This is a genomic window from Draconibacterium sp. IB214405 (assembly GCF_033963885.1).
Taxonomy (GTDB): Bacteria; Bacteroidota; Bacteroidia; order Bacteroidales; family Prolixibacteraceae; genus Draconibacterium.
This window is the reverse complement of sequence record NZ_JAXBMA010000001.1, coordinates 692055-749725: the sequence shown is the minus strand read 5'-3', so window position 1 is coordinate 749725 and position 57671 is coordinate 692055. Positions and strand designations below refer to the sequence as shown.

General features: G+C 39.2%; 53 protein-coding genes and 1 tRNA gene (2 of these 54 cut by a window edge). 36 read left to right on the top strand and 18 right to left on the bottom strand.

Translation table 11 applies throughout. From position 1 onward, the window contains the following. Both SLH46_RS02710 and SLH46_RS02705 read left to right on the top strand, forming a co-directional pair. Positions 1 to 963, top strand: the 3' portion of a protein-coding gene (locus SLH46_RS02710; protein WP_320279605.1) for a glycosyltransferase. Its footprint begins 171 nt before the window's first position; 963 of the gene's 1134 nt are visible here — the last part of the coding sequence; its start codon lies off the left edge, out of view; its stop codon occupies positions 961 to 963. Between the two features lie 98 nt (positions 964 to 1061). Beyond that, positions 1062 to 2246 (top strand): hypothetical protein, encoded by a 1185-nt coding sequence (locus SLH46_RS02705; protein ID WP_320279604.1) that lies wholly within the window; start codon positions 1062 to 1064, stop codon positions 2244 to 2246. Positions 2247 to 2446: 200 nt separating this feature from the next. Here the strand turns inward: SLH46_RS02705 and SLH46_RS02700 are convergent, their stop codons facing one another. Together SLH46_RS02700 and SLH46_RS02695 are read right to left on the bottom strand one after the other, a co-directional pair. Beyond that, positions 2447 to 3280, bottom strand: a complete 834-nt coding sequence (locus SLH46_RS02700) for a glycosyltransferase family 2 protein (RefSeq protein ID WP_320279603.1) — start codon at positions 3278 to 3280, stop codon at positions 2447 to 2449. Positions 3281 to 3415: 135 nt separating this feature from the next. Continuing rightward, a complete protein-coding gene (locus SLH46_RS02695; protein ID WP_320279602.1) occupies positions 3416 to 4249 on the bottom strand; it encodes a DUF5672 family protein in 834 nt (277 codons plus the stop codon). A gap of 224 nt (positions 4250 to 4473) precedes the next feature. Between SLH46_RS02695 and SLH46_RS02690 the strand changes: the two genes are divergently transcribed. Continuing rightward, complete coding sequence (locus SLH46_RS02690; RefSeq protein WP_320279601.1) at positions 4474 to 5241, top strand: class I SAM-dependent methyltransferase; 768 nt, start codon at positions 4474 to 4476, stop codon at positions 5239 to 5241. 8 nt (positions 5242 to 5249) lie between these two features. On the opposite strand, the gene SLH46_RS02685 is transcribed toward SLH46_RS02690, so the two are convergent. The 4 genes from SLH46_RS02685 to SLH46_RS02670 all read right to left on the bottom strand — a co-directional run bounded on the left by SLH46_RS02685 (position 5250) and on the right by SLH46_RS02670 (position 9411). Next, positions 5250 to 6179 carry a glycosyltransferase gene (locus tag SLH46_RS02685; RefSeq protein ID WP_320279600.1) on the bottom strand — a complete coding sequence of 310 codons (930 nt, stop codon included), beginning with the start codon at positions 6177 to 6179 and terminating at the stop codon, positions 5250 to 5252. Positions 6180 to 6181: 2 nt separating this feature from the next. Continuing rightward, on the bottom strand, positions 6182 to 6916 hold the full coding sequence (locus SLH46_RS02680) for a hypothetical protein (RefSeq protein ID WP_320279599.1): 735 nt from the start codon (positions 6914 to 6916) through the stop codon (positions 6182 to 6184). Positions 6917 to 6973: 57 nt separating this feature from the next. Then, complete coding sequence (locus SLH46_RS02675; protein WP_320279598.1) at positions 6974 to 8332, bottom strand: flippase; 1359 nt, start codon at positions 8330 to 8332, stop codon at positions 6974 to 6976. Positions 8333 to 8580: 248 nt separating this feature from the next. Further along, positions 8581 to 9411 (bottom strand): sulfotransferase domain-containing protein, encoded by an 831-nt coding sequence (locus SLH46_RS02670; RefSeq protein ID WP_320279597.1) that lies wholly within the window; start codon positions 9409 to 9411, stop codon positions 8581 to 8583. Positions 9412 to 9825: 414 nt separating this feature from the next. On the opposite strand from SLH46_RS02670, the gene SLH46_RS02665 reads away from it, so the two are divergent. Together SLH46_RS02665 and SLH46_RS02660 are read left to right on the top strand one after the other, a co-directional pair. After that, positions 9826 to 12324: a YfhO family protein gene (locus tag SLH46_RS02665; protein ID WP_320279596.1), complete on the top strand. Its 2499-nt coding sequence runs from the start codon at positions 9826 to 9828 to the stop codon at positions 12322 to 12324. Next, positions 12308 to 13099 carry a class I SAM-dependent methyltransferase gene (locus SLH46_RS02660; RefSeq protein WP_320279595.1) on the top strand — a complete coding sequence of 264 codons (792 nt, stop codon included), beginning with the start codon at positions 12308 to 12310 and terminating at the stop codon, positions 13097 to 13099. The genes SLH46_RS02665 and SLH46_RS02660 overlap by 17 nt, the downstream gene beginning before the upstream one ends. Here SLH46_RS02660 and SLH46_RS02655 read toward each other — a convergent pair. The 4 genes from SLH46_RS02655 to SLH46_RS02640 are packed head-to-tail and all read right to left on the bottom strand — an operon-like array spanning position 13096 to position 17046. Then, positions 13096 to 13998 (bottom strand): Gfo/Idh/MocA family protein, encoded by a 903-nt coding sequence (locus SLH46_RS02655; protein WP_320279594.1) that lies wholly within the window; start codon positions 13996 to 13998, stop codon positions 13096 to 13098. The two genes, SLH46_RS02660 and SLH46_RS02655, sit on opposite strands and share 4 nt — an antisense overlap. 37 nt (positions 13999 to 14035) lie before the next feature. Next, on the bottom strand, positions 14036 to 15346 hold the full coding sequence (locus SLH46_RS02650; RefSeq protein WP_320279593.1) for a nucleotide sugar dehydrogenase: 1311 nt from the start codon (positions 15344 to 15346) through the stop codon (positions 14036 to 14038). Continuing rightward, positions 15339 to 15911, bottom strand: coding sequence for an acyltransferase (locus SLH46_RS02645; RefSeq protein WP_320279592.1), 573 nt, complete (start codon positions 15909 to 15911; stop codon positions 15339 to 15341). Before SLH46_RS02645 ends, SLH46_RS02650 begins: the two co-directional genes overlap by 8 nt. Before the next feature lie 10 nt (positions 15912 to 15921). Beyond that, on the bottom strand, positions 15922 to 17046 hold the full coding sequence (locus SLH46_RS02640) for a DegT/DnrJ/EryC1/StrS family aminotransferase (protein WP_320279591.1): 1125 nt from the start codon (positions 17044 to 17046) through the stop codon (positions 15922 to 15924). Between the two features lie 104 nt (positions 17047 to 17150). On the opposite strand from SLH46_RS02640, the gene SLH46_RS02635 reads away from it, so the two are divergent. Then, positions 17151 to 17684, top strand: a complete 534-nt coding sequence (locus tag SLH46_RS02635; protein WP_320279590.1) for a DNA-3-methyladenine glycosylase — start codon at positions 17151 to 17153, stop codon at positions 17682 to 17684. 44 nt (positions 17685 to 17728) lie between these two features. Here the strand turns inward: SLH46_RS02635 and SLH46_RS02630 are convergent, their stop codons facing one another. Next, the gene (locus SLH46_RS02630; RefSeq protein ID WP_320279589.1) at positions 17729 to 19171 is read right to left on the bottom strand and encodes an MFS transporter; all 1443 of its coding nucleotides are present in this window, start codon (positions 19169 to 19171) and stop codon (positions 17729 to 17731) included. A gap of 112 nt (positions 19172 to 19283) precedes the next feature. Beyond that, on the bottom strand, positions 19284 to 19778 hold the full coding sequence (locus SLH46_RS02625; RefSeq protein WP_320279588.1) for a response regulator: 495 nt from the start codon (positions 19776 to 19778) through the stop codon (positions 19284 to 19286). 143 nt (positions 19779 to 19921) lie between these two features. Between SLH46_RS02625 and SLH46_RS02620 the strand changes: the two genes are divergently transcribed. From SLH46_RS02620 to rpmF, 15 genes are all read left to right on the top strand, one after another. Next, positions 19922 to 20686, top strand: a complete 765-nt coding sequence (locus SLH46_RS02620) for a type III pantothenate kinase (protein ID WP_320279587.1) — start codon at positions 19922 to 19924, stop codon at positions 20684 to 20686. Between the two features lie 98 nt (positions 20687 to 20784). Then, complete coding sequence (gene dxs, locus SLH46_RS02615; RefSeq protein ID WP_320279586.1) at positions 20785 to 22695, top strand: 1-deoxy-D-xylulose-5-phosphate synthase; 1911 nt, start codon at positions 20785 to 20787, stop codon at positions 22693 to 22695. Between the two features lie 73 nt (positions 22696 to 22768). Then, entirely contained in the window at positions 22769 to 23950 is a 1182-nt protein-coding gene (locus SLH46_RS02610; protein WP_320279585.1) for a sensor histidine kinase, read from the top strand. A 336-nt stretch (positions 23951 to 24286) separates the two neighbouring features. Next, positions 24287 to 27490 carry a SusC/RagA family TonB-linked outer membrane protein gene (locus tag SLH46_RS02605; protein WP_320279584.1) on the top strand — a complete coding sequence of 1068 codons (3204 nt, stop codon included), beginning with the start codon at positions 24287 to 24289 and terminating at the stop codon, positions 27488 to 27490. An 11-nt stretch (positions 27491 to 27501) separates the two neighbouring features. After that, positions 27502 to 29232 (top strand): RagB/SusD family nutrient uptake outer membrane protein, encoded by a 1731-nt coding sequence (locus SLH46_RS02600; RefSeq protein WP_320279583.1) that lies wholly within the window; start codon positions 27502 to 27504, stop codon positions 29230 to 29232. 30 nt (positions 29233 to 29262) lie between these two features. After that, positions 29263 to 30099, top strand: coding sequence for a hypothetical protein (locus tag SLH46_RS02595; protein ID WP_320279582.1), 837 nt, complete (start codon positions 29263 to 29265; stop codon positions 30097 to 30099). Between the two features lie 64 nt (positions 30100 to 30163). Further along, positions 30164 to 30802 carry a DUF4369 domain-containing protein gene (locus SLH46_RS02590; protein ID WP_320279581.1) on the top strand — a complete coding sequence of 213 codons (639 nt, stop codon included), beginning with the start codon at positions 30164 to 30166 and terminating at the stop codon, positions 30800 to 30802. 3 nt (positions 30803 to 30805) lie between these two features. Further along, complete coding sequence (locus SLH46_RS02585; protein ID WP_320279580.1) at positions 30806 to 32533, top strand: DUF6057 family protein; 1728 nt, start codon at positions 30806 to 30808, stop codon at positions 32531 to 32533. A gap of 2 nt (positions 32534 to 32535) precedes the next feature. Next, on the top strand, positions 32536 to 33987 hold the full coding sequence (locus SLH46_RS02580; protein ID WP_320279579.1) for a hypothetical protein: 1452 nt from the start codon (positions 32536 to 32538) through the stop codon (positions 33985 to 33987). A 31-nt stretch (positions 33988 to 34018) separates the two neighbouring features. Further along, positions 34019 to 35797 (top strand): DUF6057 family protein, encoded by a 1779-nt coding sequence (locus tag SLH46_RS02575; RefSeq protein WP_320279578.1) that lies wholly within the window; start codon positions 34019 to 34021, stop codon positions 35795 to 35797. 11 nt (positions 35798 to 35808) lie between these two features. After that, a complete protein-coding gene (locus tag SLH46_RS02570; protein ID WP_320279577.1) occupies positions 35809 to 37272 on the top strand; it encodes a TolB family protein in 1464 nt (487 codons plus the stop codon). Positions 37273 to 37275: 3 nt separating this feature from the next. After that, on the top strand, positions 37276 to 39063 hold the full coding sequence (locus tag SLH46_RS02565; protein ID WP_320279575.1) for a DUF6057 family protein: 1788 nt from the start codon (positions 37276 to 37278) through the stop codon (positions 39061 to 39063). Further along, positions 39056 to 40525, top strand: coding sequence for a TolB family protein (locus SLH46_RS02560; RefSeq protein ID WP_320279574.1), 1470 nt, complete (start codon positions 39056 to 39058; stop codon positions 40523 to 40525). Before SLH46_RS02565 ends, SLH46_RS02560 begins: the two co-directional genes overlap by 8 nt. A gap of 275 nt (positions 40526 to 40800) precedes the next feature. Next, positions 40801 to 41343, top strand: a complete 543-nt coding sequence (locus tag SLH46_RS02555; RefSeq protein ID WP_320279573.1) for a YceD family protein — start codon at positions 40801 to 40803, stop codon at positions 41341 to 41343. 12 nt (positions 41344 to 41355) lie between these two features. Further along, positions 41356 to 41541, top strand: a complete 186-nt coding sequence (gene rpmF / locus SLH46_RS02550; RefSeq protein WP_319271762.1) for a 50S ribosomal protein L32 — start codon at positions 41356 to 41358, stop codon at positions 41539 to 41541. Here rpmF and SLH46_RS02545 read toward each other — a convergent pair. After that, the gene (locus SLH46_RS02545) at positions 41499 to 41801 is read right to left on the bottom strand and encodes a hypothetical protein (protein ID WP_320280365.1); all 303 of its coding nucleotides are present in this window, start codon (positions 41799 to 41801) and stop codon (positions 41499 to 41501) included. The genes rpmF and SLH46_RS02545 overlap by 43 nt on opposite strands. Before the next feature lie 17 nt (positions 41802 to 41818). Here SLH46_RS02545 and SLH46_RS02540 point away from each other — a divergent pair, with 17 nt between their 5' ends. The 10 genes from SLH46_RS02540 (at position 41819) to atpG (ending at position 49272) form a co-directional block, all read left to right on the top strand. Next, positions 41819 to 42817, top strand: coding sequence for a beta-ketoacyl-ACP synthase III (locus SLH46_RS02540; protein WP_320279572.1), 999 nt, complete (start codon positions 41819 to 41821; stop codon positions 42815 to 42817). Between the two features lie 127 nt (positions 42818 to 42944). Continuing rightward, a complete protein-coding gene (locus tag SLH46_RS02535; RefSeq protein ID WP_320279571.1) occupies positions 42945 to 43358 on the top strand; it encodes a bactofilin family protein in 414 nt (137 codons plus the stop codon). Beyond that, a complete protein-coding gene (locus tag SLH46_RS02530; protein WP_320279570.1) occupies positions 43321 to 43572 on the top strand; it encodes an AtpZ/AtpI family protein in 252 nt (83 codons plus the stop codon). Before SLH46_RS02535 ends, SLH46_RS02530 begins: the two co-directional genes overlap by 38 nt. Beyond that, positions 43569 to 43949 (top strand): hypothetical protein, encoded by a 381-nt coding sequence (locus SLH46_RS02525; RefSeq protein ID WP_320279569.1) that lies wholly within the window; start codon positions 43569 to 43571, stop codon positions 43947 to 43949. Before SLH46_RS02530 ends, SLH46_RS02525 begins: the two co-directional genes overlap by 4 nt. Positions 43950 to 44167: 218 nt before the next feature. Then, positions 44168 to 45322, top strand: a complete 1155-nt coding sequence (gene atpB, locus SLH46_RS02520; protein WP_320279568.1) for a F0F1 ATP synthase subunit A — start codon at positions 44168 to 44170, stop codon at positions 45320 to 45322. Positions 45323 to 45340: 18 nt separating this feature from the next. Further along, the gene (gene atpE, locus SLH46_RS02515; RefSeq protein WP_038557555.1) at positions 45341 to 45604 is read left to right on the top strand and encodes an ATP synthase F0 subunit C; all 264 of its coding nucleotides are present in this window, start codon (positions 45341 to 45343) and stop codon (positions 45602 to 45604) included. A 67-nt stretch (positions 45605 to 45671) separates the two neighbouring features. Continuing rightward, entirely contained in the window at positions 45672 to 46166 is a 495-nt protein-coding gene (locus SLH46_RS02510; RefSeq protein WP_320279567.1) for a F0F1 ATP synthase subunit B, read from the top strand. A 2-nt stretch (positions 46167 to 46168) separates the two neighbouring features. Continuing rightward, positions 46169 to 46714, top strand: coding sequence for an ATP synthase F1 subunit delta (atpH, locus tag SLH46_RS02505; RefSeq protein ID WP_320279566.1), 546 nt, complete (start codon positions 46169 to 46171; stop codon positions 46712 to 46714). Positions 46715 to 46744: 30 nt separating this feature from the next. Continuing rightward, positions 46745 to 48322 carry a F0F1 ATP synthase subunit alpha gene (gene atpA, locus SLH46_RS02500; protein ID WP_320279565.1) on the top strand — a complete coding sequence of 526 codons (1578 nt, stop codon included), beginning with the start codon at positions 46745 to 46747 and terminating at the stop codon, positions 48320 to 48322. A gap of 74 nt (positions 48323 to 48396) precedes the next feature. Next, complete coding sequence (gene atpG, locus SLH46_RS02495) at positions 48397 to 49272, top strand: ATP synthase F1 subunit gamma (RefSeq protein WP_320279564.1); 876 nt, start codon at positions 48397 to 48399, stop codon at positions 49270 to 49272. A gap of 52 nt (positions 49273 to 49324) precedes the next feature. On the opposite strand, the gene SLH46_RS02490 is transcribed toward atpG, so the two are convergent. After that, on the bottom strand, positions 49325 to 50134 hold the full coding sequence (locus tag SLH46_RS02490) for a ThuA domain-containing protein (RefSeq protein WP_320279563.1): 810 nt from the start codon (positions 50132 to 50134) through the stop codon (positions 49325 to 49327). 370 nt (positions 50135 to 50504) lie between these two features. On the opposite strand from SLH46_RS02490, the gene SLH46_RS02485 reads away from it, so the two are divergent. Beyond that, the gene (locus SLH46_RS02485; RefSeq protein WP_320279562.1) at positions 50505 to 51419 is read left to right on the top strand and encodes a nuclear transport factor 2 family protein; all 915 of its coding nucleotides are present in this window, start codon (positions 50505 to 50507) and stop codon (positions 51417 to 51419) included. Between the two features lie 57 nt (positions 51420 to 51476). Here SLH46_RS02485 and SLH46_RS02480 read toward each other — a convergent pair. The 4 genes from SLH46_RS02480 to SLH46_RS02465 form a co-directional block, all read right to left on the bottom strand. Beyond that, positions 51477 to 51551, bottom strand: a tRNA-Val gene (locus SLH46_RS02480). 68 nt (positions 51552 to 51619) lie between these two features. Then, complete coding sequence (locus tag SLH46_RS02475) at positions 51620 to 52912, bottom strand: NCS2 family permease (protein WP_320279561.1); 1293 nt, start codon at positions 52910 to 52912, stop codon at positions 51620 to 51622. A 10-nt stretch (positions 52913 to 52922) separates the two neighbouring features. Next, positions 52923 to 53600: a DUF5020 family protein gene (locus SLH46_RS02470; protein WP_320279560.1), complete on the bottom strand. Its 678-nt coding sequence runs from the start codon at positions 53598 to 53600 to the stop codon at positions 52923 to 52925. A 245-nt stretch (positions 53601 to 53845) separates the two neighbouring features. Continuing rightward, positions 53846 to 54499 (bottom strand): DUF2461 domain-containing protein, encoded by a 654-nt coding sequence (locus SLH46_RS02465; protein ID WP_320279559.1) that lies wholly within the window; start codon positions 54497 to 54499, stop codon positions 53846 to 53848. 53 nt (positions 54500 to 54552) lie between these two features. On the opposite strand from SLH46_RS02465, the gene SLH46_RS02460 reads away from it, so the two are divergent. The 4 genes from SLH46_RS02460 to SLH46_RS02445 form a co-directional block, all read left to right on the top strand. After that, on the top strand, positions 54553 to 55224 hold the full coding sequence (locus SLH46_RS02460; protein WP_320279558.1) for a 2-C-methyl-D-erythritol 4-phosphate cytidylyltransferase: 672 nt from the start codon (positions 54553 to 54555) through the stop codon (positions 55222 to 55224). Positions 55225 to 55416: 192 nt separating this feature from the next. Next, the gene (locus tag SLH46_RS02455; RefSeq protein ID WP_320279557.1) at positions 55417 to 56043 is read left to right on the top strand and encodes a TetR/AcrR family transcriptional regulator; all 627 of its coding nucleotides are present in this window, start codon (positions 55417 to 55419) and stop codon (positions 56041 to 56043) included. Next, positions 56027 to 57370, top strand: a complete 1344-nt coding sequence (locus SLH46_RS02450) for a TolC family protein (protein ID WP_320279556.1) — start codon at positions 56027 to 56029, stop codon at positions 57368 to 57370. The genes SLH46_RS02455 and SLH46_RS02450 overlap by 17 nt, the downstream gene beginning before the upstream one ends. A gap of 24 nt (positions 57371 to 57394) precedes the next feature. Beyond that, positions 57395 to 57671 carry the start of an efflux RND transporter periplasmic adaptor subunit gene (locus SLH46_RS02445; RefSeq protein ID WP_320279555.1) on the top strand. 845 nt of this gene lie beyond the right edge of the window, so the window shows 277 of its 1122 coding nt (coding positions 1-277); the start codon lies at positions 57395 to 57397; the stop codon falls past the right edge of the window.

The following is a 57671-nucleotide window of genomic DNA, read 5'->3' as shown; positions in this document are numbered from 1 at the left end:
GGCAATTTATTAATTCCTGATCCAAGGGTATTTTGGGTAAGACCATCTGCAAAAAGACTTGCAAAAATCTGTAAAGAAATAGAACCGGACGCCATAGTAACTACAGGTCCTCCACACAGTGTTCACTTAATTGGATTAAAACTAAAAAAACAATTCCCGGAAATAAAATGGATCAGCGACTTCCGCGACCCATGGGCGGATATTGATTACCTCGACACTTTTTATGCTTCTGGCTTTGCCCGAAAAGTTCAGGCTCGTCTTGAGAAAAAAGTAATGGATAATTCAAATACGGTGCTAACAGTGAGTCCAACCTGGGCAAAGGAATTACAGGCTAAAACCAATACACCGGTTACTTTTATTACTAATGGTTTTGACCACGATGATTTTGCAGGAGACTTTAGCAGCAAACCAACTCAAGACTTCATTCTAAGCCACATTGGAATTATCACCTCATACCGCAACCCATTAGCATTATGGCAAGCAATAGAAGAGTTGTGTGTTGAAAACAAAAATTTCAGGGAAAAGCTAAAGGTTCAGATCATTGGCACTTTTGATGCAGGATTAAAACGTAGCCTGGAAAGCTTTCCAAATGTAAAAGATAAAACAGTAGCAACAGGTTATTTACCCCACAACCAAGTAATCAAAAAATATGAAGAGTCCTCCTGTTTACTGCTACTATTGAATAACAGCAAAAATGCACAAGGGCATATTCCGGGAAAATTCTTCGAATACATTGCTTCTGGTAAACCTGTTTTGGCAATGGCTCCTGAGAATTCGGATGTAGCCGGAATTATTCAAGAAAATAAGATTGGTTTTGCCTGTGATTTTGAAGATAAAGATAAAGTCAAAAAGGCAATATTGGATATATTTATTGATAAGGTTAAGGCTACAGAAACAAAAACAGCGGAGCAGTATTCCAGAAAAAACCTCACTGCAAAACTTACTGAACTCCTCGGTAAATAATGCCCCTTTAATTCAGGCTAGTCGTTTAAAAAATCTATATTTGATTATTAAAAGAACCATATTGGGGTAGTGACTTACCAATTATACGCTAACATCATATGGAAGAAAAGACTTTAGTTATTATTGAGTTTGATTATCATGCAGAAGTATTGGCTAATGCAATGAAAGTTTTAATCTCATTAAAAGAGTACAAAATCCTTCTTTTCACTACTGATAAAATTTGGAAACAAGTTTGTTTTTCTTTAAAACAAAAGGAGAACGTTGATATTCACACTGCAAATTCCCCAAAAGAAATTCAAAACCTCATAAAATCCAGATTAACAGATATTAATAAAGCAGAAGCAATATTCTTTAATACCATAGCATCAAATTTCAAATTTTTCTCTTCAGTTAATTTTATTCCTCCCGTCATTTTACGCATTCACAATTCAAATACCTACTTTAACCCGATTCGAAGTATTAATCCGAAACTATCTCCTTTTTACATTTGGAAAGACGTGTCTTATCTTGTTTTACATGTTATTCTAAAGCTTGATACTGTTTACAGAAGTAAGTTTATAAGAGAAAAGGTCGATTATTTCCAGTTTCCATGCTCCACGATTGCCAATTATGCATTGGAAAATAACTACGTATCTAACAGCAAACTATTCCCAACTGTTCCTTATGTTTTTATGAACGAGGTATTACCCGGTGTAAAAACCAATACAGCAACCAATATCGTAATCCTAGGAGGAATTGACAAGCGAAGAAGAAATTACAAAGAAGTATATGAAGCACTTAAACTCCTCGTCCCCAAACTAAACAGATCTGTTAAACTAAGCCTGGTTGGAAAACCATTTGGTTTTTACGGAAAGAAGATTATTCAAAATTTCAGGAAGCTTGAAACCGACCATTTCCAGGTAGAAACATTTAATTCATTTGTACCTCAAAACAAATTCGATGAAATTACTGCAAATGCCAATTTCCTGATTATACCCACCGTTAAAGAAACTAGATACAAACTCTATAAAGAGTTGTATGGATTCACTAAAATTTCTGGAAACATTAACGACATGATCGTTTATCAGAAACCGGCACTTCTTCCATCCTTTTATCCGCTGGAAGACGCATTACTAAAACACGGAGAAACATATAAAGACAAATCTGAATTGGTGGACTTGCTTAAAGCATGGATTTTAGATGAGAAATATAATAAGTATAGAATCGGTGAAATTTTAGCGGATTATGATTTTGATGCGATTGTAGAAAATACTCGCAAAGGATTACAGAAGGTCACAAATTAATACTCGCTCATTAAGGCTATATAGCAATTTTCCATCGGATTGAATCCTTGAAAAACCGACATTTTACTACCTCTGCCAAGGTCGATAGTTCAGCGTATAAAGTAGCTTGCTCTTTCTTTTACCAATAATTTTCGCAGGGATTCCGGCTACAATAGACATTGAAGGAACATCTTTGGTCACAACACTATTACATGGAATATTCAGAATCCAATTAACATCTTAATCCTTTTTAAAGTACGATTAATGAAGGCCCTTATTATTTTCTTAAAAAAGATTAATAATGCGATAATCCTAAACTTGCCATCAATACTAATCAAAAAATTATAATAAATATTCTTATAAGGGTGGAATGAAACTCCCTCTTGTATATAATAAAGAATATATTCTGGAACCTTCTTGAAACGGTAGCCTTTTTTGTAAAAAGTATTTATCGAATGAAAATCAAGAGCGTAACCAAATTTTTTTTTCGAAAGATCAAAAGGGTAAATTTTATGAATCGACCTTCTAACAAATGATGCATTATGCCTGTATATAGGATCAAAGGCTAGACGATTAGTATCTTCTGATGATTCAACTGAGAGTACCTCTCCACTTGTTAAAATCTTATATGAACTTCCATAAATAATATCTGCATCCTCATGATATGATTTAGCGAATACACTTTCAACTGTATTTCTATTTGCCAGAGTATCCCCTGCATTCATAAAGTTTATCCATTCCCCGGTTGCTGCAATAATACCTTTGTTCATCGCAGCATAAATTCCTTTATCCGGTTCGCTTATCCAATAATCAATATCCTTTTCATACCGTTTGATTATTTCCGGAGTTCCATCTGTTGAGGCACCATCAATAATAATATATTCAATATTTTTATAAGTTTGATTTAATACACTTTGAATAGTTTGTTCAATATGTTCCTCACCATTATAAACAACAGTAATTATAGAAACCAACGGATTATTTGTACTTTTATAATTAACCAATCCATCCAATTCTTGACCAGACTCCAATTCATTGGATTTCGATCCTGCCATACAATCTCTTTTTTTATTATTACAAATTCAAACCAATATTCTTCAACACCCTCAACTTATCAAAATTTTACTTAGTAAAAAACAACTTAATGCTATACAAGATAAATTCGCTATCCAACCATGATAACATGAATCCTAATATTCATCCTCCATATGTGATTTCCAAAAGTCCTTCGCATATCTTTCCCAGGCATGACATCCAAATGGCAATTCATCACCTGTTAAACCAGACAAATATTTTGGACTTTTTTCAATACTAAATTTAATTGCCTTTTCTGCATCAGGAATACTCGAGTTTTTCCAAGAGTCATTTTTAAATAGGCTCCAAAAGACGTCTTCATTTAACATTGAATCTAATATATAATATTGAAGATTGTTCTTAAAACCCAGAAACTGAATGAATAGATTTGGAAACACAATTAAGGTTTTTAAAAGGTTATGACGCATTCGATAACGTCTGATTATGCCCCTGGGAGTCAAAATAGGATAGGACCATGATAAAACATCAATACAAAATTGAACTTTCCTTAATGAAAATCCACCGTTTCCAATTTCATTAGTAAGTTTCATTCCTTCTTCCTCTGAACCGTAATTTTCAAACCACGGAGCTCCTATATAATCATGATCTTCATTACACCAATAGTTCAATTCGTCTTTGAAAACCCAAGCATCAAGTTGGTAAATAAGAATATACTTAGATTCCTTAAATCGGGAATAAAATTCTTTTGATAGCATCAGTCTGTTATAGCCTTCTATCGAACTAAAAAAGTAATCATCAAATCGTTCACCTCTAATGTCTACATTATAGTCATTTGCTATTTTTTCATATTCTGATAAAATCATTTTATGTGGGCAAACCAGAACAATAGGATGCCTTCCCAATACATTTAAACATTGTTTAAAAGACATCAATTCGCTTTTATCTGGTAATTCTTTGTAAACGGGAATTATAACCTCTACTATTTTCATTTTATATCATCAAAATGATTATGAGCAATAATTATATACATCATTTATAATACCTGAATTATCACCTTCATTCTTTGTACAATTTTAAGCGAAAATAATATTCTAAGCATAAACCTATGGCATTTAAATTTATTAATTTCTATCACAATAAAAATTGAGAAAACAGAATATTTTCAAAAATGTCATTACATTGAAGAACTAAACAATCTATTAGACCAATAACAATGAACTTAAGAAATAAATTAAGGAGAACAAAACCTTTCAAATATTATTTTGTTGGAAAAGAACTGCTTGCTGACTCTCATTATTCACTTGGACAACAGCAGAATATTCGTGAAAAGGAAAAGAATCCACCTAGAACGGATATTATCAATTTCCTTTTATCAATAAAGCCAAACGAAACATATTATTTGGAAATTGGTGTTCGAAATCCTGAAGATAACTTTTATCATATAAATGCAAACACAAAACACAGTGTTGATCCAGGAGTTGAGTTTGAAGATAATCCGGTAGATTTTAAAATGACAAGTGACACTTTTTTTCAAAAACTAGACGAAGATAAAGTTTTATCAAAAGACATTAGATTTGATGTAATATTTATCGATGGATTACACCTTGCTCAACAGGTTGATAGAGATATTAAAAATGCCATGAGGTATATAAAAGACGATGGATTCATTGTTCTTCATGACTGCAACCCTCCTAGTGAGTGGCACGCCAGAGAATCCTATGAATATTTCAACACCCCTGCTGGTGGATCCTGGAACGGAACAACCTGGAAGGCTTTTTTAAAATGGCGATCAAACCCATCCATTTATTCTTGTTGTATAGATTCTGATTGGGGGGTTGGAATATTATCAAAAACATGTCAAATAGGGAACAACATAAAACCTATAAATCCTTTCTTCGAATTCAGTTCTTTAAAAAAGAACAGAAAAAAATATTTGAACCTAATTGATTTCGAAACATTAAAAAAATTGATTCTGAACTAATTGCAGACTCATTCCTTATTTCTCTTATAGATTCTTAGCGCCTTTAATCTTTGTTTTATCGAGTACTTAATTATATCAATTTTTGATTTCCTATTCCTCTTTCTATATTCCTTAAGTCTTAATACTGCCTGTTCATCTTCATTTAGATTTATATTTCTAAAAGAAATATCTATTATTGGATCTTCCAAGCTGTTTTCATAGATCTTACTAGTACCGCAATGAACACCACTATTATCAAATCCAATATTATTAACAAATGAACGTACCGGATTTAAACTCAAACCATTCCTTTTGAAAAAGGTCGCATACCAAAAGACAGCCCATGTATTAATGCGTCCGTCTCTATTATCCAAAACTTGTCCCCAATAATTTTCTGCACCATCAATATTAAAACGCGAAATATCTTTTTCCGAAAACTCCTTGATTAATTCATCTGTATCTTTCTCAAAAAACCGCCATCTATCAGCCCAAGTTGCCCACCCCCAGCAATTCATCCCTCTCCATAAAAACGCATCCCCTAAACCTTCCGGATTAACAGGATAGTTCCAACCACTTATATGCCAGACTTTTTTTTCTTCATTATAAAAATCCAGAGCATTGTTCATGAATGTTAAAAAATAAGGGCTGGTAACAATATCGTCTTCAAGAACAATAACCTTTCCATATCTATTAACGATTTCCGTTACTCCATCAATAATAGATTTTGCCAGGCCCCAGTTCTCTGTTCTTTCTATTATTTCTACGTTCTTAAAACCGTTTATCCCATTAATATAATCCCTAACTTTATCTACCAATTCAACAGAACTTTCATTTTTCGGAGCGTCACTATAAATAAACAACTCGCTAACCAATGCCAACTCATTTTTCTGTAAAGCTTTGATTGTTTGCTCTGTATGCCATGGTCGATTATATACAAATAGTAATATTGGTGCTAACATTATTATAGTGATATTAGAAATTGATAATCTTTAGAACAAATGATATCCGTATCTTTCATACCTGTATATTTTCCATATGCAAAATCGATACCTTTTTGTTCTAAAAGTAACTTAATTGACTTAATAGTCTGTTGTTCTCCTTCTCGTTCGGCATCATCAAAAAGGATGACAAAGTTTTTCATTAATAGATCTGCTTTTATAATATCTAAAATTTGAGGGCGAGAGAAAGAATCAGAACCAAATGGTCCATCAATAATAACAAAATCATATTTTCTATCTGATATGCCTTTTAACAATCCTTTATATATGGTTGACTTTTCTTTATCGACTACAGATTCCCCCAAACGAAACTGCATAATTTTATCCGTAACTTTTAATTGCGAGTAATTCTTACAAAAAAAACTTATCCAGTTTTCGTCATGTTCAACAATTCTTAAAGCACTTGGATTTGAAGTTCCATTAACATATTGTGATGTAATTTTGGAACTTTCTCCCAATCCAAACTCCAAAATACTTTCAGGCTTTATTTCATTGAGAGTTCTAACCAAAATATACAATCCGGGATATCCAACAGCCCACCGACCTGGAGAGAAAGACCTATTTTGTAACCAAGCAATGTCGGTAATTGTACTGTTGAACGTTTCTGCCCATAGTAATTCTTTGAGGTATGGCTGCAAATTTTCCTTTGTAGCACTATCCATAATTTTCTTTACAATTTTGCTTATTCGTTTGCCCATCAGTTATTCTTTTTAATTCGTTTCATACAAATCTTAAATCCGATCGTTATTAACTTTCTAAAGTGATTTCTTTACTAAAAAATAAATGCTTGCAGGGGATATTGTCAATAACATTCGTTTAAAATCGATTCTAAGTTCTTTAATAACAATATTTAAAAAGCATGAAGAAAATGCATATGACACCAATGTTGCCCAAGCCGCTCCAATACCGGCATATCTTGGGATCAGCAGAATATTCAATGCAACATTGACTATTGCCCCAATAATTGTCCTATACATACTGTACTTATATAATCCTTCCGAAATAAGCCATCTGCCACTTGCAACACCAAGAAAGACGAAAACACTGGCCCAAATATGTACACTTAAAATTTCTCCCGTATGAACATATTTCTCTCCGAATAGAAAATTACACAGAGAATTACTTGATAGTGATAATGGCAAAGATATACCAATCGCTATCCAAACCAGCAAAGTATAAAACTGCTGTAACCGTTTTTCATATTTTCGTTCTGATTCCTTCTTCGCATTCAGTATCGCAGGAAAAACCGAAGAAGCAATGGCTGTAGGAATAAAATACCAGACTTCACTCAACTTTACTGCGGCTGCATATTCTCCTACAGCTCCGCTATCTAGCATTCCCTTAAGCATAACTTGATCAATTTTCATATAAACCGTTATTGCAATTCCTGAGAACAAAAGTGGTAATCCATCTCGCAAAAGTCGCTTTGCTCGCGATATATCGAATTGCCAATTCTTAAATTTACCTCCAATTTTCTTGTAGAAGTAAATTAATCCTGCAGACATAATAACAGTTTGAAAGGCATTTGCAATTGCAAAATAAACCAAAGATGCTGATGTTACTATCAATATTACTTTCAATACAGAAACAACAGCTAAAGCAATGGTCTGTGACCACACAACGTATTTACTCAATACTTTCGATTGGTAGTAGAGATTAATAACATTTAAGCTACTGAATAAAGTACCAGCTCCAATTATAAAGATTAAAGGTCTTGTCTCATCACCTTCTGAGAAAAAAAATGTAAAGATTGTTATTAAAAAAAGAGCAAAGAGGTTTCCGCAAATTCTAAGAATAAATGATGTTCCCATCAGTTGATCTTGCTGTCGCTCGTTATTATTTACTAGCTCTTTCACTACAATGGAATCTAATCCCAATGAATTAAGTGCTGCAAACAATCCTACAAAACTAATTGCATATGATAGTGAACCATATCGTTCTGGTCCAAGATAACGAGTAACAAATACGCCGACAATAAAAACAAGAAACATTTTAACAATATTCCCTGAGAATAGCCATGAGGTATTTATAAAATACTTTTTGACTCCTGGACGATTTCCAATTCTAATACCTTTCTGCATCGCTGCAGAAAATATATTTTTTACTTTTTCCAAATTTAGAAGCAATATTTTCTGTTTAACTAATTTTTTCTAGTCCCTTTTCAGGTTTCATTCACAAATGTATCACTCAGTTTATCCGTTTAATTAACCTTCTCTCAATTTATTTGAGTATTGTTGCTTAATATTAATTCAAAATTCTAAAACCTTAAATAGTTATTGAAGTAATTCATCTCATTTCAGTTTGACATGGGATTGAGATCCAAAGTAAATGAAAATAGATCAAGATCTTCAGAAAAATAGTCTCATAAATCAATCCAGTTCGATAAATCCTTACCAAGCAATTTTTCCAATCCGGGAATTTCGGGTTTAACAGCATCCAATATCTTTTGTTTTGTTTGTTCCTTTATTCTTGGCTTTTCCTTAAACACTCTTTTTTTATTCGACAATAATCGTTTTATAAATAGTTTTAATCCACTTGGCCATAACTCAACCAAAGGACCAACCCGATGTAAAAGTTTGTCGTACCGGGGATGCAATTTATAGCCACCTACCGTACGGTTGGCATGAATCTCTTTCAGATTTACAAGCGGTTCGGGATCGATTTCCAAAAATCCGGAAAGCTCTTTCAATACTCGTTTTCGGTCTTTAATATAGTCCTCAAAATCAATAAAAAAGATTTGTTCTTTACCAAAGAGCTCTAAATAAGGCTTAACCTGATAAAAATAGCAGCTACTTTTTACTATTTGGGGATTTTTCTCAAACGCTTCATCTATTGGAAGGTTAGTATATCCCCTTTCAAAAATGTGCATATAATGGGAGATGCTTCTGTCAATCGGATTGCGAACCATATAAATGATTTTCATTTCCGGATTATAAGCATGGATTATTTTAGCTGAATTCTGAAATTCCGGCATAGCAGAATATGAGGGAGAAGCCTCACCATACAATTTACCTTCTTCTTCTTTGAAAAGCTTATGGTATTTGGGAAGGTCTTTTTCCCAATTTTTAGTTGTACTAAAAAAATGTGCTTCTTTTATTTTACTAAAAGAAATATCAGGATGCGCCTTTAATACTTCATATAACGAAGTTGTTCCGGCTTTCATAGCACCTATTATAATAAAATCAACCTTCATAAATATTTAATCAATTTTTGTGTTTGACCTCTTCTATGCATTCATTATAAAATAGGCACCATGTCATTCAATAATATATCACGTAAAGTCTGTATACAAATAATTCAGAAATATCACTCCTTAAACTTCTCAATCGAAAATTTTCATCAATTAAAAAGTTTAAACTATATGTGAGTATAAATTTCTATCAAAGCTTAATCCTCATAAATAAAGGCAAAAATAACCTTTCTAAACGAACAAAATCATTTTTTGTAAAAAGTTCCGAACGATTGAAAAAACCACATTCATAGAATCCATCCGGAATTCAGGATAAACCGATTGCTATATTTTGGAGATAATAAAATATTAAACATTCAATTCTGGCTTATAACCAATAGATAACTATATTTGCCTTACATTCAAATACGCTCTTCTATGAAAAAGAAATGGATACACTATTTCATTCCAGTAGTACTGTTATTTATTACCACCTCCATCTATTTCATCCCTGTTTTTGAGGGAAAAGTTGTTCAACAATCAGACACAATACATTTTAAGGGCATGTCGAAGTCCATGGCAGATTTCCGTATAGAAACCGGAGAAGAACCCCTATGGGCGGTGAACATGTTCTGTGGGATGCCCGGATATTTAATAGGAACTATTTATAAAGGAAATATTGCAAAAAAGATAATAAACTTTATCTTAAAAATTCCGCGACCAATAAGCTATCACTTACTTTTTTTAAGCCTGTTTTACTTAATGTGCATTATTATTGGAGTAAATCCTTGGTTAAGCTTGGCGGGAGCCTTGGCTTACGGTTTTACCTCCTTCTTTTTCGTGATATTTGAAGCCGGTCACAATACCAAGGCACATAACATAACTTATATCTCGCTATTGATTGCCGGTATTCTTATGGCCTATAAAAGTAAACGTTTGACCGGAGCCCTTTTAAGTACACTGGCACTTTCGTGGATGATCGCTGCCAACCACCTGCAAATGACCTATTATGCCGGCATACTGGTGATAATTATTTCCATGGTGTATTTTATTTATGCAGTACGCGAAAAAACTATTGTCCCTTTTCTGAAAAGTTCAGGAGTTCTTATTGCAGCTGCAGTACTAGCCATTGGTATGAATATTTCTAATTTATGGCCTGTTTACGAATACAGTAAAGAAACTACCCGAGGAAAATCGGAATTGACCAGCGACCTTCACAAAAAATCAGATGGTCTTGATAGGGATTACATATTAGATTACAGCTATGACGTTGGTGAAGCCTTAACTGCATTTATCCCGCGGCTTAAAGGTGGAAGTATGGCGGAACCTCTGGGTGAGAAATCACAGGTGTATGAGTTACTCTCCCGAGGACAAAGCAAGCAAAACGCTTTACGAATCGCCAACAATTTACCGCTATATTGGGGTAGTCAACCCATTGCAGGAGGACCGTTCTACTTTGGAGCAGTTTTATGTTTCCTGTTTGTATTCGGATTATTCATTGTAAAAGGGAAAGACAAATGGTGGGTTGTGGCAACCGTTGTGGTTTCCTTTGCACTCTCGCTGGGGAAATATTTCCCTTCGCTCTCTAACCTGATGATCGATTATTTCCCGCTTTATAATAAGTTCCGAGACGTTAAAAACATTATTGTTATCCAACAATTTGCGATGGCTTTTCTGGGAGTGATGGCAGTTTCAAAGGTCTATAAAAGGGAAGTTTCTGATAAGGTTTTTAATAAAGCGTTATTGTATTCTTTATCAATCGCAGGTGGTTTAGCCCTTGTTTTTACAGTTATTCCGGGGCTGGCAGGCGATTTTACTGCAGCTTCCGATGCCCGTCTTATCCAATCGGGGTGGCCGGAACAACTTTTAGATGCCCTGCAAGCCGATCGCAAAATGGTGGTGCGCACCGACGCTTTCCGAACCTTTATTTTTGTTGCTTTGGCATCCGGCGTATTGTGGGCTTTCTGGAAAAAGAAATTAAAAGCAGAATATGCACTGGCCTTGTGGATCGTTTTAATAATAGCTGATATGTGGCCAACAAATAAACGTTATCTGAATAACGACAATTTTGTTGCAAAACGTAAGATGGACAATCCATTTACCCCAACGAAAGCGGATGAAATTATCCTTCAAGACAACGCAGTTTCCTATCGTGTCATCAACTTAACAGTTTATCCATTTACCGATTTTACAACGCCTTATTATCATAAATCTATAGGCGGATATCATGCTGCAAAATTAAAACGTTACCAGGAACTAATTGATTTTCATCTTGCACCGGAGTTTCAACAATTAGGACGCGAACTAAACAAAGGACTGGTCCCTGACCAGATTGAAGCTTTGTTCAATGGTGTTCCGGCTTTAAAGATGTTAAATACAACCTACCTAATCATAAATCCGAATGGAGCACCAATAAAAGATCCAGCCCCACTCGGAAATGCATGGTTTGTGAACCGTTACAACATTGTGGAAAATGCCGATGCAGAAATAGATGCTTTAACTGGCTTTAATCCTGCAGAAGAAGCAGTTATCGACAAACGATTTGAACAATATATTTCTGGCAAAACTTATGAAAAAAGTGGAAGTATTGACCTGGAGGTCAGTGATCCCAACTATTTGAAGTACAATTTTAGCTCAGATTCAGAACAGTTGACTGTGTTCTCTGAAATTTATTACGATAAAGGCTGGGATGCATACATCGATGGGAAAAAGGTCCCCCATTTTAGAGTTAATTACGTATTAAGAGCAATGTCAATACCCGCAGGTGAACACATTGTTGAATTTAAATTTGAACCACGTTCGTATTTCATGGGGAACAAAATATCTTATGCAAGTTCATTCATTTTTATAATCTTTATACTCGCCTATCTTGGAATAAAAGTTAAAAAGAATGGAGGGCTATTACCCAAATCCCCAAAACATGCAAAAAAGACATAAGAACAAGTGGCAATACTTTAACGAACAAGCCCAGACAACACAAAAATACGTTATCCCGTACATAGAACAACACTTGCAACTGAGCACTGATACAACTGTTCTGGAAATAGGATGTGGAGAAGGAGGAAACCTGTTACCATTTGTTGATATGGGCTGCAAGGTAACCGGAATCGACTTATCTAAAGGGAAAATTGATAAAGGAAATGAATTTTACCAATCGCATAAAAATTTATCGAAGCTAACACTTATTGCAGATAATATATACAACCGTAATGACCTAGGCAAATTTGATCTGATCATTCTTCGCGACGTTATTGAGCACATCCCTGATCAGAACTTTTTTATGGAATATTTCAAGTGTTTCTTTCACGCAAAAAGTATTGTGTTTTTTGGATTTCCACCATGGCAAAATCCTTTCGGAGGTCATCAACAAATATGCAACAGCAGAATTTTGTCAAAAATGCCATACTTTCATATGCTTCCGGTCCCTGTTTATAAGGGAGTATTAAAATTATTTGGCGAGCCTCAATCTAAAATTAAAGGACTTCTGGAAATAAAGAAAACCGGCATTTCCATCGAACGTTTTGAATCTATTACCAAAACAAATAACTACAACACGCTCAATAAAACATTGTTTTTTATTAACCCCAACTACGAAGTTAAATTTAAACTTCAACCACGTAAACAAAGTAAATTCGTTGCGAGCATTCCATGGTTTCGGAATTTTTTTACAACATGTGCCTATTATTTATTAAATAAAAACAATCTGGATTAATGTGCCAAAGGATTAAAGTTTCTCAACTCAGTTAACCGAATACTCTCCCCTGCGTCCACAACCCCAAAACCATTCCCGGCCAGAATTTGCTGATAGGTAACAGTATGCAAATCAGTAAAACCATCACTGAATTCAATTTCTTTACCATCAACTTTTATGGAACGGAAAGTTCTTTTTCCAGCCTTCGTTGCGACTTCAGGCAAATCGTTAGAATCAAGACTCAAAAACCAATTGACTTTTGCCTTTTCAAGTATTAGCTCACCTGATGATTTTGTGGCTTCGTAAACTGAAACATTATTTTGCTGAACTTCTCCAAAAATCCAGGTCAGCATATCGAAAAAGTGAATACCAATATTTGTAGCTATTCCTCCTGATTTTGTTACATCCCCTTTCCAGCTTTTGAAATACCATTTGCCGCGTGATGTGATGTATTTCAAATCTATATCAAAAAAGTCTTTGTCTGATTGTTCAATCTCATTTTTCAATTTCAGGATAGTTGGGTGATAACGAAGTTGCAAAACGGTGTTCACTTTCTTCCTTGACTCAGCTTCCCATTCTTTAATTTTATCCAAATCTTCTGAATCGATGACTAGTGGTTTTTCACAAATCACATCACACCCATTTTTCAGGGCAAGCTCAATATGTTTTATATGAAGATAGTTTGGCGAACAGATGCTAATGTAATCCACCGATTCACCTTTTTCTTTTGCTGATTGAAGAAATTCAACTAGTTCCTCTTCTGAAGTAACAAATTCAGCCTCGGGGAAATAACTGTCCATGCGTCCCATTACATCAAAGGTGTCCATGGCACAAACCAGCTCGTTCCCGGTTTCTTTAATAGCTCTGATATGTCTTTCGGCTACAAATCCTGCAGCTCCTATTAATGCAAATCTTTTCATGCTTTCAATACAAAACACCTTGATGCGTCTTGTTCAATTAGAGTTTATAAACTTTCTCGGACGCCTCTTTAATTACGTTTCTTAAATCAACTATCAAGCGCGAATGCTTTTCAATTAAACCAGCATCAAAGTGGGAATGATTGGTTGTAATTACGACACAATCGGCATCCGCTAAAACAGATCCAGATAAATCAAGCGATTCAAATCCGCTTCCCACGCTAGTTTGTATTGATGGGATGAAAGGATCGTGATAACTTACCACTCCTCCTTTATTTTCAACTTCTGCCATTATTTTTAATGCCGGCGATTCACGTTCATCGTTGATATCCGGTTTATAAGCCACTCCCAAAAACAAAATCTTACTGCCATTAATGGCTTTTTTCTGACGGTTTAGCGCCGATGTGATTTTTACCGTCATCCGGTGCGCCATTAACAGATCAATATGTCCGGCAGTATGAATCATCGACAAATCGAAATTAAATTTCTTTGCAATATGTTCCAGGTAAAACGGATCGAGCGGAATACAGTGTCCGCCCACTCCCGGTCCCGGATAAAAGGCTTGAAATCCGAATGGTTTGGTAGCTGCAGCATCAATTACCTCCCAAATATTAATATCCATTTTACCGGCTAACAGCGCCAGCTCGTTTATAAGGCTAATATTTACCAATCGATAAGTGTTCTCCAGAATTTTTACCATTTCAGCAATTCGTGGCGAACTCACTGTGTGGACTTCTTCAACAGCAATCGAATAAATGGCCTTCCCTACGTCTAATCCATCGGTACTTATTGCCCCCAAAACTTTTGGCGTGTTCTGTGTTGAGAATTGTTTGTTTCCCGGATCAACTCGTTCGGGAGAATAAGCCAGCCAGAAATCTTTTCCTTCAATTAATCCAGATTCTTTCTCAATGATGGGTAGAACAAAATCTTCGGTTGTAGTTGGGTAAGTTGTACTTTCCAGGCTAATAAAAGTTCCAGGTCGTAAATATTTCCCAATTTCTCTGCAGGCATTTTCAATAAACGACATCTCCGGCTTTTTGAACTTGTCAAGCGGCGTTGGAACGCAAATAAATATAGCATTGCATTCGCCTAAAATCGAAAAATCATCCGTCGCAATTAAACTTCCTTGTTGTACGAGTGAAGCTAACTCATTATCATCTACATCGGAGATATAATTATTCCCCGAATTAATCTTACTAACTCTCTCTGAAGACGTGTCAAATCCCAAAACTTTCACCTGTTTTGCTGCAAAACAAACAGCCAACGGGAGGCCAACATAACCAAGGCCAATTATTCCAACCGAGAGCTTATTGCTTTTTATTTTTTGTAAAAGTTCTTCTTTATTACTCATCTTCTTTTAGTTTCAATTCACCATTTTCAAGACAATATTTTTCTCCCGTCATCGGGCAAATTAAATCATCTCTCAAAATTTCTCCGCTACGACTCACCCAACCTGTTTGTTTGGCAGGCACTCCCGTAACCAAAGCAAAGGGTAAAATATCTTTTGTTACAACCCCTCCGGCACCAATCATACAATATTCGCCCAACGTAACGCCGCAAATTATTGTTGCGTTGGCCCCAATTGTCGCCCCTTTTTTCACCAATGTTGGTTTGAATTCATCTTTTCGCTCAATAATACTTCTGGGATTGATAACATTGGTAAACACCATTGACGGCCCCAAAAATACATCGTCCTCACAAACTACTCCTTCATAAACCGAAACATTGTTCTGAACTTTTACATTGTTCCCCAGCTTGACTTTATTCCCGACAAAAATATTCTGCCCGAGAATACAATTCGCACCAATTCGGGCAGAACCCATCACATGCGAAAAGTGCCAGATTTTTGATCCAGAACCAATCTGTGCTCCTTCCTCAATTATTGCTGTGTCGTGTGCAAAATATTCCTTGTTCATAGTTCTTTACTTAGCTCGTTTGCGTAAAACTTCTTATGGCCTCAACAATGTATTCCATCTGTCCCTCATCAAGTTCAGTATGCATCGGCAACGACAATACTGTTTTAGCCAATCTTTCAGCCACCGGGAAATCGCCTTCCTGATATCCTAAGTTTTTATAGGCCTCCTGCAAATGCAAGGCTTTTGGATAATATACCATTGATGGAATTCCTTTTGCTTCCAAATAGGTTTTCAAGGCGTCCCTTTCTTCGACTTGAATGGTGTACTGGTGAAAAGTATGTGTACTAAATTCCGATCTTGCCGGAGTTGTAATTCCTGGCAGATTTTGTAAATGCTCATCGTAATAACGGGCTGCAGTTCGCCTGGCTTTTATATGCTTATCGATGTATTTCAATTTTACCTCCAGGATTGCAGCCTGAATACTATCGAGTCTGGAGTTAATCCCAACACGCTCGTATTCGTATTTGACTTTCATACCGTGATTGGCAATCGATCGAATCTTTTCAGCCAAATTTGTATCATCGGAATAAACTGCACCACCATCTCCAAAAGCTCCCAGATTTTTTGACGGAAAGAATGAATTACAACCAATATGTCCGATTGTTCCGGCTTTCTTTTTTGTACCATCAGCAAAAAGAAAATCTGTTCCCAATGCCTGACACGCATCTTCGACAACAAACAGATCATGCTTTTTGGCAACGTTCAATATCGTCTCCATATTGGCACACTGACCAAATAGATGCACAGGTAGAATCGCTTTGGTTTTTGATGTGATGACTTTCTCGATTTGCTTAACATCCAAGTTAAAAGTATCAGGACAAACGTCAACAAAAACGGGTTTGAGTCCCATTAACACCAGAACTTCAACTGTTGAGACAAACGAAAAAGGCGTGGTAATTACTTCATCGCCCGGTTTTAATTCCAAAGCCATAAAAGCCAGTTGCAGCGCATCGGTACCATTTCCGCACGAAACTACATTCGTATTCAGATAGTCGGCCAACTTCGCTTCAAAATCAAGCACCTTCCCGCTTTTTATAAACCGGGTAGATTTGATCACCTCCTGAATGGCCGCATCAATTTCAGCCTTCATGGTAAGGTATTGCCCGTAAATGTCCGACATGTGGATGGTTTGCATTCCGCTAAGCTTGTTTTTAATAAACTATAAAAGTATAAATTTAGTGTACAGAATAAGCTGTTCCGTATTTATTTTGCATATTTCTGTCCTTATAAAAATGAAATATGACAGCCGATTGTAAGCGTATACCCAATTCATTCTTTAAACGAGAAGTAACCAAAGTTGCGCCCGACCTGCTTGGAAAAATACTTGTAAGGCGATTTGATGATGGCAGGATAGAAAAATTCATAATTACCGAAACCGAAGCCTATCGAGGAGGCGACGATAAAGCCTGCCACGCCAACAAAGGTTTAACACCCCGAACAAAAGTGATGTTTGACGAAGGCGGATTGGTGTATGTTTACCTGATTTACGGAATGTATTGGATGCTAAATTTTGTAACAGGAGAGGTTGGTGATTCATCTGCCGTTTTAGTTCGGGGCATTGAAGGAATTTCAGGGCCCGGGAGAGTCGGGAAAGCATTACAACTCGACAAATCTTTTTACGGTGAAAACCTGGAAACTTCACAAAGAATATGGATTGAAGATTCCGGGAACAAGCCACAATTTATAACTGCTCCGCGTGTCGGAATCGACTATGCCGGCGAGCCTTGGATAAACAAACCATGGCGATATATTTTAAAAAATAACCAATGTTGAAGGATCAAAATCCTGTTTCTAACAAAAACTGATCACCGCTGAGTTTATTTTCCACCCATTACAAATCGATCGTACAACCACAGGAAAACAACCGCAGAAACTGCAATGCCAGAGAAAGCCATCCAGATATTTGATGGATGGTAATTCTGCCATAAATAATTGGTCAGTTCCACTTGAGTCATATTCATCTTTTCAGCCGCCTGAGCGAAAAAATCGTTTTTTGTAAAAGTATCAGAATATTCAGCAGGGAAGTCGAATCCACGTTGTGCAACCTCTTTTTGTAACAGGAAAAACTTGTCGGAAATACGTTCATAAAAATCACCCGATAACCAACCTGCAACTTTATGACCGGCAGCTACCGGTAAAAATGAGGTTCCCATGTATAAAGCCTTCTGACTTGCAGGAGCAATTTTACCAACATACTCGGTAAACTTAGGTGAACTCCCCATTTCTCCCAAAGCAAATATCAGAATTCCCAAAAGAATTAACCAGCCGCTTTGCATCGAGAACATTAAACACAAACCTCCGGCTAATACAAGTATTCCTCCCATCATCGCTGCCAAAGGACGGAATCGCATTACAAATGCCGATACCATTATCTGGAATACAATAATAAAAAACGAATCCATACTGGTCATTGTAACAGCACTGATGGTTCCTTTATCGCCAATGGTTTCTGCCAGCCAGGGCCAAACCGCATGCAGCCCGTTATAAACAACAGTAGTATCAATCCACTGATCAACAAAAATTCCAAACGAATAATAGAGCTGATTAAAGGCACTCCAGAAAAGGATCATAATAACAAGAAACATTACATATTTCCAGTTCTTCAGCGTGGTATAAATATCGACAAAAGCTTTGAGAATGTTCTGTCCCAAAGAGGTTCCATCGTCATCGCGACCAGGTTCCTTAAACATAAACAGGGTAAGCAAAACATTCACACCAATAGCAGCAATGGCCATGTAGAATACGTACTCCCAGCTTAATTTCAATAAAGCTCCCGCTATAAACGGTCCTATAAAACCGCCAATATTAACCATCATATAAAAAATCCCGAACCCGATAGATGCCGTTTCATCAGTAGTAGTTTTGGCAATCATCGCCGAAATAATGGGTTTAAAGAATGCCCCACCGACACAGGTCCAGATAAAAGCAAAATAAACTAATGCGTAACCTTCAAAAATATTGATCATATAAAATCCGGAAGCATATATAGCAAATGCCATTAACAGCACCTTTTTGTAACCAATTTTATCGGCAATAGCTCCGGTTATTACAGGTAAAAAATAAAGCAATGCTGAACCCGTTCCCATAATAGCGCCCTTCTCGGCATTCGAAAAACCAAGTGCACCGGTATCGGTCGATCCTACCAAAAACAACGGAAAAGCCAGATAAAAACCATACCATGCCCAACGCTCAAATAATTCAATGACGTTAGACGTCCAGAAACTTTTATTGTATCCTTTTAATACGGAAAGTACTGCCATTTTGCTACAATTTTGATGAAGCGCGAAAGGTAGCAAATTTTACACTACGCTAACTATGACATTTAACAAGGATGACATTTCAAATGTGAAAAGAGGGGTAAAAACAATGATTCTAAATGGACAGATCGAAAAAGATCGAGACAAAAGTTATGATCATTATAATAAGGAATAACAAGATGAAAAAACCAAGTACACCCACCTTAAATCCTTTCCGCTGTTTGTCGCGCTTTGAGGCATTTTTTAAACGCTCAATCGATTCAACCAGGTTCTTTGGTGCCTGATCGTTTTTGATGATATAATCGGCTGCTCCAAGTTTCATAATTTTAACGGCAATCTCAACCTTATTTTGCGCGCTAAGGAATATAAAATCAATATCAGGATGTTCGCGTTCGATCTTGAGCATAAACTCCAGCCCGTTTATTCCTTCTGATGAGTAATCGAGAATAATAATATCAGGATCTTCATTGATATGCCTCAGACATTCTTCTCCATTTTTAAACACTTTCAGTTTCGAAAACTTTTTTGCCTTTAAATACCCGGCAATCAGATCTTTATAAACAACACTGTCTTCGATTAGAAAAATTAATGGATTTTTTGTCTCTTGCATGGTTTCAGAAATGAAGTTAGTACCTCGCCTAAAATAATACATATTTCTCAGAAAACCATAATGTAATGTTAAATCAAAAAAAACCTGATCGTTTGCTACGACTTCTATAAATTAGGTACTTTTGAAATTTTAAGGTGAAAATTATGTTATTAGCAATTGATATTGGTAACACGAATATAGTTTTTGGTATCAACCGAAACAACGAATGGATTAACGATTGGCGTATACAAACCGATCAGCTGAAAACTGCCGATGAGTACGAAGTTATTTTCCGTTCGTTACTTACCGCCGGAAAAATCTGCCGGACAGATATTTCGGGAATTATTTTTAGCAGTGTTGTTCCATCGCTTGTTCATCCGTTCCGTGAAATGTTATCCGGACTGTTTGAGAATGCTACTATCAACCTCGTAAATCCCGACATTTACAAGCACCTACCAATAAAAGTGCTGAATCCTTACCAGATTGGAACCGATCTGGTTGCCAATGCAGTGGCTGCCTACCAGAAATTTAACAGCAATACCATGGTTATTGATTTTGGTACCGCTTTAACATTTACAACAATTGGCAGCAACTCCGAGATTTTAGGTGTGGCAATTGCCCCCGGCTTGCGCACTGCTGTTGGTGCCCTGGCTGGAAAAACCGCCCAGCTTCCACAAATTCACATTGCCGCGCCACCTTCGGTACTCGGCGAAAATACCACACACGCCATACAATCGGGAATTATTTTTGGCTACACCGGCCTTGTTGAGTCGATTATTGAACGAACAGAAACTGAAATTGGCCAGACACTTACCGTTGTCGCTACCGGAGGACTTGGTTCAGTAATCGCTCCGTTAACCAAAAAAATAACAACTTTTGAGCCTATGCTTACGCTCGATGGCCTCGTTCAGATTAATTCATTTATATAACATCGAATTTCTCATATATTATTACAACTAAATTTATTTCTTTTGCAATGAACAAACTGTAGAGGAACAGTTGTTATGTTTCTATAATTTTCGGAGATATGGATGATGTGAAGGGGAAGCTGTTGGAATCGATTAATAATCCCGACGATCTTAAAAAATTACCGACTGAACAGCTTGAAAATGTATGCAAGGAGTTGCGCGACTATATTATTGATGTTGTGTCGACCAATCCCGGCCATTTTGGAGCCAGCTTAGGCGTTGTTGAATTAACAGTTGCCCTGCACTACGTGTACAATACCCCGTACGACCAATTGATTTGGGATGTTGGTCACCAGGCTTACGGACACAAAATTCTGACCGGACGAAGAAACCAATTCGATACCAACCGAAAATTTAAAGGGATCAGTGGATTTCCAAAACGTGCCGAAAGCGAGTACGACGCTTTTGGTGTTGGTCACTCATCAACTTCTATTTCAGCAGCTTTAGGAATGGCGGTCGCCTCTAAAATTAAAGGCGAAGAAGAACGCAAAGTCGTTGCCGTTATTGGCGACGGAGCAATGACTGGGGGAATGGCTTTTGAAGCACTGAACAATGCCGGCGGTGAAAATGCCGACATCCTTGTTATTCTGAACGACAACAACATGGCGATCGACCCAAGTGTTGGAAGCCTAAACAAATACCTGCTGAACATTGCCAAGTCGGACACCTACAACCGAATGAAACACGATGTGTGGGAAGGACTGGGAAAACTGGATGGTTTTGGAGAAAAAACCCGTCGTTTTATTCAAAAGAATCAACACGCCTTAAAGAATATGATCTTAAAAGAGAACAATCTTTTTGAGGCGTTCAATTTTAGATATTTTGGCCCGATTGACGGACACGATGTTGTGTATTTAACCAAGGTTTTAAACGACCTGAAAGATATACCCGGACCAAAACTGTTGCATGTAATCACGCAAAAAGGAAAGGGTTTTAAACTTGCCGAGCAAGACCAGACCAAATGGCACGCTCCAGGTGTTTTCGATAAGGAAACCGGAGAAATATATAAATGCGATTGCAACATCGAGAAAGCCCCGAAATTTCAGAATGTTTTTGGCGACACTTTGGTAGAACTCGCAGAAGCGAATGAAAAAATTGTTGGGATAACACCGGCAATGCCTACCGGATGTTCGATGAACAAAATGCTGGAAAAAATGCCCGATCGTGCATTTGATGTGGGTATTGCCGAGCAACACGCGGTTACCTTTTCAGCCGGACTTGCGGCACAGGGAATGGTTCCGTTTTGCAACATCTACTCCACGTTTATGCAGCGTGCCTACGACCAGGTAGTACACGATGTAGCTATTCAGAAATTACACGTTGTTTTTTGTCTCGACCGCGGCGGACTGGTTGGCGAAGATGGCCCAACGCATCACGGGGTTTTCGATATTGCCTACATGCGGTCTATTCCGAATATGATCGTGTCGGCTCCAATGGACGAAATTGAGCTCCGAAACCTGATGTACACTGCCCAGCTCGACGAAATAAATCAACCATTTTCAATTCGTTATCCAAGAGGTTGCGGCATTAAATCGGACTGGCAAAAACCATTCGAAAAAATTGAAATTGGCAAAGGAAGAAAACTGGCCGACGGTGAAGATATTGCATTGCTTTCGATTGGTAAAACCGGAATATTTACGCAACGTGCTGTTAAAAGTCTGGCAAAAAAAGAAATTTCGGCAGCGCATTACGACATGCGTTTTGTAAAACCGCTCGACACTGCTTTGCTTGACGAGGTAATGGAAAAATTCGAATACATTCTTACTATTGAAGACGGAACCGTTCAAGGTGGTTTCGGAAGTGCAATACTGGAATACATGGCAGAAAAAGGCTACCACAATAAAATTAAGGTGCTTGGAATACCTGATAAATTTATTGAACATGGAACTCCTGAAGAACTTTACAAAGATTGTGGAATAGATTCGAAAGGAATAGTCCGCGCAACCGAACAGCTGCTTAACAAAAACTAAAGCATCTCCCACTCATCGATATAATATTTCTATCTTTAAGTCGTTCTGAAAGTGTACTTAAAAACCATTTGCATTGGACATTTATCTTAAAAGACGTAGGGGTAAGATTTTACTGCTTCTTGTTGCGGTACTTATTGGAGTGGCATCAATGATGTACACCAACTGGCTAACCAAAAAAATGGCCAATGAAGAACGTGTTAAAGTCGAAATTTGGGCCGAAGCGATCAAAGGAATTAACGACGCAGCAATAAATATCAATACGCCGGAACTTAGCCAGCTTCAAACGCGTTACCTGCAATTTCTGAATATGGTTAGTGAGAAAAACACAACCATCCCAATTATAATTGTAAACCCCGATGGAACGTTTAATGCGGATCGTAACATCGCATATAAAGACGAAAGAAAAGATGAGGTTCTGAAACGCGAACTGGAAAAAATGCAGGATTATGCCGAACCGATTAAAATCGATTTAGGCGATGGTTTCGAGCTGATGTTATACTACCGGGAATCAAGTATTCTGAGAAACTTACAATTGTACCCCATTGTACAACTTATTGTAATTGTAATATTTATAATAGTAGCCTATTTTGCTTTTCTGGCTACTAACCGTGCCGAGCAAAACCAGGTTTGGGTGGGTATGTCGAAAGAAACGGCACACCAATTAGGAACTCCTATTTCATCGTTAATGGCCTGGATTGAGCTATTAAAATTAAAAGATGTAGACCCAACTCTGATAAAAGAACTGGAACAGGACACTGCACGTTTGGAACGGATTACCGAACGTTTTTCAAAGATCGGATCGAAACCGGAACTCTTGCGAATTAACCTCATAGAATCACTAAACTCGTCGGTTGCATACCTAAAAAGACGTTCGAGCGAAAAAGTTATTTTCGATCTTAAATACGATTCCAACGCCTACATTGAAACACCGCTTAACGGGGCCCTCTTTTCCTGGGTTATCGAAAATATTTGTAAAAATGCCATCGATGCAATGGGCAATAACGGAACCATCACCATCGACGTGAAAGATAAAGATAACCAGGTATGTATCGATCTTACCGACACAGGTTGCGGTATTTCAAAAACACACCAAAAATCAATCTTTCATCCCGGATTTTCTACAAAGAAAAGAGGCTGGGGATTGGGTCTCTCGCTGGCTAAACGAATCATTGAAATTTACCACAGCGGTAAAATTTTCATAAAATGGTCGGAGATTGGCAAAGGCACAACGTTTAGAATAATTCTGAACAAATAACCATTCCTTATTTGTTCCCAATCTAAAAACAACACATATTTAACTGTCGCCCAATCAATTAATTGTACAGCCTAATTGTATATTTAACAAAACCGAACTGTTCCGGTCTATTCTTTTCTATTTTGGTCTAGGAATTTTAACAAATTTTATATATCATTGCTGCATTATTGTACGTTGGACAATAAGACAATTAAACTAAAACTATCAAATTATGAACAGATCAGGAGTAAACTATCTTGTTGTACCCAAGCGGTACGTTCCCCCCGAAACAATACATTTCCACTAACGAAGATTTCAGGTCTTATATTACTCAATAAATAATCAAATAATTAATCTATGAGAAAAATGAAAGTTAGCAGAAAGTTCTTCTGGAATTTTTCTAAGTTAAAAATCATGCTGGCTTTTGGGCTAAGTATGGTATTAATGCTGTCGACTGGTTTGTATGCCAATGCCGCAAAGGCAGATGGCCAGCAAAAAAAGACAGTTACAGGTACAGTTGTTTCAGCTGAAGATAATGCACCGGTTATTGGTGCTACTGTTAGTGTTGAAGGTACCACAAATGGTACAGTAACAAACATTGATGGTGAATTCTCTCTCAGTGTTGATGCAACTGATGTTCTTATCATCTCTTTTATCGGATACAAACCACAATCGGTTCCGGTAGGAGATCAAACTACAATCAACATCACTTTAGAACAAGATGTTACCGACCTCGACGAGGTTGTTGTTGTAGGTTATGGTGTACAAAAGAAAAAGCTTGTAACAGGTGCAACTGTACAGGTTTCTGGAGAAAATCTTCAGAAAATGAGTACAGCAAGTGCACTTGGTGCATTACAAAGCCAGACTCCGGGTGTAAACATTACACAAAGTTCAGGTCAACCGGGTGAAGGTTTTAAAGTTACAATTCGTGGTTTGGGTACCGTTGGTAACTCAAGTCCTCTTTATGTAATCGACGGTGTTGCAGGTGGCGATATTAACTCGTTGAACCCTTCTGACATCGAATCGATTGATGTACTTAAAGATGCTGCATCATCAGCTATTTATGGTGCACGTGCTGCGAACGGTGTTATCCTTGTTACTACAAAACGTGGTAAAGCAGGTAAAATACAGGTTACTTACGATGGATATTATGGTATTCAAAATCCATACAAAGTTCCTGCTTCACTAACTGCATCGGAGTACATGACTATCCTGAACGAGGTTAACTTTAACGAAGGTTTAGCTCCTTATGACTGGGCTTCGTTAGTTCCTGGTTTATATCAGGATGTGCAAAACGGTTGGGAAGGAACTAACTGGTTAAAAGAAATTGAAAACAGCGATGCTCCTACACAAAACCATGCAGTTAACATTCTGGGTGGTAGCGAAATGTCGCAGTTCTCAATCGGTTTCTCTTACTCAAGCCAGGAAGGTATCTATGGTTCTCCTGTTGAACCAAACTACGATCGTTACACTGCACGTATCAACTCTGACCATGTTATTCTGAAATCAGGCGATATGGATGTAATTAAGTTTGGTGAAAACTTAAGCTACAGCTACGCAGAGAAAATGGGTATTGGTATTGGTAACATCTACTGGAACGACATCCACAATATGTTGGTAGGTCTGCCACTAATGCCGGTTTACAACGCTGATGGTGAATACTGGGCTGCAGCCGACAATGCTGCCTCAGGAATTGAACAAATCGATGCAGGTGTAGCTAACCCAATTGCTTCGATGGATTACAACCGCGGTCAGAATATTTCGAAAAACCACAATTTAAACATCAATACTTATCTTGAAATTCAGCCTATTAAAGACCTGATTTTAAGAAGTAGTTTTGGTTACAAAATGAGTGCAAGTTCGTATCGTTCGTATACTCCAACTTACGAATTATCGAATACTTCATTAAACACAATCGACAAAGTAAGTCAGTCGATGTCGTCGGGTTACAACTGGTCGTGGGAAAACACAATCGCTTACTCGCGTCGTTTTAACGATCATAACGTAAGTGCACTTGTTGGTCAGTCGCTCGAAAAATGGGGAATGGGTGAAAACCTAAGTGCCAACAATGGTAACTCACTTTTCAGCGATTTTGAACATGCCTGGTTAGATAACACACCAACCTACACTCCTGGTGTTACAGGATGGGGTGGTTCTCCATGGGGCGAAGGCGGTATCGCGTCGTTCTTTGGTCGTGTAAACTACAACTACAAAGAAACATACATGTTGTCGTTGGTTATGCGTGCTGACGGATCATCAAACTTTGCCCGCGGAAATCGCTGGGGTTACTTCCCTTCAGTTTCAGCAGGTTGGGTTATGACCAACGAATCATTCATGGAAAACTCATCGAACTGGCTCGACTTTTTGAAACTTCGTGTTAGCTGGGGACAGAATGGTAACGCTTCTATTTCTAACTTCCAGTACTTAGCAACTGTTGCTTTCGACGATTCAAATGCCTATTCATTCGGCAACTCAAAAGATTCTCAGTCAACCGGTGGTTATGCCGATATTCTTCCTAACGAAGACATTACCTGGGAAACTTCAGAGCAGTTAAATATTGGTGCTGATGCACGTTTCCTTAACTCTCGTTTGGGTGTGGCTTTCGACTGGTATCAGAAAACTACTAAAGACTGGTTGGTTGTTGCTCCAACACTGGCCTCGTACGGAACCGGTGCTCCATACATTAACGGTGGTGACGTTGAGAACAAAGGTATTGAGCTTGCACTGAACTGGAACGACAACATTGGCGATTTCACTTACGGTGTAAACTTCAATATGGCACACAACAAAAACGAAGTAACACGTATTGCAAACGGCGAAGGAATTATCCACGGCGCTTCAAACGTACTTAGTCAAGGTACTACAGAAATGTATCGTGCACAAGAGGGTTACGCAATAGGTTATTTCTGGGGATACGAAACTGATGGTGTTTTCCAGAATGCCGATGATATTGCTGCTACCAGCGCATTTATGCAGTCGAACCCACAACCTGGCGATTTGAAATTTGTTGATACAAATGGCGACGGAGCAATTACATCTGACGATAAAGTTGAGATTGGTAATCCTCACCCTGATGTAACAGTTGGTTTCAGCTTCAATATGGGTTACAAAGGTTTCGATGTATCGGTAACTACAAACGGCGCATTCGGACATCAGATTGCAAAATCGTACCGTTCGTTTGCTGACTCAAAACTTCAGAACTATACAACCGACATTTTTGGTCGTTGGCATGGTGAAGGAACATCTAACAAATTGCCTCGTTTAAGTAGCGGTAGCCACGTAAACTGGCAAGAGATTTCTGACATCTATATCGAGGATGCAGACTTCGTGAAAATTCAGAACATTACTTTTGGTTACGACTTCAAAAAATTGTTCCAGAATATTCCGTTCGGTCAGGCAAGACTTTATGTAACTGCTCAGAACTTATATACGTTTACAAAATATTCAGGTCAGGATCCTGAAATTGGATACGGCAACAGTCAAAGCTGGGTAAGTGGTATCGACCTTGGTTTCTATCCAAGTCCAAGAACTTATCTGGTTGGTGTTAATCTGAAATTTTAATGAGAATTGATATGAAGAATTTATTATTTATACTGGTATTTGCGATTTCGCTTTTACTCATGAGTTGTGAAGATTTTCTCGACACAACGAATTACACAAAGAAGGATACTTCAAACTATCCGGAGACTGTCACCGATGCTGAACAGATGATCACAGGTATCTACTCAAACCTGAGTTACAGTTCTGCTTCACCTCATACTTCATACTATTATGCAGCTGAGTTAGCATCAGACGACCGTTTTGGTGGCGGTGGAGAAAACGACAAATTAATGCAGGCGCTTGACCTTATGATGAACAACGGATCAAGTATGCTTGAAGAGTTCTGGAGAGTACGTTACACAGGTATTTTCCGCGCCAATATGGCCATTGAAACACTGGACAACTGCGAAGGTTATGAAAGTGAAGATCAGCGTAACCAAATGAAAGGTGAAGCTTATTTTATGCGTGCTTTCTTTTATCACGAAATGGCGTCTTTTTACGGACAAGTACCGCTGGTTGTAACAACTGCAGCTGTTAACTTGCCAAAAGCTTCGCCCGAAGAAATTTACGCACAAATTGCAAGCGACCTTAAGATGGCTATCGAGTTAATGCCATCGAAACCTTATACAAGTGTTTCTGCCGGTCACGCAACAAAATGGACTGCTGAAGCTTTAATGGCACGTGTGTTCTTATTCTACACTGGCTTTTACAGCAAAGATGCACTTCCATTAGTTGGCGAAGACGGTACTGTTTCAGGTTCTGTTTCAAAATCAGAAGTTATTAGCTGGGTGGAAGACTGTATCAACAACAGTGGACACGAACTGGTTGCTGATTTCCGCGAATTGTGGCCTTACACCAACGCTTACACCGTTGATGAATACGAATTCACCAAAGAACAAGGTTTGGAATGGGTAGAAGACAACAACGGAGTTAATCCTGAAACCATGTTTGCTATCAAATATTCGAACTTCCCTGACTGGGGTACAACAATTGGTTACTCTAACCAGTATGCATTGCACTTCGGTTTGCGTGGCGGACAGAATTACGAAAACACTTTCCCATTCGGACAAGGTTGGGGTGCAGGCCCTGTTGTTCCAACTATCTGGAACGAGTGGGTACAAGCTGAACCAACAGATACTATCCGTCGTGAAGGTTCGATCATTAACATTCCTGCAGAGTTACCAAACTACGCAAAAGGTGGTTGGGCTGATTTTATCCAGGAAACAGATTACTGGAACAAAAAAATGGTTCCTGTTACAGCTCGTAACGAAAGTGGAACTTTGGCTTCATCATACAGTGTGTTAATGTATGGAACAGAGGACAACATGCAGCTCGACAATACAATGGATCTTATCCTGATTCGTTATGCCGATGTTCTGTTAATGCACTCTGAGTTAACTGAAACAAACACCTACATGAACCAGGTACGTGCACGTGCCGGTTTGGACGGAAAAGAATACTCGTTGGCGAATATTCAGAAGGAACGTCGTTGGGAGTTAGCTTTCGAAGGTGTTCGTTGGAACGATATCCGTCGTTGGGGTATTGCTGCAACCGAATTGGAAAAACAAATCGGTCAGCCAATTTACACAAAAGGAAACGACGATATGAGTAAAGGATTTGGTGGTGGTTATGCATCTCGTTACGAGGCAACCAACGGAGGATTCTTCCCGATTCCGGAGTCTCAGATCTATCTTTCGGATGGTGTATTGGAGCAAAACGCTGGTTGGGGTACTGCAGCTGCAGAATATACCGGCTGGAAATAATTGTGTGAATTAAAATTAAAATGAACTGAGATGAAAAAATCAATCATATATTCATTACTAATAATTTTGGCAGCGTTTTACGCTTGCGACCCGATTGAAGACAGGGATAGCAACGGTTTGCCTATTACTGCTGATGAACTTAACGTTACTGCAACACCTGTTCAGGTGAATGGCGTTAGCTCGAACAAAGTGGTTCTGGAAAATCACAGCCCTGTTTTATCGGAGTGGAACTATGGAATTGGCGTTTCTACAAAGGCAGCCGATACTGTTTTGCTTGTGGTAACAGGTACAACCAACATTCAATTCACCGGATTAAATCCTGATGGATCGTATGTTACCAAAGAGATTCCTGTAACCGTTGACGAATTAACTTTTGCAGTTGCTCCTGAATGGGGTTACTTGTGTGGAAGCGGTGAAAGAACTTGGGTTTGGGACGACACTGACGGACAAGCTGTTTGGGGTAACGGTGGTTACCTCGGATGTGCGGCTCCTTGCTGGTGGACTGTACCAAAAGCCGACATGGACGGACAAGATCCGGACTACGGCGGCGATGGTAAAATGACCTTCTCATTGAATGGTGCAACCATTACAAAAGCAAATGCCAGTGGTTCAAACTCTGAAGTTGGTACTTTCTCATTCGACATGAGCAAAACAACCGGCGACGGAAACGGCGGAATCTGGGCAAAAGGTAAACTGAACACTAAAAACATTACTGTTTTGGCAGGTTTCCAGCCTAACGGTGGTGGTGCTCCGGTTTACGAGTATGACATTCTGCAATTAGACAACGACAAAATGTACTTGTCTTGGCCTGAGCCGGGAGTTGGTGCATGGGGAACTGCCTGGTTCTGGATGTTTAAAAAGCAATAAGTTTTATTTCTAAATATTGCGAAAAGAGGGCGTTATTTTTCGCCCTCTTTTTTATTTTTATTGGATGCAAACGATACAGAAAGAAGAGAAAGTGACGCGTATGATAAAAATCGTTTTACCACTTTTACTGGCAGCACTGGTTTTCACAGCCTGTAACACCAACCAAAAATTTGAAATTAACGGACAGGTTTCAGATAAAAACCTGGATGGAGAGTGGGTTTACCTGGTACCAATGGTAAATGCACCGGTTGAGCGCGTGGATTCCACTCAACTTAAAAACGGAAGTTTTACATTTAAGGGCAAGGTTGCAGAACCCGAAATCTATATTATTCGCATGCGTCCTTTCCTTCGTCTTTCTCACCAGGAACTTCTGGTGGTTAAAGAGCCAGGAACACTTCAGGTTTATTTGGGAGCCAACAGTAAAGTGGCCGGAACAGCTTTAAACGACAGCCTGCAAACATGGAAAGTACAGAAGGAAATTATCGATAACAAAATGTTGTTTTTACAACAAAACCTTAAAAATGCCGATGTTGCCAATCAGGATAAAATCAGCAACGAATTGGAAAAACTTCGTTCCGAGCGCGCAAACTACAGTTTCAGGTTTGTAAAAAATAACCGCAACAATGTGGTCGGCGAAATGGTGAGCCGAATAATGAAAGGTGCTTTTACCCCCGAACAACGAAAAGAATTGGGAATTGAATAACGGATGAAACGAACTGAAACGCTACAGAAAATACTAATCCCACTTGCGATTGCGGTCGTAACTTTTCTGTATTTTCAGTTTTTCTATTCGTACCATCTCTTTTTTAAAGAACAACTTCAACTCTTTCTATTTACACACGACTACCTCCTGCACTACTTCCAAAAACCGGCTGCTTTAGCCCATTTATCGGGCGATTTTCTAACACAGTTTTTCTACCTGCGTGGAGGCGGCCCAATGGTTTTAGCGCTTGTTTTTGCTCTTGAATGGCTTTTAATTCAACGAACATTAAAGCAAACATTTTCAATAAAAACCGCCGTATGGTGGGCATTATTACCGGTTGCGGCCGATTTTGTATCACACTTGTCTCTTGCTTATCCACTGGCAAACTCAATGGGATTAATTCTCATTATTAGTTTCTTTTTGCTGATTGAAAGGATAAAACACAAAACACTAGCCAGCACACTTATTGTGATCCTTTCCATCTTCGGACATTACTTCTTCGGAAGCACGGCTTTTGTACTCCCATTCTTAATTCTTTTCAGCAAACATTTTTATAAACCTGTTGGCACGGCTGCTTTATCTTTACTTTTAATCGTAGTTACTCCGTACCTATTCCGTGCAAATTATCTGCTACCAATTGATGCTACCTATCTCTTTCCTGCAACTTCATGGAAAGGAATTCTATTGCCGGCAATTCTTATAATTACGGTGCTTATTTCAAAAATGATGGCGCCGATAAAACGTTTTCAGTTTGGATTTGCCACACTAGCCCTTCTATTTGCAGTTGTACTTACATTTTTTGGATTCAGAATAAACGCGAACCAGAACCTTGAAAAAATATTGGCACTCGACAGCGAAACGTATTTTGGAAACGACACGAAAGTTATAGAATTGGCCACAAAATATAAATTGGAAAACCGATTTGCCACCTACTACACTAACATGGCGCTGGCCAAAACCGGACAACTTTCCGATCGCCTGCTTGAGTTTTATCAACCTTCGTTTTACGGGCTTATTTTGCCGGTTTCGCAAAACGAGAACTGGCAAACCATACTTTTTAGTAACGAACTTTTTTACCTCATCGGCGATATGAACCTGGCGCAGCACTCGGCGATGCTCGGAAATACCTTCTCGCCTTATAACCGTAGTTCGCGGATGATGAAACGCCTGGCCGAGATCAATATGGTAAATGAAGATTATGAAGGTGCTGAGAAATTTCTGCGGATGCTCGAAAAAACATTGTTCCATAAAAAATGGGCAGATAAACGACTAGCTGAAAATAACGCTACGTCGCATAGCCAATGGCTTTTAGAAAAACGCAGCCAAATTGCCCAAACAGATACTATTCGTAACGGATCGGAATATTTGAATGCCCTTGAGTACCTGGTGGAACAAAATTCACAAAATAAAATTGCGCTCGATTACCTGCTGTGCTACCATTTGTTGAACAAAGACATGGAAGCTTTTAAAACTGCCTACGACCGATTTGCTTTGCCACAATTTAGCAGCGTACCCAAAGTTTACAGCGAGGCTTTGCTAATTATTCTTTTCAGAGAAAATGCAGCAGAGGAAACCTTGCAACAATACAAAATTCAGCCGGCGCAAATTCGTGATTTCTCAAATTATACAAGTAGATTTGAGGCTGTTGGCGGAAAAGGTGAAGACTTAAAGGATAGCTTCGGAACAAGCTACTGGTTTTATTATCATTTTGCCACCATGCAGGAAGAATAAAAATGAAAGTAAGAATATTGACATATTGTTTCGTATTTCTCTCTTTTTTGAGTGCGTGCAACAGCATGCCTGAGAATGTGCAGCAAAACAATCAGTACCCTAATATTTACCCTGACTACATCGATGTTACCATTCCTGAAAACATTGCTCCGCTTAATTTTCTAATGCGCGATTCGGTTGAAAAAACTGTAGCAACATTCGAAGGAAAAGACGTAACCATTACCGGTTCAGGAGAGCAGAAAATTCAAATACCCGAAAAGAAATGGCACGAGTTGCTTTCATCCGGAGAACAATCAATTTCGGTTACCGTAAGCTGCCTCGAAAAGGGGAAATGGAGACAATACAAACCTTTTTTATGGTCGGTAAAAGCCGATAAGATCGATGGATTTTTAAGTTATCGTTTAATCGAACCGGGTTACGAAGTGTGGAATAAAATTCAGCTGGTTGAACGCAATATACAATCATTCGACGAGCGTGTTTTAGCCGACAATAATCTTACTGAAGGGAGTTGTATGAATTGCCATATTTATGGGAATCAGGATCCGAATTTGTCGATGTTTCATTTACGCGGTGCCAATGGCGGAACAATTCTAAACCGAAATGGCGAGTTGCGAAAAATTAATACCCGAAACAATAAAATGATCGCCAATGCCACTTACGGAAATATTCATCCATCGGGCCGATATGGCGTATTTTCATCAAACGTGGTAATTCCCGAATTTCATACCTACCGCAGCGAACGACTTGAAGTTTACGACAAGGCTTCGGACTTGATCGCAATAGATTTTGACAATAACAAAGTAATCACCCAACCTTTTTTAAGCGATACAACTGCTTTCGAAACCTTTCCGGTATTTTCTGCCGATGGAGAATCGATTTATTATTGTGCAGCACCTTACAAGCCGGTTCCCGATAGCATCCGCTCTTTACGTTACAGTATCCACCGAGTAGCTTTTAATCCTGAAACCGGAGAATTGGGATCTAAAGCTGATACAATCTGGAACGCCGAAGAACATATGGGTTCGGTAAGTCACTTAAAAACTTCGCCCGATGGAAAATACCTGCTTTTTACTGTTGCCGATTACGGTACTTTCCCGATCTGGCACCGCGAGGCAGAGCTGCAAATGATTGACTTGAAAACCGGGAAGATCGATAAACTTGAAAAGGTAAACGGTCCAAATTCCGACACCTATCACAGCTGGTCATCGAATAGCCGGTGGTTTGTGTTTGCGAGTAAACGGGACAATGGAATTTATGGCAAACCGTATTTTGCCTATGTTGATGAAAACGGAACAGTGAACAAGCCATTTGTGTTACCGCAGAAAGATCCGGAGAAATACGATTTCATGTTAAAATCATTCAATATTCCAGAGTTATCAAAAGGACAAGTACCGTTTGATGCCATGGACATTGAAAAAATATATAAAGACACATTAACCGAACATGTTCAGTAAGCCAGACTTGCGAACAAAGTAGCTTAAAAATATGAAGCAAAATATATTTTCAAAAATAATTAGTATCGACACCCTGCTTTCGCTGGTATTTGGCGGTGCTGTGTTTGTCTTTTTTGGCTTTTATTACTCCTTTCATCTAAACTACCAGGAACAATATCAACTGTTTTTATTTACACCACAATACCTGCTCGATTTTATCAAACATCCGGGCGGAGCGAGCGATTATTTAGGAAATTTCTTCACGCAATTCTTTTTTTACTCCAAAATCGGAGCCCTCACACTTGCTGCGATGCTGGTAATTCTGCAACGAATTATTTTAGCTACAACTTTAAAATTAGGAGTTTCACAACACTGGATGCCCTTAACACTTATCCCCTCAATTCTTTATTGGAGCCTGCTTTGCGACGAAAATTATATGTTGGGAGGACTGGTTGCAATGATCTTGCTGGCACTTTTCTGTTTGCTTTATCTTCAAATAAAAAGGGGCACGGCTCAACGGATCGTTGGCGTTATTCTGCTTCTTACTTTGTACTGGGCTGCCGGCGGAGTTTTTATATTTTTCACTCTTTTTATGCTCTTCTCAAAATTTGCTGGAAAGAGCAAGATTGGCAAGAACGACCTAAGCTTTGCCATTATTTTAATGCTGATTACACCGACTCTGCCTTATCTCGCGAAACTGATCGTATTGCAATACCCCATGCAAAAATTCTGGATCGGGGTAAACTATTTCCGCTTCCCGGTTAGTATTCCTACCGCCATAACCACAGTTGCATTTCTGATTCCGGCAATTCCGTTTTTTCTGTTTTTCATTTCAAAGATGATCAATGTGAAAAAGGCAGGATTGGTTCTTGTAACGCTATCTATTTTGATTAGTGCAGTAACTTTTGGATTTATTCGCAATTCAGCCGACTTCTCAAAAGAAGAAGTGATGGCTTACGACTTTCACATTCGCATGCGAAGATGGGATCGTGCTATTGCGCTGGCCGATGAAAAAGCTCCTACCAGCCCGCTATCGGTAACTTGTCTAAACCTGGCGCTGGCAGAAACCGGGCAACTTGGCGAAAAGATGTTTGAATACTACCAGAATGGAATCAGTGGGTTATTACCCGATTTTACCCGCGATTTTACCATCCCGATAATTACTGGCGAGGTATACTATCATTTAGGACTGATAAACACCGCGCAACGTTTTGCTTTTGAGGCCATGGAAGCGCTCCCCGATTATCAAAAAAGTGTTCGCTCGGTTAAACGTCTGGCTGAAACCAATATCATTAACGGCGATTACGAAGTGGCTAAAAAATACCTTCACCTGCTTCAAAAAACTTTGTATTATAAAAATTGGGCTACCCGATCGCTTGAAATTATAAAAAACGAAAAACAAGTTGAACAGCACATAGAATGGGGATGGCTTCGCAGTGCACGCATTCAGGAAGACTTTCTGTTTAGTGAGCAGGAAAAGTTAAACATGATCGGGTTGCTGTTTATGAATAACCGACAAAATAAGATCGCCTTCGAATATTTAGCAGCGGCCACACTTCTGGAGAAAGACCTGCAACAATTTATTCGCTACTTTCCTTTGTCAAGCTCGCTGAATTATAAAGTTATTCCAAAACATTTTCAGGAAGCGCTATTATACATTTGGGAAGTAACCAACGACGATCCTACAAAAGAAATTTCATACCCCATAAACAACGCAATTCGTGCGCGATTAAACGATTATAAAAAGCAGTATGGCAGCACACGCGACGCAAAAATCATGGAAAAAGGATTTGGCGATACGTACTGGTATTACCTGCATTTCAGAAACTAAAAAGAATGAGCATGTTAAAGCATAATTATATATTTCTTATCGGGTTGGCAATTGTTCTTTTCTCCTGTACAACGGATATAAAACCGGATACAGTAAAAAATGAACTGCCGGAAATTTTCCCCGATTACTGCAATGTAACTGTTCCGGCGAGTATTGCTCCACTAAACTTTCGCATGAAAGAAGAAACTGAAGGGATCGCTGCAACATTGAAAGGTGCAAATGGTGACGAAATCAGCGTGACAGGAAAAACACACGTTGAATTTCCGGCAAATAAATGGACAAAGCTGTTGAACGAAAATATCGGAAAAGAACTCACGGTTACAGTAACTGCACAAACCAATAATAAATGGGTGGAATATGCTGCATTTAAAATATTTGTGAGCACGGACCCTATTGATCATGGACTGGTATATCGCCTGATTGCTCCGGGTTACGAAGTATGGAGCAAAATGGGTATTTACCAACGCGAACTGGCGTCGTACGATCAGGACGCAATTATTGAAAATACACTGATTACTGGAAGCTGTGTTAATTGTCACTCTTTCCGACTGACCGATCCTGACGATATGAGTTTGCACATTCGTGGCAAAAAAGGTGGTACTGTATTAAAAACTGACGGAGATGTAAAACTACTGAATACAAAAACGCCCAAAACCATTTCCAATTTTGTGTATCCGTTTTGGCATCCGAGCGGCGATTACCTTGCCTATTCGGTGAATAATATCCGGCAGGTTTTTCATGAAACCAAAGACAAACGTGTTGAGGTTATTGATTCGGAATCGGATCTGATCGTTTACGACGTGAATAAAAACGAAACGTTGTATTGCGACAACATAATGACCAAAGATCATTTTGAGACTTTTCCTTCGTTTTCGCCCGATGGAAAGAAACTGTATTTCTGTGCGGCCGACGCCAAACAAATGCCCATGCAATACAAAGACATTCGTTACAACCTGTGCAGCATCGATTTTGATCCGGCAACAGGAACTTTTGGCGACATAGTTGATACACTTTTTAATGCAGCTGCCATCGAAAAAAGTATCACTTTCCCGCGTCCTTCGCCCGATGGAAAATACATTATGTTCACCTTGGTGGATTACGGCAATTTCTCGATTTGGCACCCCGAAGCTGATTTGTATCTGTACGATATAGCCAGTGGCGAAACTCAGCCGTTGGAAACAGCCAACAGTAACGACACCGAAAGTTACCATTCGTGGTCGTCCAACTCGCGCTGGTTTGTGTTTAGCAGCCGCCGGATTAATGGTTTGTATACCCGCCCGTATATTTCGCATATCGACGAAAACGGTAAGGTTGGAAAACCATTTCTATTGCCACAAAAAGATCCCGATTATTACGAAGAGTTACTCTTTTCATACAATATCCCAGAGTTTATAAATAAGAAAGTTGATTTGGATGTGCGCACCGTTGAACACCTGGCCAACACTAAAGGAACAAATGTTGAACAACGCGAATAAGCAATGAAGGAAATAAAGGACAAATACATCATCCGATTTTGGAACGGGCTGTTTTTTATTGCGCTGCTTGTTTTCTGGCGTTTCTTTTATGCCGATCATCTTTTGCAAAAAGAGCAGATGCAGCTATTTCTGCTCACCTTTGGCTATTTAAAAGACCATTTATCACTGCAAGGCGGGCTGGCCATTTATTTGGGCGAATTTATCACGCAGTTTTTCCTGAATAAATGGGTGGCCGCAATACTTGTTTCAATACTACTTATTTCTCTGGCTATCGGAATACAAAAGGTATTAAAAGCTATTCTGGGAAATGGTATTTATATACTTTCCTTCCTACCCATTCTTGGCTATCATTTTATGCTTTTTAATCCATATTATAAGTTGTCTGGCCTTGTTGCCGTAACACTATCTGTTTGGTCTCTATTTTTATTTGTTCAGAGTAAGAAGGCAAAAATGCGAACCACCTTAGGTTTTATTCTTTTACTGCTTAACTACTGGTTTTTAGGAGGTACATTTATTCTTTTTGTCCTTGCTGTAATTTTAGTCGAAATACTGCTCAAATCAAAAGCAAACAAAAGTTTTAAAGCTAATCAATCTTTATTCATTTTCATACCGGCATTTGTAATAGTTGGCCTGGTCATTCCATACTTAACCCGTCAGTTTTTAATAACCGACCATTTGCTGAGTGCCTATTTCTCTCGCGCATTTTATCAGTTTAGTTTTTTAATTTCGGCACCTGTCATCTGTATGCTGGTCTCTCTCCCGATTCTACTTCTGATTTACGGATGGTTACCAAAAATCGGTTTCAATTCGTTCTATGGAGTTTGGGGTGTTTTGTTGTTGGCTGTACTGGTTTTGGGATCGAATCAACTTGCAGAATTTAGTGAAGAAAAGGAAATGAGTTTCGATAATCTTGTGCCTAAACAAGAATGGAACGGGATTATTCAATTGGCAGAAAAAGTTCCGCCGGAAGGCAAACAAGCAAAACTGGCTTTGTCGCTGGCTTTGGCAAAAACCGGGCAACTAAGCACAAAACTTTTTCACTTTAATCCTGAACCCAACGACTTTTTTATCCCTTTCAACATTCGCGGACAGGCACCAATAATTGCCAACGAGCCTTATTTCTATTTGGGATTGACCAACTTTTCGAAGATGTTGTGCATCGAAACCATTGAGTCAACTCCGGATGAAACAATGCCTGTTCGGGCTGTAAAACGTCTTGCTGAAAACTACATAATTGATGGGCAATACAAACTTGCCGAGCGTTATTTGTGGTACCTTGAACGTACACTATTTTACCGGAAATGGGCAATTAATGCCAAACAATACCTCTACAACGATGACAAAATAACTACTCATCCGGTATGGAGAGAATTGAGGAAGCAGCGCGTTCACGACGATTTTTACTATCAGTACGAGAACAACGATCTGGCACTGGTTTCGCTACTTCGCAGCGACCAGCAGAATAAAATGGCTTACGAATACCTGATGGGCTGGTACTTGTTACGCAAAGATTTTGACGAGTTTTTAAAATATCTTCCACTGGTAAATACTTTTGATTACAAGAAGTTTCCGGTTGTTTTCCAGGAAGCACTCGCTTATATTTTTACACTATATGATGAAGTGCCCGAGAACCTGAAACAATTCCCAATTTCGGCGGAAGTTCAACAACAACTCAACCGGTATGCTCAGGCGTTTCAACAAGGTGGCAGCAATAAACCTGACGAAATGAAAAAGCTATTTGGAAACACCTACTGGTACTACGTACATTTTACTGAATTCGAAAATGAGTAAATTACTATTCGTCGCCATATTATCCCTTTTATTGTGGAACTGCTCAACACCGGTTCCTGAAAATGCTGTGGATACAGCAAAGTTACCCACTATTTTCCCGGAGAATTACCAAACTACTATACCATATAATATTGCACCGATCAACTTTAAAGTTAATGAGGATGCTGACAACATCTTTGTTTCTATTGAAGGTAAGTCGGGTAAACTCGAGAATACTTTCAGCGAAAATAAAACCGATTGGGCGATTAAAGATTGGTCAGCATTTTTGGAAGGAAACAAAGGCGACAGTATACGATTTACGGTTTACACTTCGAAAAACGATTCCTGGAAGAAGTTCAAATCGTTCCGATATTTTGTTTCACCTGATCCGGTTGATGATTACCTTTTTTACCGCTTGATTACGCCGGGTTACCAAACCTGGAATAAAATGGGACTTTACCAGCGGCAACTCAGCACGTTTGAAGAATCGACCATCCTCGATAATAAAATAATGCCGCACTCGTGCATGAATTGCCACACGCTGGCAGCCAATAATCCCGACAATATGGTTTTCCATATCCGCGAAAACAAATCGGGGACTTTTATTATCAAAGACGGAAAAGTTGAAAAACTGGTATCAAAAAAAGAAACACCATTTAAAAGCGTTTCCTTCCCCTACTGGCATCCTTCGGCAAAATACATCGCGTTTTCTATAAATAAGGTACGACAGGTTTTCCCTTCCGAAGGAACAGAACGCGCACATGCTTTTGATATGGGATCGGACATGGTAATTTATGATGTTGACAAAGAGGAATATTTCACATCGCCACTTTTATATGCCGACGATGCGTTTGAATCGTTCCCATGTTTCTCGCCCGACGGACGTAGCCTGTATTTTATAACAGCACCGGCAGCACCAATGCCGCACGAGCTTCGAAACATTCAGTACAGTTTATGTCGTATTGATTTTGATCCGGAAACGGCTTTGCTGGGTGAAAAAGTTGACACGCTGATAACTCCTAAGATAACCGGCAAAAGTCTGACCATGCCGCGCATTTCACCTGACGGGAAACACATTGTTATGACGTTCTCCGACTATGGAAATTTCCCGGCATATAACGAAGAAGCCGACCTTTACATGTACAACATTCAGGATTCATCCATTACGCGATTGGATGTTATAAACAGCGATCAGGTTGAGAGTTATCATTCGTGGTCGTCGAATGGGAAATGGCTGGTATTTAGCAGCCGCCGTATGGATGGCCTTTTTATGAATTCCTATTTTGCGCATATCGATGAAAACGGAAACTTTAGTCAACCATTTTTACTGCCTCAACAAGACCCGGATTTCCACAAATCTTTTCTGTTTTCGTTTAATTTACCCGAGTTTTCGATTAAACCGGTTCCGGTAAGTGCACAACAAATTGAAAAGGTTGCCAAACAGTCTGCCGGCGATAAACAGAAATTCGATACGACGCATTAGTGTCGTATCATGTCTGAGCTGATGGTTAAGTGCCAGTAATTATTTGAATTTTACGAAATCAGAAAAAATAAACATAGCATTCGCTACGTGAATCTTTTTATGATGAGTAAAAACGAAAAAGAACAAAACTTGGGGCGTTAGAGCAGACATTACACGACACTAACGCAAATGGCTCAGGTTTAACAGTTTTGATTTGAAAGAAATTTGAAATATTTCGTTGTTTTCTTCATCTGTTAATAAAAAATTTATACTTTTGCATCCACTTTTTTGGAATCGTGAGCTGGAGGAGCAAATACAATATTGAGTATAAAGGTCTTAAAGAAGGCCTTCACGAGTACGAATTTGTGATAAACGATAAGTTCTTTGAGCATTTTGAAGAGAGTCTGGTTGAAAAAGGAGAGATAAGCGCAAAGGTTGTTCTTGAAAAAAGAAGTGCATTCTTAAAAATTAGCTTAAATCTCGACGGTTGGTTAGAACTGGTTTGCGATCGCTGCCTGGACAACTATCCGCAAGACATTTCATCGGAAACCGAATTGTTTGTAAAATTTGGGGAAGAAGAGGAATTTGAAGAAGGCGACAATGTGATTTGGGTACTCCCTGATGAACATGCCATCAACGTGGCTCAAACTATTTACGAATATATTGCATTAAGTATACCGTTACGACATGTTCATCCGGAAGAAGACGGAGAAAACGGTTGTAACCAGGAAATGATTGAGAGATTAAACAATATTACGCAGCACGAACCGGTGGAGGAAGAAGAGGAAGAAATTGATCCGCGCTGGGCTGCATTAAAAAATTTAAAAAATAATAATTAAAAATACATAACAATGGCACATCCAAAGCATAAAACATCGAAATCGAGAAGGGATAAAAGACGTACGCACTACAAAGCGGTTGCCCCTACTTTGGCTACTTGTTCAAACTGTGGAACAACTGTAAAATACCACACAGTATGTCCTGAATGTGGTTACTACAGAGGAAAACAAGTAATTGAAAAAGAAATTGCATTATAGTTAAATGCGCTACCGGAATTTCCGGTGATAACTATTAAAAATCCATCCTGGGTACAATCCCAAGATGGATTTTTTTTGTCCCCTCCACTTCTAATTCTATTTTCTGATTTTTCGAACAATGTTATAAATTGTTCAGCGTCATAAAACATTTTTTTACTGCCTTTAGCCATATCTGGCAGCAATTCTTTGTAGTCTCCTGTAAATCGCTCTACATTTAACCCCGATAAAAAAATACCACTGCGTATATTTTCAGTAAACACAAATTTGTATTTAGATAATGGCTAACATTAGGGCAGCAATTACAGGAGTTGGAGCCTACCTCCCGGAGTACCGATTAACCAACGACGAGATCAGTAAAATGGTTGACACTACTGACGAGTGGATCATGCAGCGAATCGGGATCAAGGAGCGCAGAATTTTAAAGGAAGAGGGAAAAGCAACCAGCGATATGGGAGCGCGTGCAGTGAAGGACTTGCTTGCAAAAACCGGCACATCGCCCGACGAAATTGACATGCTGATTTGTGCTACCGTAACACCCGACATGAACCTGCCTGCCACGGCCAATATTATTGCACACAAAACAAATATCCATAACGCCTGGAGTTTCGATTTAAATGCAGCGTGTTCGGGATTTATATTTTCTCTGTCAACCGCAACACAATTTATCGAATCGGGGCGCTATAAAAAGGTCGTAATTGTTGCAGCCGAAAAAATGTCGGCTATTATCAATTACGAAGACCGCACCACCTGTCCGCTTTTTGGAGACGGCGCGGCTGCCGTTTTGGTTGAACCAACCACCGAAGATATTGGTGTTATCGACTACATTAACCGTGTTGACGGTTTGGGTCGTCACCACCTGCACATAAAAGCCGGCGGTTCGTTAAAACCGGCTTCCGAGGAAACGGTTAGAAACAAAGAGCATTATTTGTACCAGGAAGGACAAGCTGTTTTTAAAGCTGCCGTTTCGAGCATGGCCGACGTTGCTGCTGAAATTATGGAAAAGCATAACTTGAACGCTAAAGATGTAGCGTGGCTTGTTCCTCATCAGGCTAACATGCGAATTATTGAAGCTACTGCCCGCCGAATGGGAATCAGCAAAGACCAGGTGATGATCAATATCCGCAAATACGGAAATACCACAGCTGCCACAATTCCACTTTGCTTGTGGGATTACGAGAAACAACTGAAAAAAGGCGACAACATTATTCTGGCTGCTTTTGGTGCCGGTTTTACCTGGGGAAGCACCTATTTAAAATGGGCTTACGATCCAAAATAATTTCAAACAACATCTTTTAGTTTTTGCCGTTCTCTTCTTGTTATTCTAAATCATTTTTTTGGTGAAGATTCATTTTATTGTATCTTCAAGCACCCAATTTTAAAGGACAGTTAAGAAGTTATTGACCATGGCAAAACAAAACACAAGAACGTTTGGCGAAACCCCCGATCAGGCGATTAATATTTTAGGTGAAGGAACGCTTATTAAAGGCGACATTTCAGCCAGCAGCGACATCCGTATTGATGGACAACTGGTTGGAAACCTGGAAGCAAAAGGCAGAGTTGTTATCGGCCCAAAAGGCAAAATCGAAGGTAAGGTAATATGTAATAATGTTGAAATTGCAGGACTTATAAAAGGAAAAGTTACTGTTGCTGAACTTTTGAATATGAAAGCCTCTGCAAAAATTGAAGGCGATATTATTGCAGGGAAACTGGCCGTTGAACCGGGCGCAACTTTCACCGGAACCTGCTCGATGGGAGGAGTAAGTGCACCTGTAAAAGAAGATGTCAAGGAAAAAACCTTATACAACCAGAAAAACTAATTCGTTTATACGTTATTCCAGCCTGGGTTTCGAAATGATGGCCATTATCGGAGGATTTACTTTTCTTGGCTACAAAATCGACCAGTGGATGCATAACGAGTTTAAAGGTTTTACCTTAACCCTGGTTATATTTGGTGTAATTGCATCGATTATTTATGGTGTAAAAAACCTATTAAAAACTGACAACAAATCGAGAAAGCCAAAAAGTAAATGAAACCATTCATCGTAAAACTTACCGGAATAACACTGGCCATTGCCGTAATTGGCTGGATGGTATTTTCGTTGGCTTTCCCCGAATATTATTTACCCGTACTCCCGTTCCTGTTACTTTTCTTTTATCTGGCTACACTGGGTATTCATGCCTACCAGCTTAAAATGGCTCAAAAAGATATCGGTAAATTTACCCGAAGCAACATGCTTATCACCTTTTTTAAACTTGTTTTATACTCGGTTGTTGCGGTGGTTTATATTGCCATCGATAAAGAAAATGCCATTCCTTTTGTCATCTGTTTAATGTTGCTTTATCTCATCTATACATTTTTTGAAGTGACCGAAATAACAAAGATTACAAAGTCGACTGATAAAAAATAAAGCTCCACTTCTTCCCTTGTTCACACAAAAACAGGTTTTTAAACATGGTTAATTCTTAAGTGAAAAATCTCAATTTCCATTCACGGTCCAAAAAATCTTATAATTTTGTGAACCTTAGAACAGAATTTTCGTTTTAACAACCTGACAAAATTCTTATCGAGAAGCGTTTGTTTATAATGTGTACTCACAAGTTAAAACAAAGAAAAACTGAATAAACCATGCTTAAGCTTACTAAAGCCATCTTTATATTCTTTGCCTTTTCGTTATTTAGTTATGGCCAGCTTCAGGCTCAACACGGGCACGAAGAAGAAAAGACAACCGCTACAGAAAGTCATTCAGAAGAAAGTGATGCGCATGCTTCAGATGCACACGCAGAAGAAGAATTTAATGCCGGTGAATTTGTCATCGATCACGTATCCGATTCGTACGACTGGCACATTACTTCGTTTGGCGAAACACACGTAACTATTCCACTACCGATAATTGTTTACAGCAAACAGCCGGAATTGCACGAAGGAAAAGCATTTCATGTTTTTATGTCGTCGAAGTTTCACCACGGACACAGTGCTTACAAAGGTTTCCGAATTTCAGAAAGCGAGGAATTTAAAGGCAAAGTGGTTGAACTGGATGCGCACGGACACGAGATTGGTACACCCATCGATATTTCAATAACAAAAACGATTGCCGGTATTTTGGCATCGGTAGTTATTTTATTGTGGCTGGTTTTTGCAACAGCAAGGCTGGCGAAAAAGAACCAGGGAAAAGCGCCAACGGGTGTGCAAAATGCGTTGGAGCCGATAATCTTTTTTATTCGCGACGAAGTGGCAAAACCCGCCATTGGCGAACACAAATACGAAAAGTTTATGCCGTTCCTTTTAACCCTGTTCTTTTTTATCCTGATTAACAACTTCATGGGATTGATACCAATTCCACCATTTGGAGCCAACGTTACAGGAAATATCGGAGTTACAATGGTACTGGCTTTATTCACTTTTGCAGTAACAACAATTAACGGTAACAAACATTACTGGAAAGAAATTTACAACCCGGACGTACCATGGTGGTTAAAATTCCCGATTCCGCTAATGCCAATCGTTGAACTTTCAGGAGTAATTACAAAACCATTTGTACTAATGGTCCGACTCTTTGCCAACATGATGGCGGGTCACCTTATTGTAATGGTGTTTGTGAGCCTTATTTTTGTCTTCGGCAGCCTTTTTGGCCCGGCAGTTGGATTAGGAGCAAGTCCTATTTCCATTCTGTTCTCGGTGTTCATTTTGCTGCTCGATGTTTTGGTATCATTTATTCAAGCGTATGTTTTTACTCTGTTGTCGGCACTCTATTTCGGAATGGCGACCTCAGAACATCATTAATATTTAAAATTACAAGCTATGTTATCAGCTATTTTAACAGTATTGCTACAAGCGGCCGCCGGTGCATCGGTTGGTAAAATGGGAGCAGCAATTGGTGCAGGTTTAGCAGCAATTGGAGCTGGTATGGGTATCGGTAAAATCGGTGCCAGTGCCATGGAAGCTATTGCCCGTCAACCTGAAGCAAGCGGTGACATCAGATCGAATATGATTGTGTCGGCAGCACTTATCGAAGGTGTTGCATTCTTCGCAGTTATTGTTTGTATCCTAATCGTTTTTGTATAGCAAAAGAACTTTGGCAGCCGTCCCGGGGATTGCCCGGGATGTTGTTGCCACTTTAAAATTTTAAATCATGGGATTAGTAATGCCAAATCCGGGCACCATTTTTTGGATGCTCATCATTTTTGGAATCGTACTTTTTGTTTTAAAGAAGTTTGCGTGGAAACCAATACTTACCGCTTTAAAAGAACGCGAAGATTCTATTGCAACTGCTTTAAACTCGGCCGAAGAAGCTAAAAAAGAAGTAGCGGGGTTGAAAGCCGATAACGAAAAAGTTATTGCCGAAGCACGCCGCGAAAAAGAAGCGATACTGAAAGAGGCCAAAGAGCTAAAAGATAAAATTGTTGCCGAAGCCAAAGATAAAGCTGTTGAAGAAGCGCAAAAAACCATTGCACAGGCACGTCAGCAAATCGAAGCCGAAAAAACAGCTGCCATTAGCGACATTAAAAAACAAGTGGCCGAACTTTCGGTAAGTATTGCTGAAAAAGTGATTCGTAAAGAATTAAGCAACAAAGCCGAACAGGAAAAAATGGTTGACGGATTAATCGACGACATCAAGCTGAATTAAGTATGGATCAGAGCGCAATAACTGTACGATACGCCAAAGCTTTCTTTTCAACAGCTAAGGAGAAAAACCTGCTCGATAAGCTAAAAGCCGATATCCAGTTGGTTATGGATGTTTGCACCTCATCGAAAGATTTTATTCTTCTGTTGGAGAGCCCGATCGTAAAATCATCAAAAAAGGCAGCCTTGGTAAAAAGTATTTTCGAAGGTAAAATTGAAGAGATCAGTCTTAATTTTTTATTGCTGATCGTTCAAAACAAACGCGAAGTACACATTCCGGGTATCTGCCGCAATTTTCTGGATTTAACACGAAAAGACCTCAATATTAAATCGGTCATTCTCACCACTGCTTCAGAGGTTGATGCTTCTACAATGAAGAAAGTGCAAGAAATGCTCGGAACCGAATTAAACGCTACCATTGAACTGGAAGCGCAGGTAAATCCTGAAATTCTTGGCGGTCTGGTATTGCGATTGGACGATAAACAGTACGATGCCAGCGTGGCAACCCAATTACGTAAGGTAAAACAAACCTTATTAGAAACCGAATTATAAACGAAAGCGACAAGCAAAAAATAATAAAACATGGCTAATATAAAACCTGCTGAAGTATCTGCAATTCTGAAGCAACAACTGGAAGGATTTAAATCGGTAGCCGAACTGGAAGAAGTTGGTACCGTACTACAAGTTGGTGACGGTATTGCCCGTATTTACGGACTTTCAAACGTTGAATCGAACGAGATGATCGAATTCGAAAACGGTATGAAAGGTATCGTATTAAACCTTGAAGAAGACAATGTTGGTGCTGTACTTTTAGGCCCTTCTGAAGAAATTAAAGAAGGCGACACAGTTAAACGTACGCGTCGTATTGCGTCGATTAATGTAGGAGAAGGCTTGCTTGGCCGCGTGGTAAATACCATTGGCGAGGCCATTGACGGAAAGGGAGCAATAAACGGCGAACTTTTCGAAATGCCTTTGGAAAGAAAAGCACCTGGTGTAATTTTCCGTCAGCCGGTAAAAGAACCATTACAAACAGGATTGAAAGCTGTTGATGCGATGATCCCGATCGGTCGTGGTCAGCGTGAGTTGATTATTGGCGACCGTCAGACAGGAAAAACTGCAGTAGCTATCGATACCATTATTAACCAACGCGAATTCTACGAACAGGGAAATCCTGTTTATTGTATATATGTGGCAGTTGGACAGAAAGGTTCTACCGTTGCAAACATTGCTGCAACACTTGAAAAAGCCGGTGCAATGGCCTATTCGGTAATTGTTACGGCAACTGCATCCGATCCTGCAGCATTACAGTTTTACGCTCCGTATGCAGGTGCTGCTATCGGCGAATATTTCCGCGATACCGGTCGTCATGCATTAATTATTTACGATGACTTATCGAAACAAGCAGTTTCGTATCGTGAGGTGTCGCTGTTACTTCGTCGTCCACCGGGCCGTGAAGCTTATCCGGGTGACGTTTTCTATTTGCACTCACGCTTGTTGGAACGTGCTGCAAAAATCATCGAATCGGATGAAATTGCAAAAGACATGAACGACTTACCTGACTGTTTGAAAGACAAAGTAAAAGGTGGTGGTTCGTTAACAGCACTTCCTATTATCGAAACACAGGCCGGTGACGTTTCTGCATATATTCCAACCAACGTAATTTCGATTACCGACGGACAGATCTTCCTCGAGTCGAACCTGTTTAACTCGGGTATTCGTCCGGCAATTAACGTGGGTATTTCTGTTTCGCGTGTTGGTGGTAGTGCACAGATCAAATCGATGAAAAAGATCTCAGGTACATTAAAACTCGACCAGGCACAGTTCCGCGAACTGGAAGCATTTGCCAAGTTTGGTTCCGACCTTGATGCTGCAACTATGCGTGTTCTTGATAAAGGACGTAAAAACGTGGAAATTCTGAAACAAGGTCAGTATTCACCTGTAAAAGTTGAGCACCAGGCAGCAATTATCTATTGTGGAACAAACGAGCTGCTTCGAAGTGTACCAATCGATAAGGTAAAAGAGTTTGAAGCCGACTTCCTGGAAACTATGGAAATGTCGCACCGTCCGGTTCTTGATGAATTAAAAGCCGGAAAACTGACTGCTGAAATTGAAGAAACCATTAGAAAAGTAGCTGCTGAAACTGCAGAGAAATACAAATAACAAGGACTGATATGTTGATGGAATGAAGGATTGAATTCAGTCCTTCTCCAAATCATTCCTTCAATTGAAAAAATATGGCTGGATTAAAGGAAATACGAACCCGAATAGCATCGGTAAAAACAACACGGCAGGTAACCAGTGCCATGAAAATGGTTTCGGCTGCCAAGTTAAAAAAAGCGCAGGATGCTATTTTACAGATCAGACCGTATGCTGAAAAACTGCACGAGATTCTTGCATCGTTGAGTGCCAGCCTCGAAAATGTGGAGGATTCAGTTTACACACAATCTCGTACTCCTGATAAAGTTTTGCTGATATTGGTATCGTCTAACCGCGGTTTATGCGGTGGATTTAATGCCAACATTACCAAAAAGGCAATTGAGGTGGCCAACACCAAATATTCGCGACAGTTGCAATTGGGCAACCTTGAGTTTATGTGTATCGGAAAACAAGGAGCACGCCAGCTAAAACACCGCGGGTACAACGTTGTAGCCGACGAAAATGAGTTGTTCGATTCGCTTACTTTTGAGAATGTTTCGAGAGTGGCCGAAGAATGTATGAAATCGTTTGCAGACAAACACTACGATCGTATAGAACTGGTGTACAACCAGTTTAAAAATGCTGCCGTTCAGGTGCAAGCTGCCGAGCAATTCCTCCCGGTTGAAATGGAAGAAAATGAAGATAATGGCAATTACGATTTTATATACGAACCGTCGAAAGAACATATTATCGAGGAATTGATTCCGCGCTCATTAAAAATTCAGTTTTACAAAGCTTTACTTGATTCGAACGCTGCAGAGCACGGTGCCCGAATGACGGCGATGCATCAGGCAACCGACAATGCTACTGAATTGATTGGATCGCTTACTTTGGAGTACAACAAAGCACGCCAGGCTTCAATCACCGGAGAAATTCTGGAAATTGTAAGTGGTGCCGAAGCATTAAACGGATAAATCGTTTTTATAAAAATATTGGGAAACCGTTCTTTGAAAAAGGAGCGGTTTTTTATTTATAAACCGGACTCACCCATTTTTCTTTTGGAGTGTATTTACTTTCGGCGGCCCAACGGATTCCCCGTTTCATAATTTCAAGTGCTTCCGGTATCTCAAAATCTGTCATAACGTGCCCCAGCGAACTATAAAACACACGTCCTTTGCCGTAATATTTTTTCCAGACCACCGGCATAACACATTCATCGATCCACGAAGAATATTCCGATGTAAACTTGGTTGTAGCCATTACTTCTACGTTCGGATCGATATGCATGTAATACTGCTCCGAATGCATACTAAAATCGTTTAATCCTTGCGTTACCGGATCGTTCTTATCTGTGATTTGCACCGAGTAATCAATAACGCCTCCGGGATGCGCCACCCACTGTCCGCCAACCATAAACTGGTATTCTGTATTATTTCGGAATGAGTCGCCAATTCCGCCGTGCCATCCGGCTAATCCTGCCCCATTTCTTATGGCTTTCAGAAGACCTCGTTCCTGTTCGTTTGTAATGGTTCCCATTGTCCATGTTTGTATAATCAAATCAACTGAACGCATCAACTCCTCATCCAGGTAACTATCTAAATTATCAGAAACTACGACCTCCGCACCTTCGGCTTTTAACCACGGCACAAAAACATCAACCGATTGTTTCGGTTCGTGTGGCTGCCAACCTCCGTAAACAAAAAGAACTTTTTTCCCATCCATTGTTGGTGTGTTTTGAATGGTGTTCTGTGCGTAAATTTTTGGTGACAGCAATAACAATCCGGTTAATATGAAAATAGCAGATGCAATTAAATTTCTTGGTGATTTGTTTAGCATAGTTTTATCTATTTAATACCCTCCTAAAATTAGAGGAAAATGTGGGATTGAGAAATATTATTCAGCCAGAATATGATGCTACCCAAAAGAATTTGAACGAATGAAGTCTGCGAGTCGAAATTTAAAGTAATAATATTATGATTTGTATTTCATACCTCCTTGTCTTTTTATCGCACTGTAAATCAACCCCTTAAACTAAACGCTCCTAAGCAGCACCCTCTTGAAAAGCCCTATCTTCCTGTATTCCTGACGATTAGACCAGCGTTTAATTTTCATTTTAATTTAGTATTACGTAAATTGTATTTTAGAGCCCAATAGTTATGTGAGTTAAAACCGGAATTTTTCAAATCATTTAACTAAAGATTACATTATGAAAAATTTTGCTGTTTTACTGATTCTAGCCCTCATTGGAAGCTCAGTATTTTCTCAAAACAAAAATGGTACAGTATTTAACGAACACGAGACCATTGACGTAACTCGAGACTTTTGGAATGCCGTTAAAAGTGGCGACACCGAAAAAGCCAAGACCTTTTTTGCCGACTCGGTAATGATTGTCAGAAATGGAAATGACTGGAAAACCACGGCTGACCAATTTGGCGAAAACACAGGATGGTGGTCCAAAAACTTCGTGAAATTTAATGTTGAAGATTCACCGGGTGCCTATCCTGATGCAATAGAATATAAGGACGGTAAAATATGGGTACAGGACTGGCTCAAGCTCACCGGAACACACGAAAAAACAGGGATAAATCTGGAATTGGAACTCCACTGTTTATATGCTTTCAACGACGATGGAAAAATTGCCGCTTTTATTCAATACTACAATAATAATGTTTTCGAAGACATTCGAAATGCACAAACTACCCGCGAAAATGGCAAGGTTTATATCAACCACCCTTACATTGCAACGGTGAGAAAATTGCTAAACACATATGTTGCTGAGGATGTAGATGGACTAAGGGATTTCTTTGCTGAAAATGCAACTTTTAGTAATACGGCAGGCGGCTTCAACCAAAGTATGAACCTGGAAGAAAGAGCTGCCGATGTTGCCAATCATTTTGCCACAAGAAAAGATATTCACTTCGAGCAAATCGGATACCCTGATTGTATTTTCTACGAACTGAATAACGGTTTTGTAGTTTATTCGTGGTGGAATTATTCGTACACCGATGAAGAAAGCGGCAAAAAAGTGGTGATGCCGTTAATGTTGTCTCATTCATTTAACGACGATGGAAAGATCGTTCAGGAAATGGCTTATTTTAGCACCAACCATGTAACGGATTAAGACAATCTATTCGAATATAAAAAGGAAGTAGTCTTAAAGAATACTTCCTTTTTTTTGTGAGGCATACTGGATTCGAACCAGTGACCCCTACCCTGTCAAGGTAATGCTCTAAACCAACTGAGCTAATGCCTCAAAGCAAAATAAAAGTACAAAAAAAGGATTGCCGTACGACAATCCTTCTAACTATTTTTTAGTAGTGACTAAACGCCAAACCATAGATTTAATACTGACAACAGGGCAATAAGCCACATCAACCATGAAATTTCACTATATTTTCCAACCACAGCCTTCAAAACAACATACGAGATAAATCCAAACGATAAACCAATGGAAATACTGTAAGTTAAAGGCATTAAAATAATGGTTAAAAACGCAGGGATGGCCTCGGTGAAATCACCAAAATCAATTTGTTTAATATTCTTGAACATGTAAACTCCAACGATTACCAGCGCAGGTGCCGTTGCATAACCCGGAACAATTCCAATAAGCGGAGCAAAAAACAGCGCCAAAAAGAACAAGGCAGCTGTAATTATAGAAGCAAAACCTGTTTTTGCGCCATTGGCAATTCCTGATGCCGATTCAATGTATGTTGTCGTTGTACTTGTTCCTAATAAAGTACCGGCAACGGTTGCTACCGCATCAGCTTCCAGAATACGGTCAACATTCTCCACTTTGCCATCTTTATCAACAAAACCGGCTTCGTACGAGCAGGCTACAATTGTTCCTACGGAATCAAAAAGGTCGACAAACATAAACGAGAAAATCGCACCAATTAATCCCAGGCTCAGCGCCGAGAGGATATCGAGTTTTAGCAATAACGGACTCATTGAAGGAGGCATAGAAACTACCGATTCCGGCGCCTGTACCTCTCCGGCAACTATTGCGATAATGGTTGTAATGATAATTCCGTAGAAAATTCCGCCACGTACCTTTTTAACTTCCAGAATTGCAGTTATAAGTAAACCACCCAAACCAATTAACAAGGTAGGCGTAAACTCACCTAAACCTACAAAAGTGGCAGGATTGGATACCACCAATCCCATATTCTTAAAACCAATAAAAGAGATAAACAATCCAATACCAGCACCAGTTGCCAGACGCAATGCCAATGGAATGGTGTGAATGATTTTAGTTCGAATACCGGTAACGGTAAGCCCTAAAAATATCACACCCGAGATAAACACAACTCCAAGCGCGGTTTGCCAGTCAACACCGGCACCCAGTACAAGGGTGTAGGTAAAAAAGGCATTCAATCCCATTCCGGGAGCCATTGCATAAGGTACTTTTGCCCAAATACCGGCCAAAAGTGTACCAACAAGAGAGGCTACAATCGTAACTGTGATCAGTGCATTTCTATCCATTCCTGCATCGCCCAAAATCGATGGGTTTACAAAAATGATGTATGCCATGGTTAAAAAGGTGGTTGCCCCACCAATGATCTCCTTTTTGTAGGAAGACCCACGGCCGCTGATATTAAAATATTTATCGATCATAATTCAGGTTTTAGAATGTATATTTTACGGCCAGGGTTGGCTTCACTGCAAATTCGTCACCAACAAAATTATTGCTAAGCTCTACTTCCGTTCCAAACGAGAAGTTTTTGCATGGGTTGTACCATAGTTGTGGTTCGGTTAAGAAACGGTAATCGGTTCCCCAAAACATTTCTTCTTTCCAGAAATCAGCAAAACCGGTGAAAGTAACTTTACCTTCTGCCATTTGTACGGTCCAAACAGCTGTTAACTGGAAGGCAGCATCTTCTTTATCCTTGATGTACTTGTAGTTGGCTTGCAAGGTCAGGATTTTTGAGAAATCAGCCGAAGCCCAGGTACGTTCAACACCAGCCAACCAACAATTCTCGATCGGAAAGTTTGCACCATCCAAAACCATAATACCACCGTTGTATTCCACACGCGGCATAAAGCTTTGTGTTTCGTTCCATTTAAAAGCACGTGCAATTTCCCAGTATGCCAGAGAAACTCCATTATCGATGCCACTCTCATCCGAACCGTAATCCATGTCAACAAAGAAGAATGTCGATCCGTACGCATCAGGACGAAACATTTCAACTGTTGAAGTCAACATTTTGCGGCCTTCGCCGAAATCGTAATGCAACTGCAAATTTTGGGCATTAACAGAAAACATAAACGCAACGAAAGCCATTGCAAGTAGTACCTTTTTCATAGTTATTAAATTAAAAGAATTTGATATTTATGGTTGCAAAAGTAATTATTCTTTCCGTTCTGTAAAAACTAAAGGCCAAGCTAAGCTCCTCTGTATTGTGATGTTAAATAAAAGAACCCCGGTCAGAACAACCGGGGCATTTCATTGAAATCGGGAAGATAAAAAATAAGGGTCTTATACTATATATATTCCTCGGAAGCATAAAAAGTAACCCCTAAATTATTATTAAGAGCCATTAAAAATAGCTATTCCGCCAGCGCTTCGTATAAAAACTGATTTACCGGTAAAACCTGCTCGTAAGTACCCAGCACTTCTTCAATATACTTCTCGCTTGTTACCAGACTGTCTTTCAATGGCTTCGAAAAAATAAACGATTTGTATTTTAGCAACTCAATGTATTCATGATCTTTTGGAAATCCCTTCGGAGCCAGTTTTAGTTTATCATCATACATTTCGGGAAAGTGCTTTTTAAATTCGGGATCATTTGCAATTGCAAGAAACTCTTCGGCATGATGATCCATGTATCCCCGTATTGTTTTTAACACCGGGGCCGGCGGCATATAAATTCCTCCGGCAATAAAACAACTTCCGGGTTCCAGGTGAAAATAGTAACCCGGATTCATACTTTTCCGTCCTCCCGTGCAGATAAAACTCCCAAAATTAGTTTTGTACGGACGCTTATCATTCGAAAAACGTACATCGCGAAAGATCCTGAACACACAATCTTTTGGCGACAATCCCCTGACTTTAGGATCAAACTCACCAATTTCATTAATTAAAACATCGGTAAGAAAAAGCAATTTTTCTCTGCTTTCGTCATACCATTTACGGTTGTCGTTAAACCACTCGCGATTGTTGTTTTCTGTCAACTCTTTCAAAAACCCAAGAACTTTCTCCATTGTAGAATATTTTGCGCTATTTTTAACTTCAATTTAGGTAAAAAACAGAACCGATGCTAAAAAAGTTTGCTTTAATTGTTGCGGGTGGAAGTGGAAACCGAATGCAGGCTTCCGTGCCAAAACAATTTCTCGAAATTGAGGGAAAGCCTGTGCTAATGTACACTTTTGAAGCGTTTTTAAGTTTTGATCCTACCATTGAATTTATACTGGTTTTACCCGAAAATCAGGTTGAACACTGGAAAGAACTTTGCCACAAACATTTTTTTACGATCAATTACAAACTGGCTTTTGGTGGCGAGAATCGTTTTCAGTCGGTAAAAAACGGGCTGGCACAAATTAATGACGACGGTATTGTTTTTATACACGATGGTGTTCGTCCGCTTGTTGCCAAAGAAACCATTGAGCACTGTTTTTCGGAAGCCAAAAAATCGGGCAACGCACTGCCGGTTGTACCGCCTTCGGAGTCGGTTCGGTATTCTGATGATAGTGGAAATAAAGCTGTTGATCGCAGCAGGTATTTCCTGGTTCAAACACCTCAAACTTTTGATGTTCAAATCATAAAAGAGGCTTATCAAAAAGCTCAGCATGAAAATTTTACCGACGATGCTTCGGTGCTCGAAAATGCCGGTCACCGGATTCATCTTGTTGACGGCAACCGCGAAAACATAAAAATCACCTGGCCGCAGGATCTTATCATCGCAAAATCATTTCTTTTTCCACAGTAAAATATATTGCTTTAATTGGTAAGAATTCGACGTTTACCGATTCTTCATGTGGAAACTTTTAAATTCAAAATAGTTTTATGTAACTTTTTAAATATTCAAAAGTCTATATAATCGGGAAGTTTAAACACACTGTGGTGTAAAAACTTTTTACACTACCAAAGTTTCCTGTAAAATTAAGCATACTTTTGCGGCGTGGAAGAAAAGAAAAAGTACATCATTGAAAACGTAGGCCATCTTTACTTCAAAAAAGGCATACGGGCCGTTACCATGGACGACGTGGCAGCGGAATTTGGAATCTCGAAAAAGACACTTTACCAGTATTTTTCCGATAAAGAAGATTTGGTTAACCAGGTTATTGAATTCTTTCTTGAACAAAGTGGTGAAACATTTAAGGAACTGGACGATAAAAACGCCATCGACAGCATGCTGCTGATACGCAAACATGTGGCATTTATCTACAAATTCTACAACAACGGAATCGAGAAGGATTTAAAAAAATACTACCCCGGTTTGTACAAAAGGATAAACGAGGTAAAACGCGAACGCATATTCACCAACACCATCGATAACCTGAAACTGGGAATGGCACAAGGAATGTACCGAACCGATCTTGATCCTTACCTGATTGCCAAACTCCAGGTGGGCAGAATGTTGTTTACCATGAATCCTGACTATGGGATTTTTGAAGAGTACGAGGTCAACTCTCTTGCATTTTTCGATAGTATGATGGACTATCATATGAATGCAATTTGTAACGATAAAGGAATAAAATATTATAAAAAACAGCTTAATAAAGTTCAGTATGAAGAAACAAATTAATCAACTAATCTTGTTTTTTGTGTTGTCGGCTGCAGGATTGTCGTTGAACGCTCAGGAAGAAGAAAACACAAGTTTTTCTCTTGATCAGGCGACACAATACGCCATGCAAAACTCGTATGTTTTGTTCGACACAAAACAAGATATAACCATTGCGCAGAAGCAGGTTTGGGAAACCATTACTACCGGTTTACCGCAGGTATCGGCAACAGCGAATTACAGCGCATTTCTGAACCTCCCGGTTTCATTACTTCCAGGAGAATTTTTCGGAGGAGACCCGGGTACATACATTCCTGTAAAATTTGGTCAGGATTACAATGCGGATTTCGGATTCAGCGTATCGCAACAAATATTCGACGGATCGTGGATTGTTGGTGTAAGTTCGGCAGAACTCTATCTAAACCTTGCAAAACAGGCCAACGAAAAAACAGAGATCAACATTCGCGATGCTGTAGCCCAGGCGTACTACATGGTACTCATCAGCGAACGTTACAAAGAAGTAATGCTCGAAAGCCTTGAAAACAGCACTCGTTTATACGAAGAAACCAAAGTTTATTACAAAAACGGGTTCCGCGAACAACAAGATGTCGATCAGTTGCGCATCCTTCAGAAAAATGCAGAAAACGAAGTATTACGTTCTGAAAGGGAATTAACTGTGGCGAAAACAGTGTTAAAATACACCATGGGCTACGACCTTAACCAGGAACTTACCCTGACCGATGAACTGGAAGTATTTGTTTTGCCACTGGTTGAAGAACAAAACACCATACGACTGGATCTTCTAAATCATATCGATTACAGGCTGGCTCAGTCCAACTTTGAGGTTTCAGAGAAACTGTACAAACTAGAAAAAGTGGCCTACCTGCCCCGGCTCAGTGGTTTTTACAGCTACACCAAAACGTCGTATAGTAACAGTGCCAACTTATTTAAAGAAGAATGGTTTCCTTCTTCGCTGGTTGGTCTCCAGGCCTCTATTCCCATCTTTAATTCTGGCAACAAACAAGCAAAAGTAAGGATGGCACGCCTTGAACTTGAAAAAGCAGAAAACGATAAACGCTTTACTGAAATTACGCTTCAAAAGGATTATTTAACCGCTTCGGCCCAGATGGAAACCGCAAAAGAACAGTTTCTGAATACGCAGGAAAACCGCGATCTGGCAAAAAGCATTTTAGATAAAACACAAATAAAATTTAATAACGGAATGGTTAGCAGTGCCGAATTATCGCAACAGGAAACCCAGTACATCAGCACCTGGCAGCAGCTGGTTTCCTCAACAATGTCATTGCTTCAAGCCGATATCAACCTAAAAAAAGCTGCCGGAGCTTTATAACGTAAAAAACGAAAAATACATACCATGAAAAAGATTCTATTCTTAGCAACAGCAGCACTAATCTTATCGGCGTGCGGAAATACAAATCCCACCGACGATGCTGGAAAACGAAAACAATTGCAGGAACTAAAACAGCAGGTTCACGCACTTGAACAACAAATTCATGCGTTGGAAACCGAGTTGGCCGACAATACTGAAGAGAAGTTGGTAAATGTAAAGACCACCATTTTGGAAGACCAGAAGTTCGAACACTTTATTGAAGTCACCGGTACCGTTGAAGCCGAACAAGATGTGGATGTTA

What these genes read in the sequence shown, in the direction of transcription:
- SLH46_RS02705 (WP_320279604.1), top strand. Translation starts at nt 1,062, where the DNA reads ATGGAAGAAAAGACTTTAGTTATTATTGAGTTTGATTATCATGCAGAA.
- SLH46_RS02700 (WP_320279603.1), bottom strand. Translation starts at nt 3,280, where the DNA reads ATGGCAGGATCGAAATCCAATGAATTGGAGTCTGGTCAAGAATTGGAT.
- SLH46_RS02695 (WP_320279602.1), bottom strand. Translation starts at nt 4,249, where the DNA reads ATGAAAATAGTAGAGGTTATAATTCCCGTTTACAAAGAATTACCAGAT.
- SLH46_RS02690 (WP_320279601.1), top strand. Translation starts at nt 4,474, where the DNA reads ATGAACTTAAGAAATAAATTAAGGAGAACAAAACCTTTCAAATATTAT.
- SLH46_RS02685 (WP_320279600.1), bottom strand. Translation starts at nt 6,179, where the DNA reads ATGTTAGCACCAATATTACTATTTGTATATAATCGACCATGGCATACA.
- SLH46_RS02680 (WP_320279599.1), bottom strand. Translation starts at nt 6,916, where the DNA reads ATGGGCAAACGAATAAGCAAAATTGTAAAGAAAATTATGGATAGTGCT.
- SLH46_RS02670 (WP_320279597.1), bottom strand. Translation starts at nt 9,411, where the DNA reads ATGAAGGTTGATTTTATTATAATAGGTGCTATGAAAGCCGGAACAACT.
- SLH46_RS02665 (WP_320279596.1), top strand. Translation starts at nt 9,826, where the DNA reads ATGAAAAAGAAATGGATACACTATTTCATTCCAGTAGTACTGTTATTT.
- SLH46_RS02660 (WP_320279595.1), top strand. Translation starts at nt 12,308, where the DNA reads ATGCAAAAAAGACATAAGAACAAGTGGCAATACTTTAACGAACAAGCC.
- SLH46_RS02655 (WP_320279594.1), bottom strand. Translation starts at nt 13,998, where the DNA reads ATGAAAAGATTTGCATTAATAGGAGCTGCAGGATTTGTAGCCGAAAGA.
- SLH46_RS02650 (WP_320279593.1), bottom strand. Translation starts at nt 15,346, where the DNA reads ATGAGTAATAAAGAAGAACTTTTACAAAAAATAAAAAGCAATAAGCTC.
- SLH46_RS02645 (WP_320279592.1), bottom strand. Translation starts at nt 15,911, where the DNA reads ATGAACAAGGAATATTTTGCACACGACACAGCAATAATTGAGGAAGGA.
- SLH46_RS02640 (WP_320279591.1), bottom strand. Translation starts at nt 17,046, where the DNA reads ATGCAAACCATCCACATGTCGGACATTTACGGGCAATACCTTACCATG.
- SLH46_RS02635 (WP_320279590.1), top strand. Translation starts at nt 17,151, where the DNA reads ATGACAGCCGATTGTAAGCGTATACCCAATTCATTCTTTAAACGAGAA.
- SLH46_RS02630 (WP_320279589.1), bottom strand. Translation starts at nt 19,171, where the DNA reads ATGGCAGTACTTTCCGTATTAAAAGGATACAATAAAAGTTTCTGGACG.
- SLH46_RS02625 (WP_320279588.1), bottom strand. Translation starts at nt 19,778, where the DNA reads ATGCAAGAGACAAAAAATCCATTAATTTTTCTAATCGAAGACAGTGTT.
- SLH46_RS02620 (WP_320279587.1), top strand. Translation starts at nt 19,922, where the DNA reads ATGTTATTAGCAATTGATATTGGTAACACGAATATAGTTTTTGGTATC.
- dxs (WP_320279586.1), top strand. Translation starts at nt 20,785, where the DNA reads ATGGATGATGTGAAGGGGAAGCTGTTGGAATCGATTAATAATCCCGAC.
- SLH46_RS02605 (WP_320279584.1), top strand. Translation starts at nt 24,287, where the DNA reads ATGAGAAAAATGAAAGTTAGCAGAAAGTTCTTCTGGAATTTTTCTAAG.
- SLH46_RS02600 (WP_320279583.1), top strand. Translation starts at nt 27,502, where the DNA reads ATGAAGAATTTATTATTTATACTGGTATTTGCGATTTCGCTTTTACTC.
- SLH46_RS02595 (WP_320279582.1), top strand. Translation starts at nt 29,263, where the DNA reads ATGAAAAAATCAATCATATATTCATTACTAATAATTTTGGCAGCGTTT.
- SLH46_RS02590 (WP_320279581.1), top strand. Translation starts at nt 30,164, where the DNA reads ATGCAAACGATACAGAAAGAAGAGAAAGTGACGCGTATGATAAAAATC.
- SLH46_RS02585 (WP_320279580.1), top strand. Translation starts at nt 30,806, where the DNA reads ATGAAACGAACTGAAACGCTACAGAAAATACTAATCCCACTTGCGATT.
- SLH46_RS02580 (WP_320279579.1), top strand. Translation starts at nt 32,536, where the DNA reads ATGAAAGTAAGAATATTGACATATTGTTTCGTATTTCTCTCTTTTTTG.
- SLH46_RS02575 (WP_320279578.1), top strand. Translation starts at nt 34,019, where the DNA reads ATGAAGCAAAATATATTTTCAAAAATAATTAGTATCGACACCCTGCTT.
- SLH46_RS02570 (WP_320279577.1), top strand. Translation starts at nt 35,809, where the DNA reads ATGTTAAAGCATAATTATATATTTCTTATCGGGTTGGCAATTGTTCTT.
- SLH46_RS02565 (WP_320279575.1), top strand. Translation starts at nt 37,276, where the DNA reads ATGAAGGAAATAAAGGACAAATACATCATCCGATTTTGGAACGGGCTG.
- SLH46_RS02560 (WP_320279574.1), top strand. Translation starts at nt 39,056, where the DNA reads ATGAGTAAATTACTATTCGTCGCCATATTATCCCTTTTATTGTGGAAC.
- rpmF (WP_319271762.1), top strand. Translation starts at nt 41,356, where the DNA reads ATGGCACATCCAAAGCATAAAACATCGAAATCGAGAAGGGATAAAAGA.
- SLH46_RS02540 (WP_320279572.1), top strand. Translation starts at nt 41,819, where the DNA reads ATGGCTAACATTAGGGCAGCAATTACAGGAGTTGGAGCCTACCTCCCG.
- SLH46_RS02535 (WP_320279571.1), top strand. Translation starts at nt 42,945, where the DNA reads ATGGCAAAACAAAACACAAGAACGTTTGGCGAAACCCCCGATCAGGCG.
- SLH46_RS02530 (WP_320279570.1), top strand. Translation starts at nt 43,321, where the DNA reads ATGTCAAGGAAAAAACCTTATACAACCAGAAAAACTAATTCGTTTATA.
- SLH46_RS02525 (WP_320279569.1), top strand. Translation starts at nt 43,569, where the DNA reads ATGAAACCATTCATCGTAAAACTTACCGGAATAACACTGGCCATTGCC.
- atpB (WP_320279568.1), top strand. Translation starts at nt 44,168, where the DNA reads ATGCTTAAGCTTACTAAAGCCATCTTTATATTCTTTGCCTTTTCGTTA.
- atpE (WP_038557555.1), top strand. Translation starts at nt 45,341, where the DNA reads ATGTTATCAGCTATTTTAACAGTATTGCTACAAGCGGCCGCCGGTGCA.
- SLH46_RS02510 (WP_320279567.1), top strand. Translation starts at nt 45,672, where the DNA reads ATGGGATTAGTAATGCCAAATCCGGGCACCATTTTTTGGATGCTCATC.
- atpH (WP_320279566.1), top strand. Translation starts at nt 46,169, where the DNA reads ATGGATCAGAGCGCAATAACTGTACGATACGCCAAAGCTTTCTTTTCA.
- atpA (WP_320279565.1), top strand. Translation starts at nt 46,745, where the DNA reads ATGGCTAATATAAAACCTGCTGAAGTATCTGCAATTCTGAAGCAACAA.
- atpG (WP_320279564.1), top strand. Translation starts at nt 48,397, where the DNA reads ATGGCTGGATTAAAGGAAATACGAACCCGAATAGCATCGGTAAAAACA.
- SLH46_RS02490 (WP_320279563.1), bottom strand. Translation starts at nt 50,134, where the DNA reads ATGCTAAACAAATCACCAAGAAATTTAATTGCATCTGCTATTTTCATA.
- SLH46_RS02485 (WP_320279562.1), top strand. Translation starts at nt 50,505, where the DNA reads ATGAAAAATTTTGCTGTTTTACTGATTCTAGCCCTCATTGGAAGCTCA.
- SLH46_RS02475 (WP_320279561.1), bottom strand. Translation starts at nt 52,912, where the DNA reads ATGATCGATAAATATTTTAATATCAGCGGCCGTGGGTCTTCCTACAAA.
- SLH46_RS02470 (WP_320279560.1), bottom strand. Translation starts at nt 53,600, where the DNA reads ATGAAAAAGGTACTACTTGCAATGGCTTTCGTTGCGTTTATGTTTTCT.
- SLH46_RS02465 (WP_320279559.1), bottom strand. Translation starts at nt 54,499, where the DNA reads ATGGAGAAAGTTCTTGGGTTTTTGAAAGAGTTGACAGAAAACAACAAT.
- SLH46_RS02460 (WP_320279558.1), top strand. Translation starts at nt 54,553, where the DNA reads ATGCTAAAAAAGTTTGCTTTAATTGTTGCGGGTGGAAGTGGAAACCGA.
- SLH46_RS02450 (WP_320279556.1), top strand. Translation starts at nt 56,027, where the DNA reads ATGAAGAAACAAATTAATCAACTAATCTTGTTTTTTGTGTTGTCGGCT.